The sequence below is a fragment of the Agaribacter flavus genome (assembly GCF_042646125.1).
Lineage (GTDB): Bacteria > Pseudomonadota > Gammaproteobacteria > Enterobacterales > Alteromonadaceae > Glaciecola > Glaciecola flavus.
Genome location: NZ_JBHRSW010000004.1, coordinates 346029 through 403699 on the forward strand (window position 1 = coordinate 346029; position 57671 = coordinate 403699).

Below are 57671 nucleotides of genomic sequence, written 5' to 3' on the forward strand. Positions count from 1 at the left end.
AGGAGCAGAGGCGCCTAAATTAGCTTTTGCATAGGCTTCGGCAAAATCTTCGCCCACTCCCATCACTTCGCCAGTAGAACGCATTTCAGGTCCTAACAAGGGGTCAACGCCTTGGAACTTAGCAAATGGCAAGACGACTTCTTTTACCGAATAGAATGGAGGTAATATCTCTTCAATAACGCCCTGCTCTTTCAAGCTGGTTCCGGCCATCACGCGCGCGGCAACTTTTGCCAAAGGCACGCCCGTTGCTTTAGACACGAATGGTACGGTTCGAGCAGCTCTTGGATTGACTTCAATTAAGTAAACTTCGTCGTCTTTAATGGCGAATTGGGTATTCATCAAACCAAACACGCCAAGTTCAATCGCCATTTGTTTCACTTGAGCACGCATGACGTCTTGAATATCCTGCGACAATGAATAAGGCGGTAAGCTACACGCAGAATCGCCAGAATGCACCCCAGCCTGTTCTATGTGTTCCATAATACCGCCAATCACCACATCTTCACCATCACAGATGGCGTCGATATCCACTTCTATCGCATCATCTAAGAAACGATCAAGTAATACGGGCGAGTCGTTTGATACTTTTACAGCTTCATTGAGGTAACGCTGCAAGTCTTTGAGGTCATACACAATTTCCATGGCTCGGCCACCCAAGACATAGGACGGGCGAACAACCAAAGGAAAGCCAATTTCTTCGGCTTTATCCAAGGCTTCTTGCATGTTGCTCACGGTCGCATTTGCCGGTTGTTTTAAACCAAGCTTGTTGACCATTTGTTGAAAACGCTCACGATCCTCTGCTTTGTCAATCGCGTCAGGCGATGTACCGATTATTGGCACGCCGTTCTTTTTCAAGGCACGCGCCAATTTAAGTGGAGTTTGCCCACCGTACTGAACAATAACGCCCGTTGGTTTCTCTACTCTGACAATTTCGAGTACATCTTCTAAAGTAACCGGTTCAAAATACAATCGGTCTGAGGTGTCATAATCGGTGGAAACCGTTTCTGGGTTACAGTTAACCATAATGGTTTCGTACCCGTCTTCTCGCATCGCCAAAGCCGCATGTACGCAGCAATAATCAAACTCGATACCTTGACCGATGCGGTTGGGACCGCCTCCCAAAACCATGATTTTCTTCTTGTCTGAAGCTTGGGCTTCACACTCTTCATCATAGCTGGAATACATGTAAGCGGTTGAGGTAGAAAACTCAGCCGCGCAAGTATCAACACGCTTATAAACAGGCAAAACGTCAAGCTTAGTTCGATGGTCGCGCAAATCGTCTTCAGCTACTTGGGTAAGCTCGGCCAGACGGGCATCAGAAAAGCCCTTGCGTTTTAAGTTACGCATCAGCGTTTCGTCAATACCGGTTAAGCCCAATCGTTCAACGAGTTTCTCTAGCTCAATCAACTCTTCGATTTGCACTAAATACCAGCGATCAATATTTGTTAGGGCAAATATTTCGTCAACAGACATACCCATTCTAAACGCATCGCCAATGTACCATATGCGCTCAGCACCCGGCTCTCTTAACTCATACACCAACTTATTTCGTGCATCAGGATCGTCTGGGTCGAGAATAGGATCCAGCCCTGATACACCTACTTCAAGACCTCGAAGGGCTTTTTGTAATGATTCTTGCTGGTTTCTGCCAATTGCCATGACTTCACCCACCGACTTCATTTGCGTGGTCAAACGATCGTTTGCACCGGCAAATTTTTCAAAGTTGAAGCGTGGTATTTTGGTCACAACATAATCGATAGATGGCTCAAAGGAAGCAGGCGTTAGGCCTCCTGTAATATCATTAGCAAGTTCATCTAAGGTGAAGCCAACCGCTAATTTGGCAGCAATTTTGGCAATCGGGAAACCGGTTGCTTTTGAGGCTAAGGCAGACGAGCGAGACACGCGCGGATTCATTTCGATAATGACCATGCGTCCATCTTTGGGGTTTACCCCAAACTGTACATTTGAGCCGCCTGTTTCTACGCCAATTTCACGCAACACAGCCATTGCTGCATTGCGCATAATTTGAAACTCTTTGTCTGTTAAGGTTTGTGCAGGTGCAACAGTGATTGAATCACCAGTATGTACACCCATGGGATCAAAGTTCTCAATTGTACATACGATAATACAGTTGTCGGCTTTATCGCGCACCACTTCCATTTCATACTCTTTCCAACCTATCAGCGATTCGTCGATAAGCAACTCAGAAGTGGGAGATAGGTCAAGCCCTCGGGCGCATATTTCATTAAATTCATCAATATTGTAAGCAATCCCGCCGCCGGTTCCACCCATAGTGAAAGATGGCCTAATGATACAGGGGAAACCAATGCGTGAAAGCACATCGTGTGCCTGCTCCATCGAATGAGCAATCTCGGCACGGGGACAAGCTAAACCAATAGATTTCATCGCTTTATCAAAGCGCTCGCGGTCTTCTGCTTTGTCAATCGCATCTGCAGTCGCGCCAATTAGCTCAACATCAAACTCGTCTAACACACCGTGTTTGTTTAAATCTAGAGCACAATTTAGTGCTGTTTGTCCGCCCATCGTGGGTAATATTGCATCAGGTTTTTCTTTCGCGATGATGTTACGAACCACTTCCCACTGGATTGGCTCGATATAAGTCGCATCGGCCATTTCCGGGTCGGTCATAATTGTGGCGGGGTTAGAATTAACCAATATTACTCGATAACCTTCTTCACGCAGCGCTTTACACGCTTGTGCTCCTGAGTAATCGAACTCACAAGCTTGGCCTATAACAATTGGACCAGCCCCTAAAATCAAAATACTTTTGATATCGGTACGTTTTGGCATGTAATCTTCCTATTGTTTAGACTGTTTAATTAATTCAATAAAGTGGTCGAATAAACCCTCTGCATCGTGAGGCCCTGGACTAGCTTCGGGGTGACCTTGGAAACTAAAAGCCGGTCGGTCAGTAAATTCTATGCCTTGGAGAGACTTGTCAAATAAGCTGATATGCGTGACCTCAATATTACTTGGGAGCGTTGATTCGTCAGCAGCAAAGCCGTGATTTTGACTGGTAATCATTACGACATTCTTTCGCAAATCTTTTACGGGGTGGTTGGCACCATGGTGCCCAAACTTCATTTTTACGGTTTTTGCACCAGCCGCCAAGGCAAGTAGTTGATGCCCCAAGCAAATGCCAAAAATAGGCAACTTTTTATCTAAAAATACTTTGATTGCGGCAATTGCATAATCACAAGGCTCTGGGTCACCTGGGCCATTGGATAAGAATATACCATCCGGATTGAGTGCAAGTACCTCCTCTGCGGGTGTCTTCGCAGGCACAACGGTTAGCTTACAGCCGCGATCAACGAGCATACGCAGTATGTTTTTCTTGGCGCCAAAATCATAAGCAACCACATGAAAACATCCGTCTTCTTTGTTTTCATCGTAACCTGAGCCTAAATGCCAAATGCCATCTTGCCATGAATGTACGGCGCTACAAGTTACTTCTTTTGCCAAGTCCATGCCTTTTAGACCTGGGAAAGCCTTGGCTGTGTTCAATGCAGCTTCAATAGCCTGCTCTAAATCTTCTTTTTCGGCATCGAAAGTAGCAATACAGCCATTTTGTGCCCCTTTATCTCTGAGGATACGTGTTAAGCGGCGTGTATCTATATCAGCAATACCAAGAATATTGTTGTCTTTTAAATAATCTGAAAGTGTTTTTTCGTTTCGAAAGCTACTGGCAACAAGGGGTAAATCGCGGATAACCAAGCCCTTAGCCCAAATATTGTCTGATTCCAGATCTTCGGCATTAGTGCCAGTATTTCCAATATGAGGGTAAGTTAACGTAACAATTTGTTCGGCGTAAGATGGGTCAGTAAGAATTTCTTGATAACCTGTCATCGAAGTATTAAAAACCACTTCTCCGACAGCGCTTCCTGAAGCGCCAATTGCGGTTCCTTTGAACACAGAACCATCGGCAAGTACTAATAGGGCAGAAACAGCCAAGTCAACCTCCAAAAATGAGAGATAACTAAGATAAACTTACTTAAAGTAAGAAAATCTATGGTATTGCTCTTTTTTAAGAAAAAGAGAGCAACGTGTCTCCACCAAAATATACAGCATGTTGAGAATAAAAGGCGCTGTACGCCTTGAATTTACTGACTATTTGACAAACATGCCAAACAATCTAACAACACTCAATAATTATTTTTGGCAAATTCCGCGCATTATATACAACAAACTTATATTGGTCTACCGCTTTTTAGCAATAAACCAAATATATAAAAATAGCCTGCTAAAGATAAAATGCCGATGTAATACCTAAAAACTACACTAAACCTAGTACATCCTGCATGGAATACAAACCTTTATTTTGTTCTTTCAACCAACATGCCGCTGTTAATGCGCCTTTCGCGAAGGTCAGCCTTGATGAGGCCTTGTGTGTTATTTCAAGCCTTTCGCCTAGTGTGGCAAACAATGCCGTGTGGTCTCCCACGATGTCCCCTGCTCTTACTGTTGCAAAACCAATAGTTTCAGGACTTCGCTCACCACTAAGGCCTTCTCGACCGTAAATTGCACATTTGCTGAGGTCTCGCCCTAAGGTATTGGCAATGGCATGACCGATAGCCATCGCCGTTCCTGATGGCGCATCCTTTTTAAAACGATGATGCCCCTCGATAATTTCGATGTCAGCATCATCCCCCATGACACTAGCCGCATGTTGAACTAGGTTTAACATCAAGTTGATACCAACACTATAGTTAGCGGCAAATACCACAGGGATGCTTTTAGCAGCCTCGTCAATAAAATTTAGCTGCTCGCCAGTTAAACCTGTCGTACCGATAACAATGGGCTTATTAGCTGCAAGAGCCAATTGTAAGTTTTGCTCTAGCGCTTCAGGTAAAGTAAAGTCTATTAGTACGTCTGCTGTTTTGACAACTTCGTCTGAAAGGGCAGATACCATCACCTGCTGCTTTGCTATACCGGCAAGCTCTCCCGCATCGACACCAATAAAACTCGAACTTTCTCGGACGCTAGCAAAGCCCAACTCGGTATTTACATGACCATGTACAGCTTCTATCAGCACTCGCCCCATTCTGCCATTTGCACCTAAAATTCCTACTTTGATCATCTGTTACTCAGCTTCATAAACAATTGCGCGTATTGTGCATGATGTTCAATAAAATGATAAGTCCAATCTGTTATTGAATAGGCTATTGATAATGGATAATAGCGAACTAATTTTGCTACACTGATTCAAAAACTACGCTATCAACCCTAAATGGGGAAATAGACAAAAACTAACTGGGTTTTATATGCATAAAGTCATTGTTTGGGACTTCCCTACCCGCGCCTTCCATTGGTTGTTGGTCGCTGCATTAGTGTTTCAATATATCTCAGGAGATATACTTGATGACGCTATGCAATGGCACTTTTACATAGGCTATTTTACACTGGGATTACTTATTTTTAGACTTGCTTGGGGCTTTGTTGGTCATGTATATTCTAGATTTGGTATGTTTATTCGCTCCCCCCAAGCAACCTTGTCTTACCTAAAAGGAAAGGATCAACAAGTCTACCTCACTCATAATCCTGCAGGTGCGCTATCCGTCGTTGCCTTACTGACTTTGTTTTTAACCCAAGCGGTTAGCGGACTATTTATGACGGATGACATATTTTTAGAAGGGCCATGGTACGCTGCAGTTGACAAAGAGGTGGCAGATGTAGCCAGCTTTCTACACGGCCAAGTCTATATAGTTCTCATGGCTTTGGCGCTGATTCACATTGTGGCGGTCTTGTATTACCAATTTAAGAAAAAACAAGCCTTAGTACAAAGTATGGTTCACGGTAAAAAAGAAAGTAATAGAGAAGGCCATAAGCCAGTTAAATTCAATAATTTAAAGGCCTTGATAGTGATAGCTATATCGATCCTAACAGTGTATCTGGTGGTGGAGGTGTTACCACCTCCAGTAGACGATAGTTTCTACGACTACTAATCTTTTTTGTAGTCGTCGTGACAAGCTTTACAGGTTGCGCCCACTCCACCAATTGCTTTTCTGTAATTAGCTTCATCTTTTGCTGCTGCGACTTCTTGTAAGTTTTTCGCTGCAGCAATAAAGTCGTTGGATTTGGCTAAAAAGTCAGCTTTGTTAGTCCAGATACTGTCTTCGGCGTCAGAGGGCACTGCAAAAGCGGTAGTATCAGGCACAAAATAGTCTTCAATCATTAATCCTAACTGTTCCATGCGAACACCGTTTTTTTCCATTACCAGTGGATCATAAGGGATGTTACCCTTAGCCATCGCACCTAGTGGCCCCATGTTTGAACGAATCAATTGAAATACAGCTTTGCGGAATTGAATAGCGGTTTTAGCTTGTTTTTCACTTTTAACACCATGCTCATCCGCATTTGCCATGCCTGAGACAGACAAAGCCAACGCGCAACAAATGCCCAATCCGATTTTCTTCATAATTATGTTCCTTTGATGAATAGGTAGTAAAGTATGGTTTGTTGTTCTTATTCGACGTTCAATATAACTAAAGACATTAATACTTACATTTGCAAGCATCGGTTTATTCAAAAGTAATATTTGACCCAAACCGAGATCAAACAACTTGAACTTGGGATAAATATTATGGGTATTTTAGATAAATAACAATAGCTTGGTAATAAGTTGCAAGCTGGGACATAAAGGCAAATGCTGCCAAATACAGTTCCACAGCGATCAAGAGAGGGTTTTCGTTGTTATGTTGTTAATAGGCTTCCCTGCCTTTCCAAGCTTATATTGAGCTTGGTGATATCCCATTTAATTGCTTAACATTCCTTTTAAGTGCTTTCCGCACAACGCCTTTCAAGAGAAACATAGGTTGGAGAAATGCATAAGGCGCTAACAGCGACTAATTAGTAAGGTCGTCAAAGAATTTTTTCACGCCATCAAAAAAGCCTTTTTCCTTTGGGCTATGCTTTGCCGCTGAGCCTGTAATCGAGGCTTCAAATTCTTGCAGTATTTCCCTTTGTTTTGACGATAAGTTGACAGGTGTCTCCAATACAACTTTACAAATCAAATCACCCACTGCGCCAGTTCTTACTGATTTAACACCTTTGCCACGCATCCTAAACATTTTGCCCGTTTGCGTTTCAGAGCTTATCTTAAGTTTAACTTTTCCATCTAAAGTGGGGACTTCAATTTCGCCACCCAAAGCAGCTGTGGTAAAACTAAGTGGAACTTCACAATATAAATTATTGCCATCACGGGTAAATATGTCGTGATCACGCACATTGACTTGTACGTATAGATCGCCCGCTGGTGCGCCATTTTCACCGGCTTCGCCTTCGCCAGACAGTCGAATACGGTCACCTGTATCGACGCCTGCAGGCACTTTAACCGATAGTGTTTTCGTTTTTTCAACGCGCCCTTGGCCTCTGCACGATGAGCACGGGTCTGAAATGATCTTCCCTTTCCCAGAGCAAGTTGGACATGTCTGTTGTACGGCAAAGAAACCTTGGCGCATTTGCACTTGCCCAGCGCCTTTACAAGTCGGACAAGTCGTAGGAGAGGTACCTTTTTTGGCACCCGAGCCGTCACATACCTCACACTCGACAAGAGTAGGCACACGAATTTCGACTTCTTTTCCGCGCACCGCTTCTTCAAGGGTCATTTCTAGATTGTAACGAAGGTCAGCGCCTTGGCGTGCTCTTGACTGGCGACCTCCGCGACCACCACCAAAGATGTCACCAAATACGTCCCCAAAAATATCACCAAAGTCGGCACCACCGCCGCCAAAACCACCCGCACCGCGATTTGGATCAACACCGGCGTGACCGTACTGGTCGTATGCGGCACGTTTGTTATCGTCGGTTAATATTTCGTAAGCTTCTTGGATCTCTTTGAATTTTTCCTCCAAAGACTTATCGCCTTGCGTCCTATCGGGGTGATATTTCATCGCAAGCTTTTTATAGGCTTTTTTGATCTCGCGTTCAGTGGCACTCTTGCCAACGCCTAATACTTCGTAATAGTCTCTTTTGGACATACACTCAACATCCTAGCTTTTTTATACCGATTTCACAGTATCTACAACACAACAGGCGCTAACTTAAAAAGCTGCGCCTGTCGAAGGTCTTACATTAAGTTAACGTTCAACTTATTTTTTGTCGTCGTTAACTTCTTCAAACTCAGCATCAACAACATCATCATCAGCTGGGTTTACTTGCTCAGCACCCGCGCCACCTTCTGGCTGACCAGCCTGAGCTTTGGCTTGCGCAATTTCAACCAGCTTTTGAGAAGCTTGAATCAAGGCTTGACTCTTAGCTTCTATTGCATCTACGTCATCGGCTTTACGTGCTGTTTCTAACTCTGCAATAGCCGCTTCGATAGCTTCTTTATCAGACGCTTGAAGCGCATCACCTGCTTCCTCAATTTGAGTCTTAGTCGCGTGTACTAGACCATCAGCTTGGTTTCTTGCAGCCACTAATTTTTCAAACTTCTCGTCGGCTTCTTTGTTGGCTTCTGCGTCTTGTACCATTTTCTCAATTTCGGCATCACTCAAACCAGAAGACGCTTGAATTGTAATCTTCTGCTCTTTACCGGTATCTTTATCTTTAGCAGACACGTGTAAGATACCATCAGCGTCGATGTCAAACGTCACTTCAATTTGAGGCGTACCACGAGGAGCTGGACGAATGCCCTCTAAGTTGAATTGACCCAAAGATTTATTCCCAGAAGCTTGCTTGCGCTCACCTTGTAACACATGCACGGTTACCGCTGCTTGGTTGTCATCCGCAGTTGAGAAAGTTTGTGATTTCTTAGTAGGAATCGTTGTATTCTTCTCAATAACAGGGGTCATGACACCGCCCATCGTTTCGATACCTAGAGACAAAGGTGTCACATCCAATAGCAATACATCTTTTACGTCACCTGCTAGTACACCACCTTGGATGGCTGCACCGGTTGCTACCGCTTCATCTGGGTTAACGTCTTTACGTGGTTCTTTTCCAAAGAACTCAGCCACGTACTTCTGTACCAAAGGCATACGCGTTTGACCGCCCACCAAAATAATGTCGTTCACGTCACTGACAGAAAGATCCGCATCGGCAAGGGCTTGTTTCACTGGCTCAAGAGATTGCTTAACCATGTCTTCAACTAAAGATTCTAACTTGGCACGGGTTACTTTAATTGCCAAGTGCTTAGGTCCTGAGGCATCTGCAGTAATATAAGGCAAATTAACTTCAGTCTGTTGCGCAGAAGACAGCTCAATTTTCGCTTTTTCACCGGCTTCTTTTAAACGCTGCATCGCTAGTGGATCTTTGCGTAAGTCAACGCCTTGTTCTTTCTGAAACTCTTCTACAAGGTAGTTGATCATGCGGTTGTCAAAATCTTCACCACCTAAGTGCGTATCACCGTTAGTTGCCAGTACTTCGAAGGTGTGCTCACCGTCTGCCTCGTCGATTTCAATAATAGAGATATCAAATGTACCCCCACCTAAATCGTAAACAGCAACAACACTGTCACCTTTTTTCTTATCCATGCCATAAGCAAGCGCCGCTGCTGTTGGCTCATTGATAATACGTTTAACTTCAAGTCCTGCAATACGTCCAGCATCTTTAGTTGCTTGACGCTGAGAGTCATTAAAGTAAGCCGGTACAGTGATAACCGCAGCGGTGACTTCTTCGCCAAGGTAGTCTTCCGCCGTCTTTTTCATTTTTTTCAGTACCTCAGCAGAAATCTGAGGTGGCGCCATTTTTTCGTTGTTTGCTTCAACCCACGCGTCGCCATTATCAGCTTTGACGATGTTGAAAGGCATAATGTCGATGTCACGTTGCACTTCTTTATCTTCAAAGCGACGACCAATTAAACGCTTGATAGCAAACAAGGTATTTTTAGGGTTAGTGACTGCTTGGCGCTTAGCTGGCTGACCTACTAGTGTTTCGCCATCGTTAGCATATGCAATAATTGAAGGAGTTGTGCGATCGCCTTCTGCATTTTCAATCACTTTTGCTTTGTCGCCATCGAGTACGGCAACACATGAATTTGTTGTACCTAAATCGATACCGATAATCTTACCCATGCTTTAATCTCCAGAATTTTTTCGTGTAACTATTTCTTACTAATTCGTAAGTGGGGCTAATAAACCCATTTTCAATGTGTGAATTTCACTTTTATGACAAAAATATGTCTTATAAAGGTCTCGTGATGCTCGCGCTTTTAAAAAGCTTAAGCAGTGGTATCAACCCCTTCGCTCGGTGCTCTAGACACCATTACCATAGCTGGACGAAGAAGACGGCCATTTAATAAGTAGCCCTTTTGCATCACAGCTAACACGGTGTTTGCTGGCACGTCAGCGGACTCTTGCATTGACATTGCCTGATGATGTTCAGGATTGAACGTGTCACCTTGCGGATCAAGCACGCTTAAGCCAAACTTTTCTAAAGTCGCAATAAAACTTTTTTGTGTTAGCTCAACGCCTTCTAACAAGGGTTTTAGCGCTTCATTATCTACATCGACGGATTGCGTAGCACGCTCCAAATTGTCCACAACTGGAAGTAGCTCACCTGCAAATTTTTCAAGTGCAAATTTTCGCGCTTTGTCAACATCTGCTTCTGCGCGTTTGCGGATATTGTCGACTTCTGCTTTTGCGCGGATCACGCTGTCTTTCTGTGCGGCAATAGTTTGGTTTGCTGCAGCTAATTCTTCTTCAAGACTTTTTATTTGCGCTTGTTCAACAGTTAAACCCTCAAGGCCTTCCTCTGTAGACGGTTCTGACTCTGCTGATTCGTTTACTTCGACTTGTTGGTCTTGGTTTTGTTCTTCTGCTGAAACTTCTTCGACTTTATTTTCAGTGTTTTGCTCTGTACTCATTCAACCCTTCTCCGAACGTCAAATACGCGCTATGGCGTCGGTTTTATGCTTCTTTGCTCGGTATAATGGGGATGCTTCTTTTAGCTTCAAGCATCACAATAAAATTATTCCAATATTTTTTACCCAAAGTGCAACACAGCCTACAAAAATTCGTCTATTATTATGACGATTCCCTAGCAATGTAAGGTAACTGATGGAACCCGAAACTCTGCATTATCGAGGTAGTATTGACGAGAGTTTTTTTGCCTTAGAAAGACAAAGCTTACAATTAAGCGCTGAAAAGCTGTTGCGAACGCTATGCAATACAGGCGCATTTGCTCATCTTGGTTTCCTTTTTTTATTTCTGTTAATCGATGCATACTGGTTGGCTGCGGTAAATGTGGTCAGTGTGATTATATGGTTGATCGCAGCCATACAAAATATGCGTCAAAACCAAAAATGGTGTGTGCGCCTGATTGTGTTTGAAATGGTCGCACATGCGCTCATTGTTACTTACACTATGGGGACGTATTTAGGTTTTCACTTTTACCTCTGGCCACTTACAGCATTGATCCTTGTCAGCCCTGTGAAGTCGATAAAAAAAACCATCACTATTTGTTTGTTTATCGCGATTGCCTACTTGCTGACATATATAGTGTCTCAAGAGCGTCCCTACCCTTACGCTCTACCAGAACTAATTCCTTACATTTATTCACTTAACGTTATACTTGCTATCATCCCTTTTATTATTGTCATGCTGTATTTAAAGCGTATTAGTTCAAGCAGTGCAAAGCGCTTTTTTGTTGAGGCAAATACTGACCCCATGACAGGTTGTTTTAACCGGCGTTACGTCGAACAACTGTTTAAAAGTGACGACAGTCAACGCAGACGCAATTTTGAACAATACACTGTAATCATGTGTGATATTGATAAATTGAGTGGATTGAATACGCGATTTGGTCACCAAGTAGCGGATCAAGTCATCAATGCAGTTGCCAATGCCATTCGCGATAACATCAGAGATACAGATTTAATCGCAAGATGGAGTGGCGAGGAGTTTTTAACACTGTTAACCAATGCCTCTCACGAAACAACTCATAATATAGTACAAAAAATACAGCAATCCTTAGAGCAGGACTTTGCTGTGCAAGATATGTCCAACATTCCTATCGACTTATCGTTCGGCATCGCTTCTTCATCGGGTTCAAGTAATTTTCAACATGTCGTAAACATGGCAGACGTGGATTTGTATCAAGCAAAGGCAAAAAAATTGACAGAACGCGAATTTGAAGAAAGATGACTTGCAAGTCTTTTTAGCTGCTGTACCCTTATCAGACTCAGTATAATTTGGACTTGCGGATGACATATCGCACAGTTGGATTAATTGGAAAATCCAGTCACGAAGCCACTTTCAATAGTATCACGCTACTCATCGAAGAGTTGCATGAACGCAATTGTAAGGTATTGCTCGAAAACAAAATTCAAATAAACCTCGACCATGAGGTCGAATCGGTATCTATGCTCGAAATAGGTCGGCGAGCTGATTTAGCAATCGTAGTGGGTGGCGACGGAAATATGCTGGGTGCTGCTCGCGTACTGGCCGAATTCGATATAGATGTAGTAGGTGTAAATAGAGGCAATTTGGGCTTTTTAACGGATATCTCGCCTGATGATATACCGGCACAACTTGCACATATTTTTAATGGTAATATTGCCCGTGAAAAGCGTTTTTTGATTGAGGCCTTAGTATATTCTGGCGAAACACTGGTCGATTCTCACAACGCGGTCAATGAGATTGTCTTGCACCACAGTAAAGTCGCTCATATGATGGAGTTTGAACTTTACATTGAAGATAAATTTGTATTTTCTCAGCGTTCAGACGGATTGATTATTGCCACGCCAACCGGCTCAACCGCTTATTCTTTGTCAGGGGGCGGACCAATCCTGACGCCACATTTAGATGTATTGACTTTAGTCCCCATGTTTCCTCACACCTTGAGTAGCCGCCCTATTGTCGTCGATGCGAACAATGAGATGACACTTAAGATATCAAATAACAATTCCGACAATGTACAGATAAGCTGCGATAGCCACGTGGTGATTTCGGTCAACCCCGGTGATCACGTGATCATTCGCAAAAACTTTAAACACCTGACGCTTATACACCCACCAGATTACAGTTACTTTAACGTACTGAGAAAAAAACTAAACTGGGGAAGCAAGTTGTATTGATATTTTTCAAACTACATGATTAATTGTAGCTAGATGGCATGCTAAAAAGGATATTAGTGTCAATGAAAACTACCGATACCCACCGTATTTTGCTTATGTTGAGTGCTTTACTTTGCTTAAGTAAAGCAGCATTTGCTGATCCCCCATCTACAGAAAAGAAATTACCTTGCGACAAACTAAGCGAAGAGGTCGTTTCAGACACTGATGAGAATACCGTTAAAAGCATCAGTGCGTTTAAACCAGCGCAAATCGTTAAACGAAAAAACCCAAGATACCCCAAATCAGCTGCAATAACAGGGACAGAAGGTTGGGTGAAAATTAATTTTGTTATTGATACTGATGGCAATGTGCAAGATCCAGTAATCAGCGACTCTAGTGGTAACAAAGCAATTACACGTGCAGCAATGAGTGCTGTAAAGAGGTGGAAATACTCTCCCGCAATTAAGGATAATCGAGCAGTACAACAATGCTATAACGAAGTACAATTAGATTTCACACTTCAGAATCAAATTGGTGCCTCAGGAAAATTTATCACCAAATATAAAGAGGCTGAAAAAGCAATGACTGCTGGCGATATGGAACGAGCAGAAAAGCTCATAGAAGCGATGAAAGAAAATGGCGGTGGTAATAGATATGAAAATGCATGGTTGTGGGCATTAGATGCTTCCGTAGCTTCGACCATAAATGATTTACGTAGAGAGCTGAGAAGCATTGACCGCACACTTGCAAGCAGCAACACTCATCAGGGTAAGTATCAGACATTCGACGATGAACAAATAAAATCTTTATATCAACGCAAGTTTGTCTTACACCTGCAATTTAATGAGTTTTCTAGCGCCCTCTACACAGTCGACAAAGTTAAAAAGCTGGCGAACGGTGAAGATATTCTTGCGCCTTTAAATAGCTATATTGAAAAAATAAATTCGCTCATACAAAGTGAACAAAACATTATTGTTAAGCGAAGCCTGTCTGATGAAGGTAAAAACTTTCATTATTTGGTCAGAAACAAATTTGGCTTTACAAAAATTGAAGGGCAATTGGATTCTGTGGAAGTACGCTGCGACTCTCATCACGAAAAATTCACGGTAGCGCTTGATCATACTTGGAATATTCCTGAGTCATGGGGGAGCTGCCGAGTGTTAGTTGAAGGAAAAGCAGGCACTGCATTCAGCCTTGTCGAGTTGGGCAACACTTAGACTATCAAACCTTTCTTAATTCAAAGCTTACGGCGTGAGTTTGCTGTGAAGGATAAGGCCGGCTAGAATCAAAATCAGGTATAGAACTGTTTACTTGAATAAAAATACTGTATATATTATCAGTATTCTATATTTGGGTTGCGTTCATGTTAGTTCATCTTGATATCAAAAATTTAACGGTTGTCAAACAAGTAGCGATAAGTGTCCAGCGTGGACTCACCGCTATCACCGGAGAGACCGGCGCAGGTAAATCTATCGCCTTAGATGCTTTAGGTCTGTGTTTAGGTAGCCGCGCGGATTCGGGTATTGTCAGGCAAGGGGCAGAAAAAAGTGAAATCGTCGCGCATTTTGATATTGCTAGCTTAGCACATGCTCAACAATGGCTATGTGAACACGAATTATCGCAAGATGACAGCAATGACGAATGCTTTATTCGCAGGGTTGTTAGCAGTGAGGGTCGCTCAAAAGCATTTATTAATGGTATCCCAGTCAATTTAAACCAACTAAAAAGTTTTGGAAAAATGCTGGTTAATATACATGGCCAACACGATCACCATGCCCTTTTTAAACACGATACTCAAATGCAGATGCTTGACGCCTATGCGCGACAAAGTGCTTTGTTAGAAAAATTAAAATCGGCTTACAAGCAATACAAAGACTTAGCGACTACCCTAGAAGATCTTAAAAATCAGCAACAACAACGCAGCGATAGAGTAAACCTACTAGAATATCAAGTAAATGAACTCGAAGAATTTGCAGTAACAGAAGATGAATTCCCTCATTTAGAAGCCGAATTCAAACGCCTAAACAGCCTACAAAGCTTGATTGAATCCAGTGACAAAGCCTGTTACTTGCTAAAAGATGGCGAACCCGCAAGTGCGCTCGATTTGTTAAGTCATGCCGCTAAGGAAATTCAAGCGCAAATCGACACTGATCAGCAACTCGAAGAAGCGTATGAAATGATGCAAAATGCCATTATTCAAGCACAAGAGGCATACAGTGAATTGGATCGTTACCGAAATAATGATCAAGCCGATCCAGAGAGAGTGCTGCACATTGAAAATCGCTACAGTCAATATTTAGAACTAGCCAGAAAACACGGTACCGCTCCAGAAAATCTATATCTTAGCTTTGTGGCCTTGTCAGAAGAATTACACACGCTAAAAAAACAGGAAGCGGATTTAGATACCATCCAAGAGGACACGAAACAAGCACTCACCCACTACTGGGAAATTGCGCGCAAAGTCAGTTTGGCGAGAGTATCGGCCGCAAAACGGATGTCCAAAGAGATAGAAGAAAGTATAAGACAGCTAAACATGCGGTATGCGGTAGTAGATATAGATGTTACTTTTTCGGAAGACAAAGCAGTAAGTGCCGTCGGCAACGATACCATTGATTTCAAAGTTTCAGTTAACCCTGGTCAGACGCCTGACAGTCTGGAAAAGGTTGTATCTGGTGGAGAGCTATCGCGCATTGGTTTGGTCTTGCAAGTGATTTACTCTCGAAATCACCAAATACCCACGCTCATTTTTGATGAAGTGGACACAGGCATTAGTGGACAAACTGCTTCAGTAGTTGGAAAGCTATTAAGGCAATTAGGAGAGCAAAGCCAAGTGGTCAGTGTCACGCATTTACCGCAAGTGGCTGCTCAAGCACATAACCAACTATTTGTGAATAAAATCACCGATGGCCAAACAACAGAGACAACGGTGCTTAAGCTCACGAAGGCGGATCGTGTAAACGAAATCGCGCGCTTGCTTGCCGGAGACGCATTGACAGACAGCGCAATTAAAAATGCTAGGGAACTCTTAAAAAGTTGAATGGTCGAAGACTCAAAGGTAATATCCGATCTCAATTGTAATTAAGTGGACAAAGAATGAAATTAGTTGCTGTATTAGTTGTTGCTGCGTTTATGGCAGGATGCTCAAACTGGATTTACAGAATAGACATTCCTCAAGGAAACTTTCTCGAACAAAAAGATGTCAATCAACTGCGCGTATCCATGACTCAAGAGCAAGTACGTTTTGTACTGGGTAACCCAGTAGTGCAAGATAGTTTTGATAACTCGACTTGGTACTACGTTTACGATATGAAGCGCGGTATGAAAAAGCGCGGAGAAGATTTCAGAAAGGAACTAGTGTTAAAATTTGACGATGGTCGTTTAAGCTCCATGTCTGGTGATTTTGAAACCCCCGAAGAATTCGAAATCCCGCTAGAAGGTTAGTTGCCTCTACAAAAAATAACTGCCCCAAAAGCTTAGTGAAAAAAACAGACTGAACCATAAGGTTTCGTCTACTAATGAGGCCTTGAAACCACGATTGACAAAAACAAAGAAAATCACAAGCCCTCTTTATGCTGAGGGGCTGCTTCACATACTAGAGCGATCTTTTCGTTATAAGGGGAGACAGCAATTCGGCTAACACTACGTTGACATGCTTCCCCCTCAATCAGTACCTTAGAATACACGGTACTTTCTATTCTTTTTCCTTGTACCAAAAAAGGCATTGCCACTAATGCGCCCTTGTCAGTCGTCAACAATTCCGCACTAGGCGTCCATGTAAAATATTTTGCTCCCTTAGGAAGCTTCGTTAGCACTTGACGCTCATTAGACAAGGCCGAATACCAACGCAAAATTAATGTGTCATCATTGCCTGAACGACTTGTCGTGTATGTATAGCCTCGAGTGTTGGGCATAGCATAAAGCGATGCACCAATGTTATTGTCAATCTCACTCGCTGTACCATCAGTATCACTGGGGTCTATTAGCAACAAACGATTGGGTTCACCGAGTACAAATAAGAAAACCTTGTCGTCTCTCGTCCATAAGTGATAACCAACCGGTTCGATACTTGGCGCAAGATGCTTAATTTTGTCCCCAGCAAAGCTAAACTGCCATAATTCTTGTTTACCCTCTTGATCAACTTTGACAACAGAAAAGCCGTCTCCATTGGGCATAGGCGTTGCCGAATACTCGCTGTCGGTAGACTGCGTGAGGTTACTTGTCTCTTTGCTTTGAAAGTCGTATCTAAATATATCGGTTTGTTGCCCAACCTGCTCAGTGTAATAAAGCGTGAAATCATCAAAAAAATACGGCTGATTGGTGTATGAATCTGTATGAGTAAGGCGCTCAAGATTGACTACACGTAAGCCCTTGTCGTCGCGTGTTAACTCCCCAACATAAATGTCTGATGCAGGGGGTGTTTGTGCAAAGCCAACACTCGTAAACACAAAACTTGTTAGCAACAATAAGGGCTTTATCTTGGTAGTCATACTTTTTATCGCCATACTTTAGCTAGTCACACTCCAATGCTACAACCGTATTTATCTGTCTGTACCTAACTTACGTTGGGCTTTGAAGCCGGAATAATTGGTGTGACGGACTGGACATCCTTATTTTGCGCATTGTGGCGGAGTACATGATCCATCAATACCAGTGCCAACATCGCCTCGGCTATAGGCACGGCTCGAATACCCACACAAGGATCGTGTCTGCCTTTTGTGATGATATCAGTAGACTTGCCATGAATATCCACACTTTCACCCGAAATACTAATGCTAGACGTCGGTTTTAATGCCATATGTACAAGGAGTTCTTGCCCTGTTGATATACCACCCAAAACACCACCAGCATGATTTGAGTGGAAGCCGTCTGGAGAAATTTCGTCTCGGTGTTCTGTGCCTTTTTGCGTCACAACATCAAAGCCGTCTCCCAACTCTACGCCCTTTACTGCATTTATTCCCATCATTGCATGCGCAATATCTGCATCTAAGCGATCAAATACCGGTTCACCCAAACCCACAGGCATATTTATGGCAGAAACACTTATCTTTGCACCGATTGAATTCCCTTCTTTCTTCAAGTCACGCATATACGCGTCTAAGGCATCCAATTTAGATTCGTCAGGACAGAAAAAAGGATTGGTATTGGTGACTGCATGATCGACTTTTTCAACGGCAATTGGGCCTAACTGAGATAAATAGCCCCTTATTTCAATCCCGTACACTTGCTTTAAGTACTTTTTAGCGATGCCACCCGCTGCAACTCTTATAGCTGTTTCTCGCGCTGACGATCTGCCACCACCGCGGTAATCTCTAAAGCCATATTTTTGCTGATAGGTGTAATCCGCGTGCCCTGGTCTAAAGCTTTCTTTAATCTTGGAATAATCTTGGCTCCGTTGGTCTGTATTATTAATCAGTAGACCAATACTCGTACCTGTTGTTTTACCTTCAAAAACGCCAGAAAGTATTTTCACTTCATCTTCTTCACGGCGCGCCGTAGTGTAACGTGACGTACCCGGTTTACGTCGATCTAAATCGTGCTGTAAATCATTTTCATCAAGTACCAAACCCGGAGGGCAGCCGTCAACTACCCCACCGATTGCTTTGCCATGACTCTCACCAAAGGTCGTCACGGTGAATAATTTGCCAAAGGTATTCCCCGACATATATCTGCTTACTCCAATTCATCTAGTATATCTTGCTGTGCCATGAGTTGCGCTTTACTGATAGCGAAAATACCACTGCCACCATTCGCTAACTGACACCATGTTACATGTAAACCTTTCATACGACGGTCAAAATTTACCTCGCTGTTACCGACTTCGACAAACAGCCAACCATCATCCCGCAAAAATTGCACCGCTTGAGACAAAATTTGTACGGTTAAATCGAGGCCATCAAAGCCCGAAGCAAGGGCATGTTCTGGCTCATGCAAATATTCATTTGGTAAATCTGCCATGTCTTCAGCATCCACATAAGGTGGATTGGCGACAATAATATCGTACTGCTGACCACTTAATGCACTAAACACATCTGAAGCTAGAGGGTAAACTCTTTGCTCCAGTTGATAATTTGCAATGTTAATCGATGTCACATCCAAAGCATCAGTATCAATATCTACTGCATCAACCATGGCTTCAGGAAAAGCATGCGCAAGAGCTATAGCAATGCAACCGCTTCCAGTACACATATCCAGAAGGTGCAAGGGCTCATCTTTGGCGGACAAAAAACTCGAAAAACCTTGGTTTATCAATTCAGCGAAAGGAGAGCGAGGGATAAGCACGCGCTCATCAACATAAAAAGGCATGCCGGCAAACCAAGCGGTATTACTAATATACGGCAAAGGAAGGGCTTCTTCGCTGCGTTTTCGTATCCAATCTAGTGCTTTGTGCTTTTCATCTTGGGTTAAGCTGGCATTGTACAAAATTTGCTTTTGCTCTGGCGCTAAGGTCAAAGGAAGCTGCAAACAAGTAAAAACTAACTGTTCCGCCTCGTCCCAAACATTATCGGTGCCATGACCAAAGTACACGCCGCTCGATTGCAATTGACTGATTGTATAACGCATCCAATCAACAACCGTCGTCAACTCATTCACGTTAGCAAGCGCGTGTTCTGCATTGTCAGCATCATTCATTGTTATGCATGAAACCTTGGTGTCGAATAGAAAGTGGCGGTATAATAATATGTATTCGACTTAAATTCGCTTAATTTACAGCATAAATGTGAAAAAAGTTCCGCAAAACGATGATTTTGAAAGCTTTGCCAGCCTATTCAAAGACACCAAACGTATAAAAAGCGATAAATACCTCGCGCCTCGCGCTTCAATGACTCAAAAAGCGGAAAGCTTGCATAAACGAAAACAAGCAATGCAAACAAAACAGCGCAATGCCTCTTTTGAGTTTTCAGACGGCTTTGAAGCCCACTTTGATGGCAACCAGTCTATGTTGTTTTGTCGCGACGAGCGCCACCGCGCACAAATAAAGGCACTCCGGCGCGGTGAATATGTACCCGAGCTAATTTTAGATCTACATGGTGTCAACCGCGAAGATGCCAAGCTAGAATTAGCCGCTGTTATTCAAGAAGCCTACGACAAACACCATGAATGTATAAATATTATTCACGGTGTCAGTGGCGGCGTTCTAAAGCAGCACGTTCCCAACTGGCTTGTTCAACACCCAAAAGTTATCGGCTTTCACCAAGCGCCCTTGGAATGGGGAGGGAAAGGCGCATTACTTGTATTAGTCGCCACAAGGCGCGACGAAAAACCTAATTGAGCATATGTTGCTGCCGTTTTTACGCGTTTTCTTTCACGTTTTTTAGAAACAACCAAACGTAATACATACAAATTGCCACAACGATAAAAATGCCCAAAATTGATCCCCACGCCACAGGATCACTCAACAATAGATCTAACATAACATGCCTCTTTCGGTTTTAAAAAAATAACATGGGTATTATTAGCTTTGTAAATAGCTACAGGCATGACCCAGATCAATAATAATCACGGCGAAACATATTCATCAAAAAAACATTGTTCTACATCAAACAATGACTAAAAGGCTTTTTATTTTGATTGTTTTTTGAACATTTGAAGCATATATAGAACAATTTTGTTAATTTATTTAACAAAACACTGGAAATCTGTACAAAAAAAGTTAAAAATTACACATAGATTGTAAACAATAAACAGTTTACTGGTTTACAGTTTTTTGGTGCTTTTGGTTACGGCGCACATAACTCAAAAACATCGTGTCACCCAAACAGGTGATATTTATGACCAGAGCCACCGCATTCTACTATCCATTTTTCCAGCTAAATTAAGCTATGGGGACGCAAATGAAAAAGAATAGATTTAAACTTAACGCTATCGCAGCATCTTTAATGGTTGCTGGCGCTGGGCTAGCCACTGTATCAACGGCTAGCGCCCAAGACAGCGCGACTAGTGATGACAATATCGAAGTAATCAACGTCTCGGGTATTCGTGGCTCTCTTGCAAGCTCAGCCAACATTAAACGTGAAGCTGTCGGTGTTGTAGATGCGATAACCGCAGAAGACATTGGTAAGTTTCCTGATACTAACCTAGCCGAATCATTACAACGGATTACAGGTGTGTCTATTGACCGCACCAACAACGAAGGTAATGCAGTCAGTGTGCGTGGTTTTGGACCAGGCTTTAACTTAGTGACACTCAACGGCAGGCAAATGCCTACCTCATCGGTACTTGGTCCTGCAAGAAGTTTTAACTTCCGTGAAATAGCGGCTGAAGCGGTAAAAGGTGTACAAGTAGCGAAAACAGGTAAAGCGAATGTAACAGGTGGCGGTATTGGCGCTACAATTAACATTCAAACGGCTAAACCTTTTGATTATGGCGAGTTTAAAGCATTTGCAAGTGCTCAAGGTGTAGTAGACACGAGTGTAGATTTAGGTAGCTCTGTTACACCAGAACTATCTGGTATGGTGAGCAACGTGTTTATGGATGGCAAATTTGGTGTGCTGTTATCCTTGTCTCATTCTGAACGTGATTCTGGTAGAGACCGTGTGGGTACCGATGGTTGGGTGCGCAACAGAGGTGGTGCTGTTACTGGTGCACAAATCGACACAACTGCGATTGACACATCCAACAACCCTTCTCAGTCTTATTGGCTACCGTGGACTGCGGTAACAGAGCGTTTCGACACCGAGCGCGATCGTCTAAATGGCCAATTGGTTTTACAAGCCGCGCCTACCGATGATTTGGTTATTACTGCAGACTACACGCTAACTCGCTTTGAAGAAACAAGTACTACCAATCGTTCTGCGTACTGGTTTGACAATCCATTCGGTACGACTGATGAAAACGGTACGGTAGTTAATATTTTTGATCCAGACGACGAGTTAAACTTTTGGGCATGGGAGTATTTTGAACGCAAAGAAAATGACTCCATCGGCCTAAATGTCGAATGGCAAGCAACTGAAAGCTTAAGTTTTAACATTGATTTTCATGATTCTGATTCAGTCTCTAATCCTGACGACGATCAAATATATGAACACCTTGCCAACTTAAAAAACCCGAAATTTCCACGTGTAGACGAGCAAGGCAACCCTGTGCTCGATGCTAACGGTAACCAAATACAAGACGGCGTTGATATCGGTGCTAATTTTACGGGTGAAATACCATCCATATTTGTAGATGACACCAGAATTCCAGGTTCGGCTTACGACAGAAATAACTTAGTATCTGACTTGTATCAGCGCCGCGGCTTTAAGATGGAAAACAATATCCAGCAGCTAAGATTGGATGGTATTTGGGAAAATCTAGAAGACGGTGCGCTAACCGCTATTAACTTTGGTTTCCAACAGACAAAAGTTGAAGTAGATACGGCAAGACGGGGCGAATTTGGTTTTGTTAACATCCCACTAGGATCGCTTGATATAACCACTCGCCCAATCGGTGATGCTGCAGACCAATTCCCAGGCCAAGAGAACCTATTCCCAGTTTTCTTACGTTATGACGCGAGTGATTTTATTGATATTGTTACTGCGGAAGGGCAATTAACCAATCCAAACATATCAGAAAACGGTGTAACTGAAGAAACTGACGCTCTTTATGTGAGTTTTGATTTCGAAACTGAGTTTAACGAGCTGCCAGTTAACTTGAATGTTGGCGTGAGATATGAGGATACGGACGTATCATCCTTTACCGTGGCGCAAGGTATTCAAGCTTTGAATTTCCGTAACGACCAAGAACTTCAAGTAATATTCGATGGGGTTGAAGCCGAGCAAAGTATCAGCGGTGGTTATACTCGAGTTTTGCCAAACTTTGACTTTAGCATGGAAGTGACTGAAGACATTGTTACCCGTTTCTCATACAGCAGCACTATCGGTAAACCTGGACTAGGTTTCTTATTCCCTGGAACAAATCTCAACGCGCCGCGCCCAAGAGGTCCGTTTAGAGCCAGTCAGGGTAATCCAAACCTATTGCCACTTACATCAGACAATTTCGACTTGTCACTTGAATGGTATGGTGATGACGGTAGTACAGTGTCAGTAACATACTTCAGAAAATACGTTGAAAACTTCATCGTACAAGCTGACGAGCAACGTCAACTTACCTTCGTAGATGGCACGCCAATTACAAACCCAGCACCTGGCGCTGTAGGCAGAGCAGGCTGTCCTGACGCTGCAGATCCACCTAACTCTGCATGTTTGAGCCGTCCTACGGATCCCGTTATTGATTGGGAGGTAAATACACCAGTAAACCAAGAAGACAGAGTGGTAGACGGCTGGGAGTTGAACGCACAGTACTTCTTTGGCGAAACAGGCTTTGGCGCAGTAGCTAACTTTACCTTAGTGAATGTTGACCAAGACTTTGACCCCTTCCAGTTTAGCCAATCGTTTTCACTACCTGGCTTGAGTGATTCCGGCAACTTGGTTGGTTTTTATGAAAAAGATCAATACCAAGTACGCTTAGCTTACAACTGGCGTGATGAATTTATTCAATCTGCGGGTACAGAGCCGGTGTTTGTCGAGTCATACGGGCAGTGGGACTTAAGTGCAAGCTATGATATCAATGACAACGTATCGGTGTTTATTGATGCCATTAACCTTACAGATGAAACCACGCGTCGATTTGCTCGCTTCCAACGCCAATTATTGGATGCTGAGCAGTATGGTCCTCGCTACAACATAGGTGTCAACGTTAAGTTTTAAAAACTAAGTTCTAAAAACTTTACATAAGCATCACAATAAAATAGTAAAAGCCGCCGCAATGGCGGCTTTTATGTTTAACCTTTCAGGCAAATTCCATTAATATACAAATACTATCCAAACGAAAAATAAACGGCTAAGCATATGAAAACGCAGATAAAAGACATTGTAATTGTCGGAGGTGGCACTGCAGGCTGGTTAACCGCGGGCACCATTGCAGCTAAGCTGAAAAAAGACAAAAAATCAGGCTTTACTGTCACCTTAATTGAATCACCTGATGTACCAATAATTGGTGTAGGCGAAGGGACTTGGCCGACAATGCGTCGAACACTTCGCGCGATGGGTATCCGCGAAACCGACTTTATCAAAGCCTGTAATGTATCATTCAAACAAGGGGCAAAATTTGCCAAGTGGGTAAGTGGCAAAGACGATGATTTTTATTATCACCCACTTGTTCTGCCTCAAGACTTTGACAATACAAACCTGGCTGAACATTGGATATTGGGCGAAACTGAAGGTTCTTTTTCAGAAGCTGTGTGTGCGCAGGAATATCTTTGTGAACAGGGGCTGGCGCCAAAACAAATCGCGACAGCCGAATATGCCAGTATTGCAAACTACGCTTACCACTTGGATGCTGGACAATTTTCTGTATTCATTCAGGAACATTGCGTAAATAAGCTAGGGGTTAGGCACATCCTCGACCATGTCAGCAAAGTAAATAATGCTGAAGACGGTGACATCAGCTCGCTTAGCACAAAACAAAATGGAGAGTTAAAGGGGGACTTGTTCATTGACTGTACCGGATTTAAATCCTTACTCCTTGGCGAAAACCAACAGGTGCCTTTTAAATCATGTCAGGACATCCTGTTTGTGGATAAAGCCATTGCTGTGCACGTGCCTTATGCTGATGATTCGAGTCCTATTGCTTCGCATACTATTTCTACGGCGCAATCTGCAGGTTGGATTTGGGACATAGGCTTATCCACTCGTCGAGGGGTTGGGCACGTATATTCAAGTAAGTATATCGACAAAGACACGGCCCTCAAGGAATTAAAAGACTATATAAGGCCGAGCTGCGAGAATGTGGATGCCTTGAGTTATAGAGAAATCGATATCAAAGCCGGACACCGAGAAATATTTTGGAAGCGCAATTGCGTCGCCGTCGGTTTATCAGCCGGTTTTTTGGAACCCCTAGAAGCATCAGCCTTGCTATTGGTAGAAATATCGGCAGAAATGATTTCCGAGCAACTGCCAGCCAATAGAGCCGCTATGGATATTGTCGCCAAGCGCTTTAATAAGACCTTTTTATACCGATGGGCCTGTATCATTGATTTTCTAAAACTACATTACATGCTCAATCAAAGAAACGACAATCAATTTTGGATTGATCACCGCGATCCAAAGACCATACCTGATAGCCTTACAGAATTGCTAACTCTCTGGAAACACAAAACGCCATGGCACGAAGATTTCGAATATTCACGAGAAGTTTTCCCAGCAGCAAGTTACCAGTACGTTCTATACGGCATGGGTTTTAAAACAGAAGCGAGTCATTTAGGTCTATCAGAATCAAGTCACGAGAGAGCATCAAAGTTATTCAAAAAGAATGCCCTTGAAACTCAAAAACTAGTATCCTCGTTACCAACAAACAGAGAGCTACTGAAAAAAATACATCAGTACGGCTTACAACCGATTTAAGGAATGCAACTTGTTAGCACAAACACTTTTAAATCCAAAAGAACATAAAAACCTAAAAGTCATTACGTCTCGCGGTGAAAAATACGGCGAGAATGTGAATACAATACCCGTAATTGCAGACGAGCTTCGTTCTCTCGTCACAGAATATCCTGTTTGCATACTAAAAGACCCCAACACGGGGCAATTTGCCCTTCATGCCCTAACGGGTTTTGACGCGGGTGAAAACTTAATGCTAGAAGGCGACACATGGCACGCTAGCTATGTTCCATTGCATGTGTTGCGCCAACCATTCATGATTGGTATTCGAGATAAAGAGGGCAGCAAGCCTACGCCTGACAACACCGTTGTCACGATTCAACTTGAACACAAACGCGTCACTGATGAAGGTGGTGAAGCCTTGTTCGATGAAGATGGCAATGCCACAGACTATCTTAAAAAAACCACAAATTTGCTGGGTGCATTATTACAAGGTTTAACGACAACCAGTACCTTTTTGGACGCCCTAGTAAAAGAAGAGCTACTCGAACAACTCCAGTTAACAGTCAACTTGAAAAATGGCGATAAGAAAAACTTCCAAGGCTTTTACGGCATAAATGAAGAAAAGCTCGCATCACTTAAAGGCGAAGCATTGGAAAAATTCCATAGCTTGGGATATCTGCAGGCTTGTCATATGCTGATCGCTTCTTTTGGCAATATTCAAAAGCTGATCAAGTTGAAAAATGCATCCTTGTAATCCCTTGCATAAGGCCAATTGATATTGGCCTTTCGGCGTGAATTTGTGCTATTGCTGTGGGGAATGGTTACTTAGTATCAAAATTTGTTTTTCATGGACGAAAAACTAAAGCGTATATGGATATACTTGCAGCGGTTTTGGTACTAAGTAACCATTCCCATTCCTCACAGCAATAGCATAAAATCACGCCCTATAACCAACTTAGGTATCAATTCTTAAATGAAATTCAAGCAAAATAATCTAAACTGATAATCAGCTAAATAAGCGCCAAAACCAACTTTTTTGCAATTCTTTTTCGCAAGTTTTGAGCTGTGTAGCGTAGCGTTTTGAACGCTTGTCTACTTTTACTGCTACCTTCTGTAACCACGCCTTTTTCTTGTATGACTTGCGCTTATATCCGCCCCAGCCTTCGTGATAATTAAGGTACTGCGCACCTGCATCCCACTTTGATATTCTATTTATCTTATGAGTTTTGCTGATGAACCAACCCATAAAATCGATAGCATCGTCAAAATCATCGCGAGCCGCAAAGCGATTACCCGTTTCTTTCTTGTAATCTTGCCAAGTCATAGTTTTCGCCTGCGCATAACCATAAGCACTGCTCACTCGCCCCCACGGTATCAATCCAAAAAATATGTAGTCACGTGGTGGCTTGGCGTTATGCCTGAATGAGCTTTCTTGATACATCATGGCCATAGGTACATGAATGGGTACGCCGTATTTGTCACGCATGTCTTCTGCTGCATCATACCAATCTCGTTTTTCTTCAAAGATTTTGCAGATGTTTTCCCGTTGCTCTGGAGGAGTAACCGAACAAGCACTTAAAGCAAAAACGAATATAAATGCGACACTAAAATATTTTTTGAATTTCTTTTGCATTATATTGAACTTTAAATCGCATGACACACTCCTAGTAATACATGTTTATGTTTCCCTAAGTGTGTTTTTACCCGTTGTGATTTTCCAACGGGTTTTTTTATGCCTGATAGAGCATTTACGCCTTAACGGTACTCTCAGCAAAATAGTCTCGAACAAATGTCGTAAAATCACAATCGTCCTGACTTTCAATCAGCATTTGTTTTTGTTTTGAAACAGCCGATTGAGACATAAACGCTTGTTTTTCTATATATGTATAATCAATTTCAGAAAAAGACGCCGCATATTCCTTTGCTAACTCTAAGCCCAAAGCACTGTTGTCCACGTCGTTATCTTGCATGATACCAAGCAAGCGTCCAGAAAAAGTTAACTCAGGCTTATCGACTTTTTCAACTTCAGATAATAGGGCCTGAGTATAGAGCGAGGTGTTGTTTACCTCGTCAAGAATACCCGCCACCGATTTAATATCTTGCATGAGCTCAGAAGCAACCGATTTAAGTGACTTTTCACCTTGCGACGTATATAACATAGCTAGGGGATCGCGACCTTGCAAAACCACAGTATTCAAGTTTTGCTTACTCAACACATGGTCTTCGTCGCTAAAATACGGTGAAGGAGCTACCAAACAATAGACGAGCAAAGCGTCAATAAAGCGGATTTGCTGCTCGTCGATGCCTATTTGTGAAAATGGATTGACGTCCAAGCCTCTCACTTCAAGATAGCTAACACCGCGTCTTTCCAAAGCATCAGTTGGTTTTTCTAAATATTGTGCCACTTGTTTTGGCCGTATTGGCGCGTATAGCTCGTTTTCTATTTGTAGTACATTGGTATTGAGTTGTTCCCATTCTCCGCCTTGCCCAGCTTTAATTTTTTCATATTGTGCTGCGGGCATATTAATCGCTTTTCGCACAGAGCCAACATAGTTATCTAAGCTATCCGTGCAAATTTTTAAGTCTGCTTGCGCCGAACTCGTATAACCCAAATCACTCATGCGCAAAGACGTAGCATAAGGTAAATAAAGGGTTCCCTTACCTAACTTTTTAAAGTCATGTTTGGTTTTTCTGTGGGCGATAAACGAACCGCACAAAGCAGGCGAGGCACCAAATAAATAGGGGATCAGCCAAGAGACACGGCGAAAGTTTCGCAGCAAGGCAAAATACTGCTCGGATATTGTATTCTTGTTTACTTCAAGTCCTAAGGCCGCACACCAATGTTGCCAAAAGGTATCCGGTAGTGAAAAGTTAAGGTGTACGCCAGAAATGACCTGCATCATACTGCCGTATCGGTTATGCAAGCCATGTCGATATGTTTCTTTCATTTTCGCGATATTAGAACTGCCATACCTTGCAATGGGTATGCGAGTGTTCGCATCAATAAAACAAGGCATACTCAGTGGCCACAAGCTTTCACCCTTGAGTGATTCATGGACAAACTTATGGATATCCGAAAGCTGCCCGATAGTTTTGCTTATGTCTGTTTCAGGCGGAGTAATGAACTCCATGAGCGATTCTGAAAAGTCGGTGGTGATCCACTCATGAGTCAGCGCGCTACCGAATGTGGGTGAATGAGGTGAAGTCGCCAATCCACCGCTTTCTGTTACTCTTAAGGCTTCGCGCTCAACACCGTGCTTTATTCCACGCAAACTTGCGCCAATTTCGCTATGTTTTAACAAACTTAAACGTAAAGCAAAATCACCATTTTTATAATTGTGTGTCATTCAAAATTCCAGTTGAGTGAAAGCATTACTCATAAAAACTTCTTGAGTTATCACGGTGTGATTATAGTTGGGAACACCTTCTTTTTGTCGCACAACCACTGCGAGTATATCCATATACGCTTTGATTTTTCATCCATGAAAAACAAATTTTGCGACAAAAAGAAGGTGTTCCCAACTATAACCCCACCGTGCTTAAGTTATATATGGTAACAGGCATTTCTTTGCGTTTCTTCAGCTTTCGCTAGAGGCTGTTTATCTTATTGGAGTATATCAAGATGGATTAAAAGTTCTCAATAAAATAGTTAAAATGCAGATAAAGGTATTATCTTAACGATTATGTCTTTGTTATACTTCATATTTTATACTAAAATAGGGAATTATATGAACGATTTTATGGATGCAGTGCGTGGATAAGTCTTCGGTACTCATTGACACTAATTTTGGTCTTTCTCAATTAGGAGGAAACGAGAGCCTATACCACCGCATGCTGGTAAAGTTTAGACACGAGTTTAGTGATACACCGCAGAAAGTCCTGACCGCCATTCAAAACACTGCGTTTGACGATGCCAAAATTTGTGTTCATACAACTAAAGGGATAGCAGGAAACCTTGGCTTAACCGCATTATACGAATGCAGTAAAATTCTCGATAAGCAAATTAAGAATAAAGAATTAGAAGACAGCACTATCACCTCGTTCGAAACGCTTATGTCTGAGACATGCCAAGCGATAGATGCGCTTGACATTCAACAAGACAAGCCCCTCGATCTTGATGGAGAAAGTAGCGAAGCGGCCAGCGCCCAGTTAAAGCAAAAACTCGAACGCCATGAGTTTATTGATGATGGTGAATTGCAGACTTTGGTTTCCAACTTAGCAATGAGTCGTGAAAACAAGTTAGTGCTCGTCGAGATGATCGAAGAATTGCGCTACGAAGAAGCCATTGGCCTCATTGCTCGTCAGGCTTCTTAACAAACAAGTATGCCCTACCCTAGGATATTGTTTGAAAATGAGGATTTTGTTGTCCTCTACAAACCTTGTGCGGTCGAAATGCACGATCCCGAAAACGGGATAATCCCACTGACGCGACTCACCCTAAAAACAGAAAGCCCATTGTATCTTGTACACCGCTTAGATAAACAAACAAGTGGCTTGTTGCTGCTAGCCAAGACAAAAGTAGCCGCGGCTGAATTAGGTGATCAATTTGCCAAACGCGCAGTAAAAAAATTGTACATCGCATTGGCGAGTGGCAAACCTAAAAAAAAGCAAGGTAAAATCAACGGCGATATGAGTAAAGCCCGAAACGGAAGTTACAAACTTAGCTCCAGCATGGTCAATCCGGCACTCACTCAATTTTATACGGAAAGCTTTGCTCTGAATGTTCGCCTATATAAACTCAAACCCTACACAGGAAAAACTCACCAACTTCGCGTGGCGTTGAAGTCGAATAGCACACCAATTTTAGGTGATACGCGATATTCTGGCGATGCCGCTGACCGCATGTACCTCCACGCTTGTTATTTAAATTTTGTTTCGCAAGGGCAAGCACATACTTTTTTTAGTTCTCCTGTTGAAGGTAAGCTTTGGCAAGACAAATTTACTCACAATGATATTAAACAATGGCTTGCTTTGCCTTGGCCTAAGGTCAATATGCAATCTTTATTGAACACATCTCATGATGACAAACATTAGAGCTGCTACTAAAAAAATCGGCATTGTCGGCTTTGGATGTATTGGCTCTTATCTGTGCTATTTGTTAGATGACAAACAGACAAAGGTATTTGTGAGGCGTACGGCTTCGCCTATAAAACCTACCCTATCCGTGGATGGTGAGCGAAAAGCTTTAAAGACGCAGAGATGCTATTTTTCAGAGAAATCACTACATGCTCTAGATTTACTCATAGTGCCAGTAAAAAGTTATCAAAATGCAGAATTAATCAAACAACTAAGACCTATTTTGCCTCAATCAATCCCAATATTGATATTGCAAAACGGTATTTCCGGCATCGAGGAGTTTAGACAGGCTTTTCCCTACAATGAAATATTTGCGGGCATTTCTACCGACGGTTTGTACCGTCAGTCGATAGATAGCGTTGTATTGGCGGGGCGCGGCAAATTACTAATTGGGCAGATACAAGATAAAAAACAATCTTGCAAAGGTTTAGCTTCAGCGAAAAAGCTAATGAGTAGGCACCCTCATGGCGAATGGAGTGACAATATAAAAGAGCAAATTTACCAAAAGTTATTAGTTAATTGTGTAATTAACCCCTTAACCTTTTTATACGACTGCAAAAATGGAGAAGTAGTTAAATACACCAATGAATGTGAAGAAATAATCAATGAAGTGCTCGGTGTATTTGCTCATGAAAGAGTGCATATTTCGCCTGATAGTGCATTGACAAGGGTGCTTGAAGTCATTCGGGCAACGGCGAAAAACACGTCCTCTATGTTACAAGACAAACTGGGTGAAAAACCAACAGAGATAGATGCTATTCTCGGCGCAATTATACAAAAAGCCAATCACTATCAATGCCCAGTAAAGAAAGTCGAACAACTCTACCAAGCAGTCAAACAGCAAGAGCAACGATATCTAAATACAGCAAATAGATGACAAATGGATAGAGTCTATGTTTGGTTTGTTCATAGTTTGCCTCAACTTTTGAACAGCATTACTCTGAGCATCATAATCACTGAGCATTACAACTGAAGCAATGCGCTCTGATCAGGAGCGCATGCTATTACAAGCAATCACTTACTCGGTACTATCTGTCGTACTGATGGGTTTCATATGAGGGAACAATATGACATCTTTAATGGTTGGGCTATCAGAAAACAGCATCACTAGTCGGTCAATACCTATCCCTTCTCCAGCTGTGGGAGGTAATCCATATTCCAAGGCAGCAATGTAATCTTCGTCAAAATGCATTGCTTCATCGTCGCCCGCATCTTTTTCTTCGACTTGTTTTCTAAAGCGGGCGGCTTGATCTTCAGAATCATTCAGCTCGGAGAAGCCATTTGCCAACTCACGTCCCCCCACAAAAAACTCAAAACGATCCGTTACAAAGGGGTTTTGGTCATTGCGTCTGGCTAGTGGCGACACCTCCCAAGGGTATTCGGTAATAAACGTGGGTTGATCGAGTTGTTCTTCAGCCGTCGCCTCGAATATTTCGCACAAATATTTACCCGGCCCCCAAATGCCTTCTACTTCAGGTTCTTTAATATGCAATTGCTTAGCCATTGCTTTAAGTGCTTCGAGGTTATTTTCGGGGTCATTAATCGCTTCTGCATTGGCTTCAGGCCAGTATTTAATCACGGCTTCTGCCATGCTCAAACGTACAAAGGGCTTACCAAAGTCGTATTGTTTTTCTTCAATCACCTCGCCTTCTGCATTCTTAATGGTGTTACAAACCACCGTTGTACCCAACACATCTTGCGCCAGCTCACGTAGCATGTCTTCGGTAAGGTTCATCAAGTCGTTATAATCGGCATAGGCTTGATAAAATTCCAACATGGTAAACTCTGGATTGTGACGAGTAGACAAACCTTCGTTACGAAAATTGCGGTTGATTTCGAAGACGCGCTCAAAACCACCGACAACTAAGCGCTTAAGATATAGCTCAGGCGCAATTCGCAAGTACATATCAATGTCCATTGCGTTGTGATGGGTCACGAATGGCTTAGCTGTGGCACCACCTGGAATAACCTGGAGCATCGGCGTTTCGACTTCTAAAAACCGTCTTTCAATCAGAAACTTACGGATGCCGCTGACGATTTTACTGCGAATTTGAAAAGTGTTTCTGGTATCAGGATTTGTGATTAAGTCGACATAACGCTGACGATACTTGGTTTCCTGATCAGCGAGTCCATGAAATTTTTCTGGCAGCGGTCGCAAGGCTTTAGTTAACAGCTCATATGATTCCATATTCACGTATAAATCGCCTTTTCCTGACTTGTGTAAAGCGCCCTTAACACCGATGATGTCGCCGATATCCAAGCTGCCATATTTTGCTTTTATGGCTTTTTGCACACCTTTATCAGCATAGGCCTGAATATGTCCAGTCATATCTTGTAGCAACAAAAAGGGACCGCGTTTTGCCATGACACGCCCAGCAATAGATAGAATGTTGTTTTGTTCCGCTAATTCGTCTTTTTCAAAACCAGCATAGGTATCCTGAATGTCTTGCGCGTAATTTTCGCGTCTAAACTGATTGGGAAAGCCGTTTGATTCACATTGTTGACGAATGCTCGCTAATTTTGCTCGTCGTTCTGCAATTAACTTATTTTCATCATGTTGCTGCGTTGTCATTATTTTTCCTGAATAGTAGTAAAGCCAGTTGACCTTTGTTTGATGCTTATAAACCCGATTTCAAGCTGGCGACAATAAACTTGTTTAAATCGCCGTCCAACACAGCTTGCGTGTTGCGAGTTTCGACGCCTGTTCGCAAATCTTTGATGCGCGAATCGTCAAGCACATATGAGCGGATTTGACTCCCCCAACCAATGTCTGATTTTGTGTCTTCTAAGGCCTGTTTTTCTGCATTTTGTTTTTGAATTTCAAGCTCATAAAGCTTTGCTTTTAATTGCTTCATGGCTTGATCTTTGTTTTTATGTTGCGAACGATCATTCTGGCACTGTACCACAGTATTTGTGGGTAAGTGTGTAATCCTTACCGCAGAATCTGTTCTATTTACGTGCTGCCCCCCCGCACCTGAAGCGCGATAGGTGTCAATCCGCAGATCAGCTGGGTTAATATCAATATCGATGTCATCGTTGACTTCTGGGTATGCAAAGGCCGACGCAAATGAAGTGTGACGACGATTACCTGAGTCAAACGGCGATTTTCTTACCAAACGATGAACCCCAGTTTCAGTGCGCAACCAACCAAAGGCATACTCACCTTGAAAACGAATAGTAGCGCTTTTAATTCCAGCGACATCGCCATCCGAAACTTCGATTAACTCTGTTTTAAAGCCCTGCTCTTCACCCCAGCGTAAATACATTCTAAGCAGCATATTCGCCCAGTCTTGCGCTTCCGTCCCTCCTGAACCTGACTGAATGTCAATGTAAGCATCATTGGCATCATTGGCTCCCGAGAACATGCGCCTAAACTCTAATAGCTCGAGTGCTTTAGTCAGCTCAGCCAGTTCGCTTTCGGCCTCATCAAAGGTGTCTTGATCTTCTGCTTCGAGCGCTAATTCGACCAGCCCCTCAACGTCTTCGGTGCCCTGTTCGAGCTGTATAATCGTGTCAACCACCTGCTCTAAAGCGACTTTCTCTTTACCTAGTTTTTGCGCGTTCTCAGGGTCATTCCATACTTCAGGCGACTCTAGCTCTCTTGATACTTCTTCTAAACGCTCAACTTTAAGATCATAGTCAAAGATACCCCCTAAGCGCTTCACTGCGCGCCCGAATATCTGCGATAGCATTGTTAATTGGATTTACTTCAAACATTTCAGCCAATTTCGATTCAATATAATAAATTGCGCGAATTTTACAGAAAAATACAAATTATTGATACACTTGCGAGAAGTTTTAGGCTTTTCTCAGGTCTTTTATTTTAAAGTGCCAAAGACACTATCAATCAGGATATCCATTGAGCTTTTATACCTTGTTGTTAACAGTTAGTTTTTCTTTGCTGGCCTTTGCCGGCAACTCCTTACTTTGTCGATTAGCACTTGCCCATACGCAAATTGATCCTTCGAGTTTTACTTTTATTCGGCTCGGCTCTGGCGCAATTGTGCTTGCCTTAATCGCATTGTCTCAAAAACAACGTTTTATTGGACAGGGTAATTGGCTGTCAGCCTCCGCCCTTTTTGTGTATGCAGCAGCCTTCTCTTGGTCGTATGTTTCTCTGGATACTGGGACCGGAGCCTTTATTCTGTTTGCGACGGTACAAATAAGCATGCTGTTTATCGCCTTTAGTAAAGGAGACAAATTCTCACCTAATCAATGGATTGGCTTTGTCTTGGCTATTGTGGGTTTAAGCCTATTACTGACGCCCTCTCAAGTCTCTGCGGTGTTATACGCGGTATTCATGGTAATTGCAGGGATGGCATGGGCATATTATACGATAAAGGGCAAATCCAATCGTGCGCCCTTATTAGTGAGCGCGGATAACTTTCTAAAATCCCTACCCTTCGCCGCGGTTTTAGTAGCATTTACTTGGCAAGGGATATCTGTTCCTGCAGATGGCGCGCTCTATGCGGTCATATCGGGAGCAGTTACATCGGGCTTGGGTTATGCCATTTGGTATGTATGCTTACCACACTTGAAATCGTCGAAGGCCGCCGTCCTTCAATTATCTGTGCCTGTGATTGCCACATTTGCCGGTATTTTGTTGTTGGACGAGAGTTTAAGTGCATTGATGATCGCGGCTTCTTGCATCATTATCATCGGTATTTACATTGCGCTAAAACAGCAAAAATCAAGGGATTCGGCAAGCAGCTAGCTTGAAATACTAGCTGCATCAACGGTTTTATTCGAAGTTTTACATTTGTTCTAGGGTATCAATACCTAACATGGACAAGCCCTGCTTGATTGTTTTCGCACTCAAAGCAGCAATACTCAAACGACTAGCTTTTATCTCTGCCGTCACTTCGTCTTTTAAAATTGGGCTGCTTTCATAAAAACGCATAAACAGGCTAGCAAGCTCATACAAGTATGTGCACAGCAAATGCGGACTTGCTTCTTTCGCAAGCACAATCAGTGTTTCTTCAAATTGCAGTAGCTTTACAGCAAGCGCACTTTCATTATCGTTACTTATAACAATTTCGGCACTTTGCGATTCTAAGTCTACCTTTGCTTTTCTAAAGATACTTCGAATGCGAGTGTAAGCATACTGTAGGTAGGGCGCAGTATTGCCTTCAAAAGACAGCATTGCGTCCCAATCAAATACATAGTCTGTTGTACGATTTTTACTTAAATCCGCATATTTTACAGCGCCAATGCCGACCGTCTTTGCAATATTTGCTAATGCGCTTTCGTTATGAGACAAATCACGTGAAGCGAGCAAGGATGTTGCTCTATCCACCGCTTCATCTAATAAATCAGCTAACTTAACCGTGCCTCCTGTGCGCGTTTTAAACGGTTTGCCATCTTTACCTAGCATCATGCCAAAAGGACAGTGTTGGTAGGATTGCTCACTAGTCAAGTAACCGGCTTTGCGCGCCACTATCTCTGTTTGTTTAAAATGAAGGGCTTGACGGGCGTCGGTAAAAATAAGGGTACGTTGTGCGCCAAGATTCCCACATCGATGACGAATAGCCGCTAAGTCGGTTGTTGAGTACAAGTAACCACCGCCAGATTTTTGAATGATGTAAACGGCCGGTTTACCCTCCTTGTCGGCAAGTTCAGGTATAAAGACGAGCTTGGCACCTTGGTCTTCCTGAGCAATGCCTCGCGCCATCAAATCATCCACTAACGGTGTCAAATCGTCATTATAGGCACTCTCTCCCATAATATGCTCATTTTTGAGGGTGACATTGAGCTTTTTGTATACCTCTTCACTGTGTGACACAGAGACTTGAATAAACTGCTCCCATAAGGCAAGACACTGTTGGTCCCCACCCTGCAGCTTGACCACATACTCTCTAGCTCTATCGGCAAAGCCCTCTTCATTGTCGAAACGGATTTTTGCTTCACGATAAAAATCTTCTAAATCAGAAAGTGCAGTGCTTGCCACCTGATTATCGGCAAGTTTGTCGCTCAAATGGGCGAGCAACATACCAAATTGCGTACCCCAATCACCCATGTGATTTTGCCGCAGCACATCATGCCCCAAAAACTCCAACACTCTGACTACGGCGTCACCAATGATCGTACTGCGCAAATGACCAACGTGCATTTCTTTTGCTAAATTTGGCGCAGAGTAATCGACAACCACTTTTTCAGATTTTTGCTTGCTAACGTTTAAACGAAGATCGGCGTTGGCTAGCATCAATTGCGCTGCCAACCAACTTTTCGATAGATGAATATTGATAAAACCTGGTCCCGCGATTTCACAGTTTTCTGCTAAATCAGATATATCAACCGCGTCAACAATTAACTGTGCAATATCCCTTGGACTTTTTTTGAGTTGTTTGGCTAAAGCCATCGCGCCATTGAACTGGTAGTCGCCAAATCCCGCTTTTGTACTTTTACTAATGGGTATAGGTGCATTTTCGACACCTAATTTTTTTACAGCCTGTGTAAATCTTTCTACTAAAAGGGCTTGTATTAACATGAATTATTCTCTTATTGTTCTCTGGTCGCGGCAAAGGTGATATCGGGATAACGTTCTTGAGCCAGTGATAGGTTCACCATAGTGGGGGCAATGTAGGCCAAATTGTCGGCACCATCAATGGCTATATTGGCTTCTGCTTTGCGTCTGATCTCATCTACTTTTTTATCATCACCATAAATCCAACGAGCCGTTGCCACATTTACGTGTTCGTAGATGGCATCAACATTGTATTCAGCTTTCAAACGCGCCACGACCACATCAAATTGCAGCACACCTACTGCACCCACAATGAGATCATTATTAATGAGCGGTCGAAAGACCTGGACGGCACCTTCTTCTGACAGTTGAATCAAGCCTTTTTGCAGTTGTTTTTGTTTCAAAGGATCTTTTAATCGTATGCGCTTAAACAATTCTGGCGCAAAGTTAGGAATCCCCGTAAACGAGTAATCGTTGCCTTGCGTAAAGGTGTCGCCAATCCGCATAGAGCCATGATTATGCAAGCCAATAATATCACCTGCGTAGGCCTCTTCCAGAAGGGCTCGGTCGCCAGCCAAAAATGTTAAGGCATCAGATACGCGCACGTCTTTACCAATACGCGTGTGGCGCATTTTCATGCCTTTTTGGTATTTGCCTGAAACAATGCGACAGAACGCAATTCTGTCACGGTGTTTGGGATCCATATTAGCTTGGATCTTGAACACGAAACCACTGAATTTATTATCCAAAGCCTCAACCTTGCCGTGTTCGTTTTCTCGTCCTTGCGGCGCAGGTGCCCATTGAGTCAGGCCATCCAGCATGTGATCAACACCAAAATTACCTAGCGCTGTGCCAAAAAATACAGGTGTTATTTGCCCATCTAAAAACAGCTCTAAGTCAAACTCGTTCGAGGCACCCAATACGAGTTCCAGCTCTTCGCGTAACTGACTAGCAAGATCGTCACCCACTGCGCGATCTAGCTCAGGATTGTCTAAACCTTTTACAATGTTGACGTCCTGTATTGTATGACCTTGTCCGGTTTGATATAAGATCGTTTCATCTCTGTGCAGGTGATACACCCCTTTGAACGATTTGCCACAACCAATTGGCCAAGTAATGGGTGCGCAGGCAATATTTAATTCAGTTTCGACTTCATCGAGCAATTCTAGTGGATCGCGTATATCGCGATCCAATTTATTCATGAATGTAATGATGGGCGTATCACGTAAACGCGTGACTTCCATTAATTTACGCGTTCTGTCTTCTACACCTTTTGCGGCATCAATAGCCATTAGGCAAGAATCGACCGCCGTAAGCGTTCTATATGTATCTTCAGAAAAATCTTCGTGTCCTGGTGTATCCAGTAAGTTTACAAGATGTTCACCGTAAGGAAATTGCATCACAGAGGTAGTAACTGATATCCCCCGCTCTTTTTCCATTTCCATCCAGTCAGATTTAGCGTGCTGCCCCGATTTTTTACCTTTGACCGTACCGGCGACTTGCAACGCTTGCCCAAACAACAATACTTTTTCAGTAATGGTAGTTTTACCCGCATCGGGGTGCGAGATGATAGCAAAAGTCCTTCGCTTGTTGATTTCATTAGAAAAATTGCTATCTGCCATACACCAAAAACCCTTATTTACACCTAAATTTACACCCGTTTATAAAACGCCCCTGCTCTGCTTTCTGGTAGCTAAAGCAAAAGGCGCCGTATTCTATCTAAAAACGTATGTTCTATAAATTAATTATCCAAAATAGTTTCCAGCTTTTCGAGCTGTTGCTGGTAAGTATCTGAATTTTCGCGTCTAAACTTTTCTAAGTTTAAGAGCTTCCATTTCACAGATGGAAAACTCTGATAATCGTAAATCGACCAATCTGGCTCCAGACGATTCAAACTCAATAAAAAGGCTTTATCATCACTGTTCAAGCTGGCTTTAATTGTTTCGATAAGTTTTAGCCTTGTGGCCTCATAATCATCGTAACTAAACTCAATCGTCGTCATGCCTTCGAATTGATTTTCAAACGCTGTACGCTGGTCCAATAAATTCGGAGAGAGCATTTCATATGTTGGGCGATTACTGCTGACCAGACCAAAAATAAAGCCTCGCTTTATTTCATCGGTAAAGCCTTCGTTTTCCAGCCCTTCATTTTCAAACAAGAGCTTTACATCAAATAAATCTCGTGGATGCTGTCTATCCAAGGCAGCACAAATCTTACCACCATATAGCTGTGCCAACGGCACCAGCGGCATGGCGCAAAACGCATCGAACTGCTCTTGAGCAGCTTCACAAAGGGGCGCTTTATTGGGCTCACCTAACAAGCCCCGCCCTACCATATTCACTTCAATCTTGATGAGTACACCGCGCTCATCAAGTTGCAGCTTACAAACCTTACCTTTATGCTGAGCCCGTATCGATGGACGCAGTGCTTCGATACGCTCTTTAATCCTTAGCAAGGCCGCATTAATGCCTTCTAGTGTTTCATTCCGCTCGGCTATCTCGACATAGGTTAAGTCGATATCCACTGACAGCCTTGGCATATCCCGTACAAAGAGATTGATCGCCGTACCGCCATGCATGGCAAAGCATTCTTCTTTGGCGACTTCAGGCAGCACATCCAAAAGAAGCCTGACCTGCTTTTTATAAGCTTCATTCATGAGCGGCCTCCCCGTTCACTGAATCAAGAGCCTTGGGCACGGTTATCTGGTACTTCGAAACATAAACACCGTCATTCACTATGGCGCGTTTACCTGAGCCCAGATCAACATTATCGAGGCTGATATAGCTAAGCCAGTCATGGCCTGCCTTATCCGCCAGATACAAAAACAGGCGTTTTACCTTCACGGAAGTACAGCCTTCCAGCAATTTTTGAACGCTGGCTGGCCGTAGATTGTTTAGCCCTTCCATCAACTCAAATACTTCCAAAAGCGATTGAGACTTAGGAGCCAGATAAAGGCACTCCATCACTGCTCGTGCGGGGCTGGATACTTTTACCTTAAAACCCTTATGCTCTATTTCTACTAAGCCAAGTCCCGACGGTAGAAACGATGTCAGCTTACAACCGACACTGACACCCCAATCTCGCTTTTTAAACCAAAGGGGCAAACTGTCATCCTTGCCACCAAAGAGCTGAACTGATTTAGTCACCAGCTCCAAATAATGCGCTTTACCCTGCACGGATAGCGCGGTTTTAGCGGCTGGATGCACAGATAGACCTAACTGGCTCTGCAAGGCATAGATACCACCCAGATAGTCCACCTGATCGCTATGGCGTATCAGCGCCCCTGTACCGATAGAATCAAACCACTGGCTTCGTTTATAGCGTTTCTGCAAATCAAGGCTGTAGCCCTGATCAGCGAGCCATGCCGAAGAAAGCACGACACCCAAAGGCTGAGTGCTGAGCAAATGGTTTAATTTTGACTCGTTTTCGGTACTCATAGTACCAACCTAACTTACTTTTTAAACCGGATCAATCAAAAGGTTTATATTTTTTACTTTTTGGGTACTTTAAGTACCTAAAAAGACGATATTTTAAACTAAGAGCGGCTTTGCCGCCTCATCTGTCGCCATTGAGACCAGAGGGGGCAATGGCACTTTTGGGGCTCAGCCTTGGCGAGATCAGGAGACAAGATACGCGAAGCATGAGCATTTATGACCATAGGCCGCTGAGCCCCAAAAGTTCGGGCAGTTAAGCCCCAGCCATGACAAAGGCCAGTCCGGTTAGTGATTCCATAAAATATGTACTTCCTGATAGCCCGTTTCGATGGTAAATACATCGCCACCAAGCTCTATATCACGACCCATCCATATACTTAAACGCCTATTTAGTCATTAATTGTGTACACTTTTAATATCCAATTCTCAGCGTAAAGGCACGTCTCGTAAGTGTTTATCGATTGCGTCGATCGTGCCTTTGGTCAGCAGCAAATGGGTTTTCTCTTTCGCCCATACCTCATAAAAGCCTTCAACCGCTTGCTTTGCTGTGTCCAGTACCAGCTTTTCCGGAAGCATAGCTTTGGCGGCTAAGTGCAATAGCTCGTCGTAAGTAAAATCGCTAAATTTATTACTACGACTAACTTTTAGCGCTGCGCTATTATCAGGAATATACGAAATAGTCGAAACAAAATCATAAGCTGGCGCAATGGATGCCGTGCGTTTATCTTTATAAATCAATGACCAGTTTTTAAGGTGCATGTCAGCATTACCGATTAGTGTATTAAACACTAGCCTACGGATAAACTCGGCAACATCCTCTTCTTGTCCTTCTATGCCGATAACCTGCGCGATATTGCGCATACTGGCTTTCTTGTATTTATCTTGCGGGTATACGCCAAAAACCTGAGCAAAGTCTTCAATATGAACTGCTTGCCCATCGGCGCGGTCAAAGCGTTTAATCGCAAAGGCACTATTGCCAAACTTGCCAATGCCTTCAGGGATATTGGCAATCTGATCAATTGGCAGTAGCTGAGTTTCAGGTACGTCCATACCCAACATGCGCGCCAATTCCATCATTGAATATTCGTTTTCTGGCACAGCCTTAAAGCGAGATGATGGCAATTTCACTACCCATGAACCGCCTGTTCCTGAAACTGGAATAGTCAAACCTCCAGCCGCCTGCTGCACCGCTGAAAACTTCAACTGCGCCCCAGCCAATGAAAACCGCATAGGCTGTTCTGACGCATCTCCCTCTTCCACCTCTGCATGCACATTAGGTGGTATGGTCTCACCGTCGGCGGGTACGACAGTGATCGCACCTGGTAAGTCCTGCCCCAACACCCACAGTAAAAAAAACTCACGCGCCGGATTAACATTCGCACGTTCCGCCAGATAATGACGCATTGTCTCTTCTGGCAACAGGTTAGAGATAAACGGCGTTAGCTTGGTTTGTGTCGGCTTAAAATCCGTAATCAAACCACCCAAAGAGTCCTTAAATCCCAGGCTTAAAACTGGCCGAGCTACGTTATTGATATAGTCGTCCGTAAACGCTAATAATGTTCTGTCATGCCCGACATTGGTAATCGTCCCAATCGGCTGACCATAAAGCAGAACATTCAATGTAGACACATTACTCATCGCCGCTATCTTCATCTTCTAGGGCGTCCAGACTATAAGCTGGCGATACCGCTTCCAACTCCCCCCCGCCCACAGTAGAGCGCGTAATCGACTTAATAGCTGGCATTGACTTCTTAGGCGCTAAAAACAGCTCCAAATCCAACACACGCGCCAAAGCGATCAAACTGGATACCCGCAAGTCAACGCCGCCAGACTCAATTTTAGAGATATGGCTTTGCGGCACGCCAGAACGGGCACTTAGCTCCCGCTGGCTAAGTCCCTTACGCGCCCGCGCCTCTCGCAAGCTTTCCAATATTTGATCGGTTGCATAACCCATATTTGATATACCTTTACATATCGAATAAATAATATTATCTATAAATATACATCAAACACAACCAAAAGAATCAAGATTGATATACTTTAATGAATCAAATTAAATGACTTGATATGTTTTGATAGATACCTAGCATCAGACTCAGGTTTAAACACCTCGCGTTTTACGGTACTAAGCGCTGTAAACAAAAACATTCATATTCTTATATTTGCCCTTAGGATGCCCCCACGGTTCAAACCTAAATTTTCTACGTAACATTAATGTAATTTTTGTTTAATGTAATCGTAATCAACAACTTGTAATTTCCAACAGGTTGTTAAGATACTTCACGAATAATTTCTACTTCAATTCGTCTATTACTAAAAATTAGTCAGACGTCTCCTTTTGAAGATATCAACAACTTAACAACGATTAACAAACCCTCTCTCATCGATTGTGAGTAACGACCATGCTGACAATTTTACTGACTGGGGTTTTCGACTAATAAAAAAGGTAACTTCAAATGAACACATTAAGCAAAACGACAGTGTTTACACAAACACGTTTAGCGCAAGCCATACGCAGAGCTGCGATGGTGGCTATTCCACTTTTCGCTTTAACAGCATGTGACGGAGACGATGGTGCTCAAGGCCCGGCTGGCGCTCAAGGTCCTGCTGGACAAGACGGTGCACCAGGGCAAGACGGAACGCCAGGACAGGACGGTGTGCCAGGGCAAGATGGATCTGACGGTCGTGACGGCAACGCAACCGTTACGATGGCAGCGGGCTTAACACGTTTAGCCACAGTACCCTTAGGTGCAGAAGTTACGGGTATGTTCCTTTCGCCAAATGGTGATTTGTTCTTTAACGCTCAGCATCCAGACTCTGCAAACAACGTGGAAGATGCAGACGGTATTATTCATAACGACGCGATTGTCGGTGTTGTGACTGGCGTAAACATCAACAAACTACCACGAAATACCATATCTTCACCGGTTCCGTTGACTGACGAAGAAAAACAAACAGTGCAGGTTGCCTATGGTGAGTACCAAGTGCTCATTAAGGGCGGTGACCAATTTGCCGGCGCACCTGCAGAAGGAATAGGCTCGGTCTATGATGCCTCGGGCGCGTTTGAAGTTGTGCGCTCTGACATGGTTGACTTTAACGCTTATGTGCCAATGGATGAAAACAATGGTTACTTGTTTACCAACTGGGAGTTTTTCCCCGGTGGTATGAGTCGTGTGTCACTCACTAAAGACTCAGGTGACGTAAAGTGGACAGTTAACGATGCTGAAATGCTTGATTTTGGCGCATACGGCACTATTGCAAACTGTTTTGGTACGCTATCTCCTTGGAATACCCCGCTAACCTCTGAAGAATGGGGTAATTTTGGTGATGCAACCGAGTTTTGGAACGCTCCAGACGACACCTTGGACGACGACACAGCTTCACGAAATGCATTGGCCACTTACATCAATGGCGTGCAGACAACAGCACAAGAAGCCGATACTTTCCCAAATACTTATCGCTACCACTACATCGTTGAAATAACTAACCCAATGGACGCAGACGTTACAAACGTTGTACCAGTAAAACACTACGCGATGGGACGTTACGAGCACGAGAACTCGGTGGTCATGCCTGATCAACGCACTGTTTACCTATCACAAGACAATACCAATGGTGTTTTCTTTAAGTTTATTGCTGATACAGCAGGTGACTTGAGTGCAGGAACGCTTTATGCCGCAAAAATCACGCAAGATGCCGGCAGTAATGAGCCTGCCACCACTGGTTTTGATATTGAGTGGATTGAACTTGCAAGTGGTAACAATGCGCAAATTGAAACTTGGATTGCAGAATACGACAGCGTGGGTGTTGACGAATACGTTGCGGGTAAGAGCAGTTACCTAACTGATGCTGATGCGATTGCATGGGCAAACGGTGACGCCGCATACCCTTCTTTTGACGAGGCATCAGCAGACGCATTAGCAGCAGGATTTGCAGAAGACGATGCTGACGCTTTTGGTGGCATGATTACAGCCGGTCAACCAATGGATGACCGCGTTGCGTTTTTGGAGTCTCGCAAAGCAGCTCGCGCAAAAGGTGCAACAGCTGAATGGCGTAAGTTTGAAGGTATCAACGTAAACGTAGTGCGTGCTGAAGAAGCTGAAACTGGCACAGATGTGAATGGTGACGGCGAAGTGGTATCTCAAGCATACGTTTACTTCGCGATCGCAGATATTGACAGAGGCATGATCGATGACGAAGGTGATATCCAACTCGCCGATCGCGTGAAAGACTGCGGTGGTGTATATCGCATGCCATTGACCGACGGATATGACGTGGCGCGTATCGAGCCTGTACTAATGGGTGCAACATTCCGCTCAAGCCTTGACGGCGCAGAACGCTGTGACGTTAACAACCTGTCTCAACCAGACAATGTCATGGTGATGGAAGATGGCCGCATCTTAATCGGTGAAGATGGTAGTCAAACCAACAATACCTTGTGGATGTACGATCCAACTGCTGCTGAATAATCAGCGGTAATAGCAATACCGGCAAAGGCAGGGATAGACTTCCCTGCCTTTTGTTATGAATAAAAGTAGAAAATAGCAATTCTTTGCTAACATAATAATATAAAGAGAACAGTTGTGTTTCATTCGAAAATTTGGTGGCTTATATGTCTTATATTCTGCCTTTCAGCGTGTACAGCGGAAAAACCGCAAATTCAAGATAACCAATCCTCTCCTTTTGAGCAGTCTCCTTTTTCAAATGTGGCGCGTTTAACCGAGGGCATACCGGCAATGGCTTGGATTGAGCAAGGTGAATTGTACAATCCTGAAGCATTGATCCCGTCTCAGTGCTATACAAAAACAGAAGGTAAATACAATCCTTGTTATGTGTGCCATCAAAGCTATTCCGCGTCAGAAAACAAAGTAAATGATTTAAATGATGGCTTTTTGCAAGGCACCTACGGCTTCTCTGATGAAGGACGACACAACAGCTGGGTAAACTTGTTTACCGATCGCACAGCATACATAGATGCGATGCCTGATGAGCAAATCATCGAATACATTAACACCGAAAATTACACCCAATGGCAAGCTTGGATGGATAACAACTGGACTGGCGTAAATCCTAAATTAAACGACTTACATTTGGGGGCAGCAGCTTTTGATGACAATGGCCTAGCAAAAGACGGGTCGCGCTGGGTTGCTTATAAATTTAAATCTCTGCCCAGTACTTTTTGGCCAACCAACGGCTCTACTAACGACGTTATGATACGCCTATCACCTGAATTTTCTGAGCTAAATGGCGAGTTTTCGCAGAGTGTCTATTTTGCAAACTTGAGTTTAGTCGAAATGGCGATAAAAGAGCGTAATCAAATCTCTGTTGCAGGTATCAATGAAGCCGAACTTGACTTGGATTTAGATGGCGATGGTGTGCAGTCACTGAGCACTAACCTCATGCTAGCACGCGACTACTACCTTGGTGATGCATCACATATTCCTGTCACCCGCTCGTTGTTTCCGGTAGGCACAGAGTTCTTACATACGGTGCGCTACTTAGGGCTAGACGAAAACAATCAAATCACACAATCGAAACGCATGAAAGAGCTGCGCTATTCGAGAAAAAACCAGTTTATGGAACCGGCAAAAATTACCTCTATCAACTACGGTGAGCGCAAAGAAAAGCATTACGAAAATCTACCAGCTGTCCAGGATTACGGGCATAAGGGTATGTCTAACCGACAAGGTTGGCTGATTTGGGGCTTTATCGAAGATCAAAATGGTGAACTTAGAAAGCAGCATTTTGAAGAGCAGTTTTTTTGCATGGGATGCCACAAAAGTGTCGGTGCCACGGTAGATACTGTATTTTCATTCACCAGAAAGAAGGAAGGCGCTGCAGGTTGGGGATATACTGATTTGAGGCAAATCACCGACACACCTAACGTAGGCGAATTAACCGGCGAATACTTAACCTATTTAAAACGCGTAGGCGGAGGGGATGAATTCAGACAAAATCAAGAGATGATTACGCGTTGGTTTAACAAAGATGGAAGCGTCAAAGAAGACGAAATTCGCAGCCTAGATAGTGTGTACGATTTGGTTGTGCCTTCGTATGAACGTGCGATGAAACTCAACAAGGCCTATCATCAAATTGTGTCAGAGCAAAGCTACATATACGGCAGAGACGTGAATATTACCCCTGCAACAAATGTGTATCGGGACATCGGTATTGATCAACAACCCCTTCCGCCTGAGTTCAGGTATGTATGGGATATTCGACTGGATTGGCATCAAGCTAACAGTCGCGAGTATTAAGCCATTATGATCCAAGACCGAAGGATAAAGACTTCCTTAGTTGCCATATGTGCAGATTTAGTACTCACTGCAATTAAAGCCTTTTTAGCAGTTTTAACGGGTAGCGCAGCCTTGCTCGCTGATGCATATCATTCAGCGACTGACTTTATCGTATCGCTCATTTTGCTTTGTGGTCTCGTAATTCGTCATGGACAAGAAAAAAGCAACAATGCAAAGGGCATTGAGCGTGCGCGACGTCTTGAGTCTGTCTTGGCTATCTTCGTCGCGGTCATCATTTTGTATGTTCCCGTAGAAATCGTTCAAACCATAAATGCGAATACGAAAGAATCGCTAGATAATATCTGGTTTGGCATCCTTGGTATGCTAGTCGTGATAGCCTTAGTGTTTTTTATGGCAAAACTCAAGACTCACGTTGGCAAAGAAACCGACTCCCCTGCTCTTGAGGCCGATGGTTACCACAGTCTGGTAGATCTTTTTAGCTCAATAGCGGTGTTGATCTCACTCATCGGTTTTATGATCGGCATAGACTTAGATGATATCGTCGCTATTTTAATTGCAGTTATGATCGGCTTCTCGGGTCTTGAATTACTTGCATCTGGCGTTCGTAGCTTAGTCAAAGGCAGTGATTTTGATCACTTGTCACTGATGGATTCGTTAGGTGAAGTGCTCAAAAAACTCCCCATTGGTAAACGCTTCCATACCCTTTCTGAAAAAGCACTAAGGATGGCTTACGCAAAAAAGGGGTATGCGATCATTGTCTGTATAGCTGCATACGTGTTCAGTGGTTTTCAGCAAGTTCCTTATGGCCAAGTAGGCGTTAAACAGCTTTTTCACAAAAACGTGAGCGCGCCACTTCCGCCTGGCTTGTATTACCGTTTTCCTTGGCCCATGGGCGCAATGCTACTCATGGACAACCAAGTCGTTCTGTCAGTAACCGTTGACAACATAGGACTGGATACGCAGGGGGGTGAACACAAGTTGTGGCAGGAAATTAAGGAAAATCGTGTATTGTCTGACAATACCCCTTATCTAGTAACGGGGGATGAGAATTTGCTTGCCCTCGCGTTCACCTTGCAATACCGCTTGTCTAATCCCTTTGATACTCAAACATTAAGTGATGATCTTTCCGTAGTTGTAAAGCAAATCACTGAGTCTGCTCTTGCCGACGTCACCGGCGGTAAGCGCTTTAATGATATATTGAAAAACAGCCATCAGCAGTTTTCGGATGAAGTCGCATTAAGAGTTAAACATTACTTATCTGAATTCGGTATCGACATAAGCATTGTCGATGCTCAAATGCAAAGTATACAGCCCCCCGCAATGGTAGTCAGTAGTTACAGAGATGTATTAACCGCGCACCAAGAAAAACAACAGAGAATCAACCGAGCAGAAGCACAAGGTCTCAATGACTTACCTGTGGCAAATGCCGAAGTTATTCGTCAATCTGCTGCCAATATTGCGCAAGCGAGTGAAAATTTAACAACCGCCGAAGGTGACATCGTACGACTCAACCTAGTCGCAGACGTGTATGAAAAGCATAAACAAGCCTTTAAGTACAATCACTATATCAATTCAGTAAGTACCCATTTAGAAAATAAGCGCATCGTTATAACAGATAAAGACATCGCACATGAAGACATCAGGCAATGGGTAAATAACAAAGTACAAGTACGGAAATAAAGATTTATGAAACGAATAGTATGGTTTAGTTTACTTTTGGTGGTTGGCTTGTACTTAGCTGCAACTAGCGTGATAGCCGTGAAGGAGACTGAAATAGTGGTCATCTCCCAGTTTGGCCGCCCTGTTTCTGTGATCAGTGAGGCCGGTCCTGCATTTAAGCTACCCAAGCCCATTCAAACGACTAAGCGGCTTGATAAACGATTAAATATGTTCCAAATGCCAGCTTCAGAATATGGCACACTCGATCAAAGAAACTTAGTGCTGGACGTATTTGTATTGTGGAAGATTGCGGATCCACGTACTTTCTTGGCGAGTGTTCGAAATAGCGAGATTGCTGAACAGCGTCTCGAAACGCTGACTCATGCTGAAGTTGGCGCGGCAATTGGTGCCGTTCCCTTAAACGAGATATTCACCGTAGAGCAACAAAGTAGCCAAGTCGAGCAAACGTTTGCGCAAGTGACGCAGTCAGCGAATACGCTTGCCCTTCAGGAGCTAGGTATCGAAGTGGTGTCTGTTCGGCCGAAACGCCTTGGCTTCCCCAAACAAAATCTTCTCGCTATATATAAGCGAATGGAATCTGAGTGGGATAAACTGGCTAGACAATATCGTGCGGAAGGTCAAGAAGCTGCAGCAAAAATTCGAGCAGAAACAGCGCTAGAAGTCAGTAATTTAAAAGCGGTTGCATACAGGGATGCACAAACAGTTATAGGAAACAGTGAAGCAGAAGCCGCGAGCTTGTATGCCAAGTCCTTTGAAGAGCATCAAGAGTACTACAAATTCACCCGAGAATTAGAAGCCTATAAAAAAATTCTGAACAACGATACGCAACTCATTTTGTCTTCGGATACCCCAATATTTCGCGCTCTGCTACAACCGCCTGAGGACGTAAAGCAATGAGTTTATTGGATGATTTCAGGTTTATAAGCCGTAAATACAAAAAATTTTTCGTCACTCTACTTGTTATTGTCGTCCCTTCATTATATTTACTGAGTGGCTTTTACTCCGTAGGTCAAGAGCAGCGAGCCATAGTGACGCAAATGGGAAAAATCGTTGAAGACAAAGTTATGCCGGGTATGCACTATCGATTACCTTGGCCTTTCGAATCTGTGCAAAAGATTTCTTCGACTTCACTTCGTTCTATCGCTATTGATTTTAGTGAGGAAACAGAAAAATACATTCAGCCTGAACTGACAACAGGAGACGGCGATTTAGTCAATGTGGCACTTGAGGTGCAATATAGTGTGAGCGAACCGGGCGCTTATTACAATGCTTCACTGCAACCCGAGGTATTACTGAAAAAAATAGCCATTTCCGAAACTATTTATTATGTAGGGTCTAATGATGTAGAAAGCTTGTTGACAACCGGCCGCACCCGTTTTCAAAACTATATTAAGAATGCCATCCAAACACACACATACCGTTTTCAACTGGGTGTGCGTATTACGTCAATACAGATTAAACGACTTGAACCACCACCTTCTATAAAAAAAGGCTTTGATAACGTGGCGACCGCACGTTCTGAAAAACAAAAATTTATACAAGAAGCAAAAGGCGAGCGCAGCACACGCTTGGCTCAAGCACGAAGCGAAGCAAATAAGACAAAACTCGAAGCGCAAGCCTATGCAAAATCCCTTACCGAAAAGGCGCTAGGCGATCACGAGCGTTTTTTAGCCTTGTTGGAGGCATACAAAGCATCTCCAAGCCTAACTGCGCAACGCCAATATGTGAACACACTTGAAGAAGTACTAAATGAGGTGCAGCTAAGTGTTATCAAAGCTGACTAATAGTGTCTTAGCAGACCGACTGATCTCGCTAAAGTGTTTTTATACTTGAAAAGCCCAACATTCTTATTACAATCGAACTTGAAGTTACCTAATGGCTGAACCTACATTGGTCGTGTAATTCAGCCGCCCATACTGGTGATGTAAACGCAACACTAGTATGGGGTTTCCTAAGTCGAGTTATTCGTGAACACAACAGTCTTATTTCTTGCTCTGATCAGTGTATGCTTGTCGGTAACCGGTCAAGTTTTGTTTAAACAAGGCATGACACTAGTAACACAACAAATCACAGTAAATGCACCTGTTTTTACATGGTTTTCTGCCCTATTGAACAACGCCTCAATCATTACAGGCTTACTCGCCTATGTCGCCAGCACTGGCGTTTGGTTAGCAGTGCTATCAAAGACCGAATTGAGTAAAGCCTATCCATTTATCGGCTTAGGCATCGCTGGCACAATGTTGCTGTCGTATTGGCTTTTTGATGAGCCGATTACGAGCTACAAACTAGTGGGCACTGCCTTTGTGATTATTGGTATCATCTTGCTTGCAAAATGAATAGTCAATCAGAAAGCGATATAGCGTCGATTACAACTGCAGTTGCATCACCCAAGCACTAGACCTTTGGCCATCTTGGTATTGATAATAATTCGCACGGGTATCAATATGCTTAAACCCCTTTTGCTTGTATAAACCAATAGCGGCTTTGTTGTTTTCATCTACTTCTAACAACACACTTTCTGCTTCGGTCGATGCATAATGTTCAATAAGCGCATGTAATAGACAAGCCCCTATACCTTGTCTCCGGCGTGTTTGGGTAACACTGATATCCAATATTTCAGCTGTTTCATACATACTTTGAGACAGCACAAAACCGAGCATGTTTTTGTTTTCTTTCGCCACATAACATAGTCCGCTGGTAACAGATGACTCAAAACTAGAGAAAGACCAAGGTGTTTGCCTTGTTTCACAAAAGATTTCATACGCTAAACTGTATTCGCAATACGCTATCTTTTCGATACTGGGTTGATGCCTCACTGTGTTATTCGACAAAAGAGATATGGGCGCGACAAGCTAACCAAAGTTGTTTTTTTAGTACATGGTCTTCAGGTGAAAGTGTGTGTGGGAAATGCAATGTTCGATCATTGGCAGAAAAGGCAGGTTCTGGCCTGTCTTCAAATACGCAATCATCTTCAGAAATATTGAGCAAGCGCAGTAAATCAGCCATCCAAGGCTTTAACAGAATGTCCGGTTTAAGGGCTGAAGTGTATAAGTCTATGCCCATCGCTTGCAATGTTGCTTTTTGATGCCGACTTATTCCCATAGTGCCTGTACCTTAAGCATGACTTTTAACGAAAAGTTAAAAAGTGAAGTGGCAGGGGTGGAGGGACTCGAACCCCCAACCATCGGTTTTGGAGACCGCTGTTCTACCAATTCGAACTACACCCCTACAAGCCCGTGCATTATAGCGATCGAGAAAAATTAATCTAGGACTAATTTAGCCATTTGTATCTTTTGTAAGCAAGCACCACAACTTATTTGTAAAATTCACAAAAAACATGGCCTCAAATGTACATTTTTTCAACACATCGAAGGCTCTACCTGAGGTCTCGGCATACTGCTGTAACAAACGCATAGCGTCATTCTCAGAATATTCGTTGGTTTTGATTGTGCAAGCTAAATCAAAATAAATAGTCGACACAGCGGCATACTCCCAATCAAAGCAGATACTACCAACACCACTCACATGAGCACGATGCAAATCATGGTGGCACAATACGCTATCATTACCATGTGTAAGCTGAAAGGAGTTGTATTGTGGCAATATAGCCCCGTACTCCGCTTGCAAACTTAGCTTTTCCGATTCTGAGAGGTCGGTAGTGTTGTCATCACACAAATACCTCAAATATTGTTGCCATGCTTGAACTAAATTTAATGGATTGGCCTTTACCTTTGTACTGTGAATACGCCACAAGGTATCTGCCAGTTTTTCAGGACTGATGCTGGGGGTGTCTGCTGGAATGTCTACCCACTCTTCAATATACAAAGTGTGATCGTCTGACAAAAACAGGGGCATCGGGGCTAACTGTTTGCTTGCTAGCCGCTTTTGCAAATGGAATACTTCGAGCCTATCGAGGGGTAGTTGCGCATTTTTGACAAAGCGCTTTGCCAAGAAATGAAATGTCCACCTTCCCTTTTCACCAGCTAGTTTGTTGCTCGCTTGGCAATGCGCTACTACATGAACATTATTGTTTATCGCCCCAGCATTAACGGGAATATAGTCTATGCTTTGCAACGCCACATCAACTGAGCTTTGAGTTTCAATCACTGTGTTGAGAATATGGATGAATTCTGGCGAGCGTAAATGCATACTAAGTAAAGACAATCATCAGACAGCTGAATCTGCAACAGACCTTGGTGCCTGCATACTTTGTGTCCACTGCCAATAGCCCTTTATCGCAATCACAATATATATCAGCATTAATAAAGCAGTAAATATCAAACCCGCTTTAACAACTAGATATACCGTAGCAGCGTTAATGATGATCCAATAGAGCCAAGAGGCGCGTTTTTTTCTAACCGTGAGAAAAGTGGTGAACAGCGAAAATACGGTAATACTCGCATCAAGTAAAAGCTGTTCATAACTCAACCAATGTGCGGCGAAAAAATAAATAAGCGCAGTGCATGTTCCAGCACTTGCAATAAATAGCAAGTGCTGTTGCGTAGACATAATACTTACTAGCAATACAGCGCTCGATGGCTTTTGACGCCATGAAAGCCAGCCCACCACCGCCATCACTGCATAGTAGGCATTGAGCAATACTTGGAACAACAAACTAACGTCCCAGTATATAAAGGTGTACAAGCTTGTCGAGATAAGTGCGGCAGGCCAACACCAGATTGACTCTTCAGTTGCCAGCCAAACATAAGCAATAGCCAGCGCAACAGCAAAAAGCTCTAGGCCACTTTGTGATTGCCATTGACTTAGTAGAGCCTGCCACACTTCATCCATTAGCTAATATCCATATTATCCGCATTCAAGAATTTGCACACAAAAGCCGCTTGACCAACTTGCTGATATGTCGTTTTAAACTCTCGATGCAAAACATGCATAACTTGATCGTAGTCACCTGAGACCAAGGTGCAAGTATGCGTGGTATTCACATACAAGTCCGGCTCTTCGTTTAAACGAGCAATAAAATCTTGAATAAACCCAATGTAAGCATTATCCAGAGGATACAGGGTTATTTCTACCGCTAGTTTCATCGTCTTGTACTCTCCGTTCTAAAAATTATAGCGATAGCTGATACCAACTTGGCGCGCTTGACCAAATTGAAAGTATGGCTCTGTCACATAACCTTTACGAGGATCATTACCAAAACCACCAAAACCACGCGTTAGCAATTCCCTATCAAACAAATTTTTCACCCAAAGGCTCACTTGCCCATAAGTCATATTGTAATTGAGTCGAGAATTCACAACATAGCTAAATGGCGAACGCTCTTCATGCCCTATTGATAGCCGAAATTCGTCTTTTGCATCGACATCTAGATACCAGGACAAATGCTCAGTAAAAGCATAATTTGATGAGACGAACACGGTAAATTTTGGCGCTTGCGCTTGTTCCTGCTCAGGAACAAAGCTTCCATCAATACGCGTGTAATTACCAAACGTTGCGCGTAGGTAAGCGACATTCGCTTTAATCGTCCAATTATCTTGTACATACCAATCCGAACTGATTTCAAGCCCCCGATTTTTACCTGTGTCAGTGTTGCGAATGGCGTCAGCAAACGACGAGACTACAGTGCCATCATCAACCGTGTTTTGAAATATGGCAAAATCACTCACTTGTGCATCTTCGCGCTGCATATAAAAAACGGAGGCATTAATTGTTGCCAATCCATCAAATGCTTGTCCTTTTACGCCGAACTCCATGTTCCAATTAAATTCTGGATCGAATGTTCTATCTGTGCCAGCTAAACGTTCATCAATGTTAAACCCACCCGCTTTGTAACCGCGTGATAAGGTACTGTACAGCAGCGTATTGTTCAGTGAATATTCAAGTGATACTGACGCTGCCAACAAGCTGTCATCAAGCTGCTCGGTAAAGCCCGCGTTGTCTTGATAATCCGCCGTAAAATGCTCTAGCCTCAACGACCCAGTCAAGCGCACGGTAGAACTAAGGGGAGCAGAATATTGTCCAAAAATTGAAGCAGACTGCGGTGTATACTCACTGGTAAAATCACCATCGTTAAAAGTGTACTCACGCAACAAGTCTTCTGAATTATTGTATATATTCAGCCCAAGCAACCAGTTGTGCTCAGCAGACCAAAGTGATGCCAGCTTTACATCAAAGGACGAACGCCTTATATCTCGCAAATAGCGGTCAAATGATGTATAGCCATCTGGATGAATGCCGGTAAACGTCCAGTCTTCGTCGTAGGCATAATCAAAATCGCCACTGAGAGTTGTTAGTGTGGTTTGCAGTTGGAAACGATCGAAGGTTTGTTCAAATTTAATACTAAGGGCATTCGCATCGGTATGATCTCTGCCTGGCTCGTCCGACAAGGTAACATTATCGTTGTTTAAGCTAAAGGCATCATAACCGTTATTAATGTTAAAGTGATAAAAACGGAAATCTAGTGAAGAGTTTGCCGACGTTGCCAAATTGACAAACAAAGAGGCCGTCAACTCGTCCACGCCATTGGTGTCGTCACGCTCCAAGAATGCGTTTTCAACAAAACCATCTGACACTGTTTTTTGTATACTGGCGCGATAACTAAGCGCGTCATTGATATTGTTTCCATGCGCCGCACCCAGCTGCCATTCGCCAAATTCCGCGATGCTTGCAGTAAAGAAACCACTCTGCTCACCATCTGCGGGTGTACTCACCAATTTTACTACGCCCGCCAAACTATTGATGCCAGAGGCAACAGATTGAGGCCCAGACAAAAGCTCTAGCTGCGCTAAATCAAAAGTCGTCGCCAAACTACCCAACCCCGATATATCTAACTCATCCAATAACAAGCCGACAGAAGGATTGGTGGGTTCAGAAAATTGACTGCGTTCACCAATTCCTCGAATTTGTAAAAATTTACCTCGTGTCGCGCCAGCAGTAAAATTTAAATTAGGCAAAGCAGACACAAGATCCTGTAAATGCCTCGACTCTCGTTGGCTAATGCTCTCTTTATCCAATACGACTACAGAGCCGGGTAAGTCTGATAAGTCTCTTTCTACTAAGCTGGCAGTCACCGTGATACGCTCTGTTGTTGACTCTTCTGCGACAGCAGCAAAAGTGGGTAGCGCGATGGCAGTAATGATAGATATTGCAAGTTTTGATTTGTTCATCGAATCTCTTCTTAAAGAAAAGATCCGGTATTACGGCAGGTATTGGGACAATAAATTGTTAACCATTCCTACGCCGGTACTAACCGGATCAGGTAAATAAGGGTTTTCTTTCGAATCTCAGCAGCATTCGCTGCACCCCTTGGTTGATTTCAACATGTGTCTTTTAGACGGCGCGCATGTTATCAAGAGTTCTAGTATTATGGAAGGCTTACAAGTTACTCAAGCGCTGAATGAAGTAAATTTAATGTTTTTAATTCTTCACGCGTTTGTGCCTCTAGCTCAGCCATAGTTTTACCGTGTGGTGTCGATTGCCGAGTGATGGGATCGACGGCAACAAACACTATGTCGTCTGCCAAACAGATTGTCGATTTAGTTGCCTTGTTCCTTACCAAGCATGTTACCGTTATTGACGTTCTACCGACTTTTTTAGTCACTAAACCAAACTCAAGCACTTCGCCAACCAAAGCCGGTGCTTCGAAACTTATTTCACCAATATGCTTTGTGACTAAACAATTGGTACCCAGCTGACAGATAGCATAAATAGCGGCTTCTTCGTCGATCCATTCTAATACTCTGCCACCGAATAAAGAATCTGCATAATTTAGATCACTCGGCATAACTAGACGTCGAGACATAAACTGCATGTGATTTGCTCCAATTTGCGTGTAAAATCAAACAGCTGTGAGAGGTTTGGCTTTGCCAGTAGGTGGGTGCTCGATTCACTAGAATTAAAGACGCCATAAACCCATCCGTGGAGGCTTCACAAAGGCATCCATGCCTTTGAGACTTTAATTCTAGTGAATCGAGCACCCACCTACTGGCAAAGCCAAACACTGCGCAGCCTATCAAAACGTAATTATATGAGCTCTAGTGTGTTTCAAGCAAACCTTCAGCTTTTAAGCCAGCTTAAAAGCTGGTTACAAAGCCGACAAAAGAAACAAATTCATCGCAGCATACTGTTATTAAATGCAAATAGTAGCGGTATAAATGCAGCTATTGAAGCAATTGCTTCAAACGCGCAGTCACTGCTCCTGATTAGTAATAAACCAACTGATACACCTTATAAAACCCTATCACAAAGTAAAATTAATAGCGTATTGGGCAGTCAATATTCCCACCTTGTATTCGACGCTCGCAAAGGTTTTTCTGCATCGGCTCTATTTGCTAGTGCTGGCCTTGTAGACAAATGTGGCTGCTTTATAATCCTGTGTCCGAGGCTTAAACAATGGCCTGTATTGGATGTTAAGCACAATCGTTTACTCAGCTATCAATGTAATGCGAGCTATAGTTATTTTGTGGCGCATTTGCTTAGCGAGTTACAACGCTCACCTTGTGTCTCGCATTTAAGCCCGCGTTTAACGCAACTAAAAACGCCACAATCGGTCGACAATGATTCATCTTTTCCATTTAACAACAACCTTCAACAACTACAGTTATCGACCGAACAGTCTCTGATTTACGAAGACATCACACAAAGTCTGGCACGAAATCAATCTGGAAAATTTGTAATTTTGGGTAAGCGCGGTCGCGGTAAGTCCACCCTTCTTGCCCAAATAGCTGCATATGCCCTAAACCGTGGAATGCGTATTGGCTACACATCAGATAAACGTCAACAATGCCAGGTAATATCGCGTTCGATAGAAAACTATTGCTCACCGATAGCAGAGTATCTCCCCCCAGATATTGCCGCCGACGAAGAATACAATGTGGACAAAGACATCTTATTCATCGATGAATTGGCATCTATCTCACCAGAACTGATTACAAAAATAGTAGCAAAATATGCTTTTGTTGTGATGGCCGGCACCTACGATGGTTATGAGGGAACCGGACAAGGCTTGCTCACTCGCCTATTACCGAGTATAGCGCAAATTCAGCAATATGAATTAAGGCAGGCATTTCGTTGGTATGATAATGACCCTATAGAAGAGTTGTTCGAAAAAATCTTTACACCCAAAGTAGATGAACCCTCATTTGATCAAATCACAGCGCGCAATGACGTGAATTCAGAACTCACGATAAAAGCAATATCAAAGCAAGCGCTCATATCAAACAAACACTTATATCACGAAGTCGTCAACATACTGCTAAAAGCGCACTATCAAACTACACCAAATGATATTCAACGACTCTTGGATGACCCAAGCTATCATTTGGTATGCGCGATGAGAAAGGTTCAAGATGAACAAAGTGTGATTGGAGTTGTTATTTATGTGAATGAGGGCAACTTTGCGCAAAATGCGCTCGCTGAGGATATTGCGTT

Annotated in this window: 49 protein-coding genes, 1 tRNA gene and 1 riboswitch (2 of these 51 cut by a window edge); of the genes, 21 read left to right on the top strand and 29 right to left on the bottom strand. The window is 43.2% G+C overall.

What is annotated here, in order from left to right; all coding sequences use genetic code 11:
- The 3 genes from carB to dapB all read right to left on the bottom strand — a co-directional run.
- Positions 1-2811: the 5' portion of a carbamoyl-phosphate synthase large subunit gene (gene carB, locus ACFOHL_RS01555; RefSeq protein ID WP_376918436.1), read on the bottom strand. It extends 417 nt beyond the left edge of the window; only the first 2811 of its 3228 coding nucleotides appear in the window; the start codon lies at positions 2809-2811; the stop codon falls past the left edge of the window.
- 9 nt (positions 2812-2820) lie between these two features.
- Positions 2821-3972, bottom strand: coding sequence for a glutamine-hydrolyzing carbamoyl-phosphate synthase small subunit (gene carA / locus ACFOHL_RS01560; RefSeq protein WP_376918437.1), 1152 nt, complete (start codon positions 3970-3972; stop codon positions 2821-2823).
- Between the two features lie 322 nt (positions 3973-4294).
- Positions 4295-5098: a 4-hydroxy-tetrahydrodipicolinate reductase gene (dapB, locus tag ACFOHL_RS01565; protein ID WP_376918438.1), complete on the bottom strand. Its 804-nt coding sequence runs from the start codon at positions 5096-5098 to the stop codon at positions 4295-4297.
- A gap of 184 nt (positions 5099-5282) precedes the next feature.
- Between dapB and ACFOHL_RS01570 the strand changes: the two genes are divergently transcribed.
- The gene (locus ACFOHL_RS01570) at positions 5283-5963 is read left to right on the top strand and encodes a cytochrome b/b6 domain-containing protein (protein WP_376918439.1); all 681 of its coding nucleotides are present in this window, start codon (positions 5283-5285) and stop codon (positions 5961-5963) included.
- Here ACFOHL_RS01570 and ACFOHL_RS01575 read toward each other — a convergent pair.
- The 4 genes from ACFOHL_RS01575 to grpE all read right to left on the bottom strand — a co-directional run bounded on the left by ACFOHL_RS01575 (position 5960) and on the right by grpE (position 10822).
- Positions 5960-6436: a c-type cytochrome gene (locus tag ACFOHL_RS01575; RefSeq protein ID WP_376918440.1), complete on the bottom strand. Its 477-nt coding sequence runs from the start codon at positions 6434-6436 to the stop codon at positions 5960-5962. The genes ACFOHL_RS01570 and ACFOHL_RS01575 overlap by 4 nt on opposite strands.
- A gap of 427 nt (positions 6437-6863) precedes the next feature.
- A complete protein-coding gene (dnaJ, locus tag ACFOHL_RS01580; RefSeq protein ID WP_376918441.1) occupies positions 6864-7997 on the bottom strand; it encodes a molecular chaperone DnaJ in 1134 nt (377 codons plus the stop codon).
- 111 nt (positions 7998-8108) lie between these two features.
- Entirely contained in the window at positions 8109-10031 is a 1923-nt protein-coding gene (dnaK, locus tag ACFOHL_RS01585) for a molecular chaperone DnaK (RefSeq protein WP_376918442.1), read from the bottom strand.
- A gap of 146 nt (positions 10032-10177) precedes the next feature.
- A complete protein-coding gene (gene grpE / locus ACFOHL_RS01590; RefSeq protein ID WP_376918443.1) occupies positions 10178-10822 on the bottom strand; it encodes a nucleotide exchange factor GrpE in 645 nt (214 codons plus the stop codon).
- Between the two features lie 193 nt (positions 10823-11015).
- Between grpE and ACFOHL_RS01595 the strand changes: the two genes are divergently transcribed.
- The 5 genes from ACFOHL_RS01595 to ACFOHL_RS01615 all read left to right on the top strand — a co-directional run bounded on the left by ACFOHL_RS01595 (position 11016) and on the right by ACFOHL_RS01615 (position 16453).
- On the top strand, positions 11016-12101 hold the full coding sequence (locus ACFOHL_RS01595; protein WP_376918444.1) for a GGDEF domain-containing protein: 1086 nt from the start codon (positions 11016-11018) through the stop codon (positions 12099-12101).
- A 59-nt stretch (positions 12102-12160) separates the two neighbouring features.
- Positions 12161-13033 carry an NAD(+) kinase gene (nadK, locus tag ACFOHL_RS01600; RefSeq protein WP_376918445.1) on the top strand — a complete coding sequence of 291 codons (873 nt, stop codon included), beginning with the start codon at positions 12161-12163 and terminating at the stop codon, positions 13031-13033.
- Between the two features lie 62 nt (positions 13034-13095).
- Entirely contained in the window at positions 13096-14229 is a 1134-nt protein-coding gene (locus ACFOHL_RS01605; RefSeq protein WP_376918446.1) for a TonB family protein, read from the top strand.
- Between the two features lie 146 nt (positions 14230-14375).
- Positions 14376-16049 carry a DNA repair protein RecN gene (recN, locus tag ACFOHL_RS01610; RefSeq protein WP_376918447.1) on the top strand — a complete coding sequence of 558 codons (1674 nt, stop codon included), beginning with the start codon at positions 14376-14378 and terminating at the stop codon, positions 16047-16049.
- A gap of 56 nt (positions 16050-16105) precedes the next feature.
- A complete protein-coding gene (locus tag ACFOHL_RS01615; protein WP_376918448.1) occupies positions 16106-16453 on the top strand; it encodes an outer membrane protein assembly factor BamE in 348 nt (115 codons plus the stop codon).
- Positions 16454-16566: 113 nt separating this feature from the next.
- On the opposite strand, the gene ACFOHL_RS01620 is transcribed toward ACFOHL_RS01615, so the two are convergent.
- From ACFOHL_RS01620 to prmB, 3 genes are all read right to left on the bottom strand, one after another.
- Entirely contained in the window at positions 16567-17499 is a 933-nt protein-coding gene (locus tag ACFOHL_RS01620; protein ID WP_376918449.1) for a TolB family protein, read from the bottom strand.
- A 65-nt stretch (positions 17500-17564) separates the two neighbouring features.
- Entirely contained in the window at positions 17565-18674 is a 1110-nt protein-coding gene (aroC, locus tag ACFOHL_RS01625; RefSeq protein WP_376918450.1) for a chorismate synthase, read from the bottom strand.
- A gap of 8 nt (positions 18675-18682) precedes the next feature.
- Positions 18683-19642, bottom strand: a complete 960-nt coding sequence (gene prmB / locus ACFOHL_RS01630; RefSeq protein WP_376918451.1) for a 50S ribosomal protein L3 N(5)-glutamine methyltransferase — start codon at positions 19640-19642, stop codon at positions 18683-18685.
- An 88-nt stretch (positions 19643-19730) separates the two neighbouring features.
- Here prmB and smrB point away from each other — a divergent pair, with 88 nt between their 5' ends.
- Complete coding sequence (smrB, locus tag ACFOHL_RS01635) at positions 19731-20282, top strand: endonuclease SmrB (RefSeq protein WP_376918452.1); 552 nt, start codon at positions 19731-19733, stop codon at positions 20280-20282.
- Positions 20283-20301: 19 nt separating this feature from the next.
- Here smrB and ACFOHL_RS01640 read toward each other — a convergent pair whose 3' ends face one another.
- The gene (locus ACFOHL_RS01640; RefSeq protein ID WP_376918453.1) at positions 20302-20424 is read right to left on the bottom strand and encodes a DUF3149 domain-containing protein; all 123 of its coding nucleotides are present in this window, start codon (positions 20422-20424) and stop codon (positions 20302-20304) included.
- Between the two features lie 420 nt (positions 20425-20844).
- On the opposite strand from ACFOHL_RS01640, the gene ACFOHL_RS01645 reads away from it, so the two are divergent.
- The 3 genes from ACFOHL_RS01645 (at position 20845) to ACFOHL_RS01655 (ending at position 26125) form a co-directional block, all read left to right on the top strand.
- Positions 20845-23697, top strand: coding sequence for a TonB-dependent receptor (locus tag ACFOHL_RS01645; protein WP_376918454.1), 2853 nt, complete (start codon positions 20845-20847; stop codon positions 23695-23697).
- A gap of 141 nt (positions 23698-23838) precedes the next feature.
- Positions 23839-25392, top strand: a complete 1554-nt coding sequence (locus ACFOHL_RS01650; protein ID WP_376918455.1) for a tryptophan halogenase family protein — start codon at positions 23839-23841, stop codon at positions 25390-25392.
- Positions 25393-25402: 10 nt separating this feature from the next.
- The gene (locus ACFOHL_RS01655) at positions 25403-26125 is read left to right on the top strand and encodes a SapC family protein (protein ID WP_376918456.1); all 723 of its coding nucleotides are present in this window, start codon (positions 25403-25405) and stop codon (positions 26123-26125) included.
- Between the two features lie 252 nt (positions 26126-26377).
- Here the strand turns inward: ACFOHL_RS01655 and ACFOHL_RS01660 are convergent, their stop codons facing one another.
- Both ACFOHL_RS01660 and gshA read right to left on the bottom strand, forming a co-directional pair.
- Positions 26378-27004, bottom strand: a complete 627-nt coding sequence (locus ACFOHL_RS01660; RefSeq protein WP_376918457.1) for a transglycosylase SLT domain-containing protein — start codon at positions 27002-27004, stop codon at positions 26378-26380.
- Positions 27005-27119: 115 nt separating this feature from the next.
- Entirely contained in the window at positions 27120-28718 is a 1599-nt protein-coding gene (gshA, locus tag ACFOHL_RS01665) for a glutamate--cysteine ligase (RefSeq protein ID WP_376918458.1), read from the bottom strand.
- A gap of 406 nt (positions 28719-29124) precedes the next feature.
- Between gshA and ACFOHL_RS01670 the strand changes: the two genes are divergently transcribed.
- From ACFOHL_RS01670 to ACFOHL_RS01680, 3 genes are read left to right on the top strand one after another with little or no spacing between them, the layout of a single operon-like run.
- Positions 29125-29685, top strand: coding sequence for a hypothetical protein (locus ACFOHL_RS01670; RefSeq protein WP_376918459.1), 561 nt, complete (start codon positions 29125-29127; stop codon positions 29683-29685).
- A 9-nt stretch (positions 29686-29694) separates the two neighbouring features.
- Positions 29695-30405 (top strand): pseudouridine synthase, encoded by a 711-nt coding sequence (locus tag ACFOHL_RS01675; RefSeq protein ID WP_376918460.1) that lies wholly within the window; start codon positions 29695-29697, stop codon positions 30403-30405.
- The gene (locus tag ACFOHL_RS01680) at positions 30389-31324 is read left to right on the top strand and encodes a ketopantoate reductase family protein (RefSeq protein ID WP_376918461.1); all 936 of its coding nucleotides are present in this window, start codon (positions 30389-30391) and stop codon (positions 31322-31324) included. Before ACFOHL_RS01675 ends, ACFOHL_RS01680 begins: the two co-directional genes overlap by 17 nt.
- 141 nt (positions 31325-31465) lie before the next feature.
- On the opposite strand, the gene lysS is transcribed toward ACFOHL_RS01680, so the two are convergent.
- Positions 31466-33019 (bottom strand): lysine--tRNA ligase, encoded by a 1554-nt coding sequence (gene lysS / locus ACFOHL_RS01685; RefSeq protein ID WP_376918462.1) that lies wholly within the window; start codon positions 33017-33019, stop codon positions 31466-31468.
- Positions 33020-33065: 46 nt separating this feature from the next.
- Positions 33066-34164 (bottom strand): peptide chain release factor 2 gene (gene prfB / locus ACFOHL_RS01690; RefSeq protein ID WP_376918562.1). Its coding sequence is split into 2 segments (ribosomal slippage): positions 33066-34088 and positions 34090-34164, totalling 1098 coding nucleotides; the frame shifts between segments, so codons are not numbered across the junction.
- Between the two features lie 142 nt (positions 34165-34306).
- Between prfB and ACFOHL_RS01695 the strand changes: the two genes are divergently transcribed.
- The gene (locus tag ACFOHL_RS01695) at positions 34307-35161 is read left to right on the top strand and encodes a DMT family transporter (protein ID WP_376918463.1); all 855 of its coding nucleotides are present in this window, start codon (positions 34307-34309) and stop codon (positions 35159-35161) included.
- 39 nt (positions 35162-35200) lie between these two features.
- Here the strand turns inward: ACFOHL_RS01695 and argS are convergent, their stop codons facing one another.
- The 6 genes from argS to ACFOHL_RS01725 all read right to left on the bottom strand — a co-directional run bounded on the left by argS (position 35201) and on the right by ACFOHL_RS01725 (position 42298).
- Entirely contained in the window at positions 35201-36934 is a 1734-nt protein-coding gene (gene argS, locus ACFOHL_RS01700) for an arginine--tRNA ligase (RefSeq protein ID WP_376918464.1), read from the bottom strand.
- A gap of 11 nt (positions 36935-36945) precedes the next feature.
- On the bottom strand, positions 36946-38532 hold the full coding sequence (gene prfC / locus ACFOHL_RS01705; RefSeq protein WP_376918465.1) for a peptide chain release factor 3: 1587 nt from the start codon (positions 38530-38532) through the stop codon (positions 36946-36948).
- A 119-nt stretch (positions 38533-38651) separates the two neighbouring features.
- Positions 38652-39566, bottom strand: coding sequence for a nucleotidyl transferase AbiEii/AbiGii toxin family protein (locus ACFOHL_RS01710; RefSeq protein ID WP_376918466.1), 915 nt, complete (start codon positions 39564-39566; stop codon positions 38652-38654).
- Positions 39559-40347, bottom strand: a complete 789-nt coding sequence (locus tag ACFOHL_RS01715) for a type IV toxin-antitoxin system AbiEi family antitoxin (RefSeq protein ID WP_376918467.1) — start codon at positions 40345-40347, stop codon at positions 39559-39561. Before ACFOHL_RS01715 ends, ACFOHL_RS01710 begins: the two co-directional genes overlap by 8 nt.
- A 423-nt stretch (positions 40348-40770) precedes the next feature.
- Positions 40771-41982 (bottom strand): type II toxin-antitoxin system HipA family toxin, encoded by a 1212-nt coding sequence (locus ACFOHL_RS01720; protein WP_376918468.1) that lies wholly within the window; start codon positions 41980-41982, stop codon positions 40771-40773.
- The gene (locus tag ACFOHL_RS01725) at positions 41975-42298 is read right to left on the bottom strand and encodes a helix-turn-helix domain-containing protein (protein ID WP_376918469.1); all 324 of its coding nucleotides are present in this window, start codon (positions 42296-42298) and stop codon (positions 41975-41977) included. The genes ACFOHL_RS01720 and ACFOHL_RS01725 overlap by 8 nt, the downstream gene beginning before the upstream one ends.
- Positions 42299-42800: 502 nt before the next feature.
- On the opposite strand from ACFOHL_RS01725, the gene ACFOHL_RS01730 reads away from it, so the two are divergent.
- The 6 genes from ACFOHL_RS01730 (at position 42801) to ACFOHL_RS01755 (ending at position 50617) form a co-directional block, all read left to right on the top strand.
- Complete coding sequence (locus ACFOHL_RS01730; protein WP_376918470.1) at positions 42801-44813, top strand: alkaline phosphatase PhoX; 2013 nt, start codon at positions 42801-42803, stop codon at positions 44811-44813.
- A 114-nt stretch (positions 44814-44927) separates the two neighbouring features.
- Entirely contained in the window at positions 44928-46601 is a 1674-nt protein-coding gene (locus ACFOHL_RS01735) for a hypothetical protein (RefSeq protein WP_376918471.1), read from the top strand.
- A gap of 6 nt (positions 46602-46607) precedes the next feature.
- Positions 46608-48281, top strand: coding sequence for a cation diffusion facilitator family transporter (locus ACFOHL_RS01740; protein WP_376918472.1), 1674 nt, complete (start codon positions 46608-46610; stop codon positions 48279-48281).
- A 6-nt stretch (positions 48282-48287) separates the two neighbouring features.
- Positions 48288-49178 (top strand): protease modulator HflC, encoded by an 891-nt coding sequence (gene hflC, locus ACFOHL_RS01745; RefSeq protein WP_376918473.1) that lies wholly within the window; start codon positions 48288-48290, stop codon positions 49176-49178.
- The gene (hflK, locus tag ACFOHL_RS01750) at positions 49175-50065 is read left to right on the top strand and encodes an FtsH protease activity modulator HflK (RefSeq protein WP_376918474.1); all 891 of its coding nucleotides are present in this window, start codon (positions 49175-49177) and stop codon (positions 50063-50065) included. The genes hflC and hflK overlap by 4 nt, the downstream gene beginning before the upstream one ends.
- A gap of 183 nt (positions 50066-50248) precedes the next feature.
- Entirely contained in the window at positions 50249-50617 is a 369-nt protein-coding gene (locus tag ACFOHL_RS01755) for an EamA family transporter (protein WP_376918475.1), read from the top strand.
- 30 nt (positions 50618-50647) lie between these two features.
- Here ACFOHL_RS01755 and rimI read toward each other — a convergent pair whose 3' ends face one another.
- The 8 genes from rimI to ACFOHL_RS01795 form a co-directional block, all read right to left on the bottom strand.
- Complete coding sequence (rimI, locus tag ACFOHL_RS01760) at positions 50648-51097, bottom strand: ribosomal protein S18-alanine N-acetyltransferase (RefSeq protein ID WP_376918476.1); 450 nt, start codon at positions 51095-51097, stop codon at positions 50648-50650.
- A gap of 4 nt (positions 51098-51101) precedes the next feature.
- Positions 51102-51383: a hypothetical protein gene (locus ACFOHL_RS01765; protein WP_376918477.1), complete on the bottom strand. Its 282-nt coding sequence runs from the start codon at positions 51381-51383 to the stop codon at positions 51102-51104.
- A 49-nt stretch (positions 51384-51432) separates the two neighbouring features.
- Positions 51433-51509 (bottom strand) — tRNA-Trp (locus tag ACFOHL_RS01770).
- A 48-nt stretch (positions 51510-51557) separates the two neighbouring features.
- Positions 51558-52445: a phosphotransferase gene (locus ACFOHL_RS01775; protein ID WP_376918478.1), complete on the bottom strand. Its 888-nt coding sequence runs from the start codon at positions 52443-52445 to the stop codon at positions 51558-51560.
- Between the two features lie 3 nt (positions 52446-52448).
- Positions 52449-53072 carry a nicotinamide riboside transporter PnuC gene (gene pnuC, locus ACFOHL_RS01780; protein WP_376918479.1) on the bottom strand — a complete coding sequence of 208 codons (624 nt, stop codon included), beginning with the start codon at positions 53070-53072 and terminating at the stop codon, positions 52449-52451.
- On the bottom strand, positions 53072-53326 hold the full coding sequence (locus ACFOHL_RS01785; RefSeq protein WP_376918480.1) for a YkoF family thiamine/hydroxymethylpyrimidine-binding protein: 255 nt from the start codon (positions 53324-53326) through the stop codon (positions 53072-53074). The genes pnuC and ACFOHL_RS01785 overlap by 1 nt, the downstream gene beginning before the upstream one ends.
- An 18-nt stretch (positions 53327-53344) precedes the next feature.
- Complete coding sequence (locus ACFOHL_RS01790) at positions 53345-55408, bottom strand: TonB-dependent receptor (RefSeq protein WP_376918481.1); 2064 nt, start codon at positions 55406-55408, stop codon at positions 53345-53347.
- 48 nt (positions 55409-55456) lie between these two features.
- Positions 55457-55558, bottom strand: a riboswitch (TPP riboswitch).
- Positions 55559-55623: 65 nt separating this feature from the next.
- Positions 55624-56052: an acyl-CoA thioesterase gene (locus ACFOHL_RS01795; protein ID WP_376918482.1), complete on the bottom strand. Its 429-nt coding sequence runs from the start codon at positions 56050-56052 to the stop codon at positions 55624-55626.
- A gap of 216 nt (positions 56053-56268) precedes the next feature.
- On the opposite strand from ACFOHL_RS01795, the gene ACFOHL_RS01800 reads away from it, so the two are divergent.
- Positions 56269-57671 carry the 5' portion of a GNAT family N-acetyltransferase gene (locus tag ACFOHL_RS01800; RefSeq protein ID WP_376918483.1) on the top strand. 679 nt of this gene lie beyond the right edge of the window, so only the first 1403 of its 2082 coding nucleotides appear in the window; the start codon lies at positions 56269-56271; its stop codon lies off the right edge, out of view.

Bases quoted from the DNA above. Each gene is read 5' to 3' on its own strand.
- dapB (WP_376918438.1), bottom strand. From the start codon at position 5,098: ATGATCAAAGTAGGAATTTTAGGTGCAAATGGCAGAATGGGGCGAGTG.
- ACFOHL_RS01570 (WP_376918439.1), top strand. From the start codon at position 5,283: ATGCATAAAGTCATTGTTTGGGACTTCCCTACCCGCGCCTTCCATTGG.
- ACFOHL_RS01575 (WP_376918440.1), bottom strand. From the start codon at position 6,436: ATGAAGAAAATCGGATTGGGCATTTGTTGCGCGTTGGCTTTGTCTGTC.
- dnaJ (WP_376918441.1), bottom strand. From the start codon at position 7,997: ATGTCCAAAAGAGACTATTACGAAGTATTAGGCGTTGGCAAGAGTGCC.
- dnaK (WP_376918442.1), bottom strand. From the start codon at position 10,031: ATGGGTAAGATTATCGGTATCGATTTAGGTACAACAAATTCATGTGTT.
- grpE (WP_376918443.1), bottom strand. From the start codon at position 10,822: ATGAGTACAGAGCAAAACACTGAAAATAAAGTCGAAGAAGTTTCAGCA.
- ACFOHL_RS01595 (WP_376918444.1), top strand. From the start codon at position 11,016: ATGGAACCCGAAACTCTGCATTATCGAGGTAGTATTGACGAGAGTTTT.
- nadK (WP_376918445.1), top strand. From the start codon at position 12,161: ATGACATATCGCACAGTTGGATTAATTGGAAAATCCAGTCACGAAGCC.
- ACFOHL_RS01605 (WP_376918446.1), top strand. From the start codon at position 13,096: ATGAAAACTACCGATACCCACCGTATTTTGCTTATGTTGAGTGCTTTA.
- recN (WP_376918447.1), top strand. From the start codon at position 14,376: ATGTTAGTTCATCTTGATATCAAAAATTTAACGGTTGTCAAACAAGTA.
- ACFOHL_RS01615 (WP_376918448.1), top strand. From the start codon at position 16,106: ATGAAATTAGTTGCTGTATTAGTTGTTGCTGCGTTTATGGCAGGATGC.
- ACFOHL_RS01620 (WP_376918449.1), bottom strand. From the start codon at position 17,499: ATGACTACCAAGATAAAGCCCTTATTGTTGCTAACAAGTTTTGTGTTT.
- aroC (WP_376918450.1), bottom strand. From the start codon at position 18,674: ATGTCGGGGAATACCTTTGGCAAATTATTCACCGTGACGACCTTTGGT.
- prmB (WP_376918451.1), bottom strand. From the start codon at position 19,642: ATGAATGATGCTGACAATGCAGAACACGCGCTTGCTAACGTGAATGAG.
- ACFOHL_RS01640 (WP_376918453.1), bottom strand. From the start codon at position 20,424: ATGTTAGATCTATTGTTGAGTGATCCTGTGGCGTGGGGATCAATTTTG.
- ACFOHL_RS01645 (WP_376918454.1), top strand. From the start codon at position 20,845: ATGAAAAAGAATAGATTTAAACTTAACGCTATCGCAGCATCTTTAATG.
- ACFOHL_RS01650 (WP_376918455.1), top strand. From the start codon at position 23,839: ATGAAAACGCAGATAAAAGACATTGTAATTGTCGGAGGTGGCACTGCA.
- ACFOHL_RS01660 (WP_376918457.1), bottom strand. From the start codon at position 27,004: ATGCAAAAGAAATTCAAAAAATATTTTAGTGTCGCATTTATATTCGTT.
- gshA (WP_376918458.1), bottom strand. From the start codon at position 28,718: ATGACACACAATTATAAAAATGGTGATTTTGCTTTACGTTTAAGTTTG.
- ACFOHL_RS01675 (WP_376918460.1), top strand. From the start codon at position 29,695: ATGCCCTACCCTAGGATATTGTTTGAAAATGAGGATTTTGTTGTCCTC.
- ACFOHL_RS01680 (WP_376918461.1), top strand. From the start codon at position 30,389: ATGATGACAAACATTAGAGCTGCTACTAAAAAAATCGGCATTGTCGGC.
- lysS (WP_376918462.1), bottom strand. From the start codon at position 33,019: ATGACAACGCAGCAACATGATGAAAATAAGTTAATTGCAGAACGACGA.
- argS (WP_376918464.1), bottom strand. From the start codon at position 36,934: ATGTTAATACAAGCCCTTTTAGTAGAAAGATTTACACAGGCTGTAAAA.
- prfC (WP_376918465.1), bottom strand. From the start codon at position 38,532: ATGGCAGATAGCAATTTTTCTAATGAAATCAACAAGCGAAGGACTTTT.
- ACFOHL_RS01710 (WP_376918466.1), bottom strand. From the start codon at position 39,566: ATGAATGAAGCTTATAAAAAGCAGGTCAGGCTTCTTTTGGATGTGCTG.
- ACFOHL_RS01715 (WP_376918467.1), bottom strand. From the start codon at position 40,347: ATGAGTACCGAAAACGAGTCAAAATTAAACCATTTGCTCAGCACTCAG.
- ACFOHL_RS01720 (WP_376918468.1), bottom strand. From the start codon at position 41,982: ATGAGTAATGTGTCTACATTGAATGTTCTGCTTTATGGTCAGCCGATT.
- ACFOHL_RS01725 (WP_376918469.1), bottom strand. From the start codon at position 42,298: ATGGGTTATGCAACCGATCAAATATTGGAAAGCTTGCGAGAGGCGCGG.
- ACFOHL_RS01730 (WP_376918470.1), top strand. From the start codon at position 42,801: ATGAACACATTAAGCAAAACGACAGTGTTTACACAAACACGTTTAGCG.
- ACFOHL_RS01740 (WP_376918472.1), top strand. From the start codon at position 46,608: ATGATCCAAGACCGAAGGATAAAGACTTCCTTAGTTGCCATATGTGCA.
- hflC (WP_376918473.1), top strand. From the start codon at position 48,288: ATGAAACGAATAGTATGGTTTAGTTTACTTTTGGTGGTTGGCTTGTAC.
- hflK (WP_376918474.1), top strand. From the start codon at position 49,175: ATGAGTTTATTGGATGATTTCAGGTTTATAAGCCGTAAATACAAAAAA.
- ACFOHL_RS01765 (WP_376918477.1), bottom strand. From the start codon at position 51,383: ATGGGAATAAGTCGGCATCAAAAAGCAACATTGCAAGCGATGGGCATA.
- pnuC (WP_376918479.1), bottom strand. From the start codon at position 53,072: ATGGATGAAGTGTGGCAGGCTCTACTAAGTCAATGGCAATCACAAAGT.
- ACFOHL_RS01785 (WP_376918480.1), bottom strand. From the start codon at position 53,326: ATGAAACTAGCGGTAGAAATAACCCTGTATCCTCTGGATAATGCTTAC.
- ACFOHL_RS01790 (WP_376918481.1), bottom strand. From the start codon at position 55,408: ATGAACAAATCAAAACTTGCAATATCTATCATTACTGCCATCGCGCTA.
- ACFOHL_RS01795 (WP_376918482.1), bottom strand. From the start codon at position 56,052: ATGCAGTTTATGTCTCGACGTCTAGTTATGCCGAGTGATCTAAATTAT.